This window comes from Trichodesmium erythraeum IMS101 (assembly GCF_000014265.1).
GTDB lineage: Bacteria > Cyanobacteriota > Cyanobacteriia > Cyanobacteriales > Microcoleaceae > Trichodesmium > Trichodesmium erythraeum.
Map to the genome: position 1 here is coordinate 1 of NC_008312.1, position 57,671 is coordinate 57,671.

The window sequence follows — 57,671 nt, forward strand, 5'->3', positions numbered from 1 at the left end:
TGTAGCGATATAAAAAGAGGCTAGCAGTGGAAATTTATCTAGATAATTTATGGGACCAAGTTTTAGAAAGGCTCCAATTACAGTTAAGTAAACCAACTTTTGAAACTTGGATTAAAACAGCAACTGCTGAACAATTAGAAAATAATTGTTTAGTAATTCGCGCCCCTAATCCTTTTGCTCGAAATTGGTTACAGAAATACTATATAAAAACTATTGCTGACGTTGTACATGATATTTTAGGTTACCCAGTAGAAATTTATTTAACTACTTTTTTAGTTGAAGATAGTAGAAAAAATGACTCGGGACTCATTTGGTCTGAACATAAGTCCGTAAATATTCTGGGAGAAAATTTATCTATTCCAAAACCATTACCAGCAAATCTTAATGCCAAATATATGTTTTCTCGGTTTGTAGTAGGTCCAAATAATCGTATGGCTCATGCCGCTTCTTTAGCAGTGGCAGAGTCTCCAGGACAAGAGTTTAATCCTTTATTTTTATGTGGTGGAGTCGGTTTAGGTAAAACTCATTTAATGCAAGCTATTGGTCATTATCGTTTAGATATTTTTCCTCATTCTCAAATATTTTATGTTTCTACAGAAAAATTTACTAATGATTTGATTGCTGCTATTCGTAAAGATAGTCTGCAAGGCTTTAGAGAACATTATCGAGCAGCAGACGTTTTATTAGTAGATGATATTCAATTTATTGAAGGTAAAGAATATACTCAGGAGGAATTTTTTCATACTTTTAATACTTTGCATGAGGCTGGCAAACAAGTAGTCTTAGCTTCTGATAGACCTCCCAATCAAATTCCTAGTTTACAAGAACGTCTTTGCTCTCGGTTTTCTATGGGATTAATTGCAGATATTCAAGCTCCAGATCTGGAAACTAGAATGGCAATTTTACTAAAAAAGTCTGAGTATGAAAATATGGTTTTGCCTAGGGATGTAATTGAATATATTGCAACTAGATATCCTTCAAATATTCGGGAGTTGGAGGGAGCTTTAACAAGGGTTGTTACTTATATTTCTATTTCTGGTTTGCCTATGACTGTGGAAAATATTGCACCTATTTTAAATCCAAAAACAGAAAAGTTAGAGGCTTCACCAGAGGCAGTTATTAAGGTTGTTTCCGAAAATTTTAACTTATCTATAGAGGATTTGAAGGGTAGTTCTAGAAAGCGAGAAATTACTTTAGCAAGACAAGTTGGGATGTATTTGATGCGACAACATACTGATTTGAGTTTACCAAAAATTGGAGAGGTTTTTGGAGGAAAAGACCACACCACTGTTTTGTATAGTTGCGACAAAATTAGTCAGCTACAAAATAGTGACTTAAATTTAGTTCAAACAATTCGACAATTGAGCGATCGAATTAATTTTTCTAGTCGTCATTAGTTAGTATAAATAAGAAGGAGAAGATTAGGTAACTAACAGATCCATCCTTTAGGATTTTTAACATATGGTTATTTTCAATAAGAATGAGGCACTATTTTGTACAATAATTACGCATAATTTTATCAAGAGATGTATTGATAGGTAAATACATTCTAGCTCTTTTTAATGCACTAAAATCATGTTCTATGTCATTTAAATTAGGAGAGTATTTTGGCAAAAATAGTAATTGATGATCCTCTGCTTCTACTAATTCTCTAATAACTTTTTTTCTATGAATTGGTGAATTATCCATAATTAGCACAATGGGAATTTTTAATGATGGTAATAAATGTTAAGCTAATCATGGTTCAAATCCCACGACATTTAGGGTTCCTTTCAATATAATTAGTGCTATTAAATCTTTTTCCTTTTTTCTTATCTCCGCTACTAAATTTTCTCTTTTACCGCGTTTTTCCTCTTGCTCACCATAAACTTTTTTCCCTTTTTTTGAACAGGTATAAATATAGTCTTGATTGTCTTCAAATCCTGATTCATTAATAAATAAAAGGCTTTTAATCCCAAATTTTTTGATAAAATTTTGTAGTTTCTGATAATATTTTATTCTTTATTTTCTATTTCTTTCCCTATAACGAAGTTGTTTTTTTTCAAGGAAAATTCATTCTTTTCAAAGCATAAAATATAGCTGTAAGATTAACTCCAAAATTTTTAGCTCTGTCTGACAATGAGCGACTCTGGATTTTGTTTTACATCTTTTTATAATTATTTCTAATCTAATTTTATTCGATGACATTTTACCTTAGTTGCTGACAATTTTGGGCGAGATAACCATCTATATATCGAAGCTCTTCCTATCCCAAATAAATGAACTATACTTCGGTAATCGTACCACCATTTTCTACAAAATTTATTACTTTTTGTCTGAATTATCAACTGTAAGCCATGGTGAAAAATAGTTGCTAGTTGACTTAAAATTATTCTACTTAATTTTTGTCTCAATCTTAATTGAAACAACTATAAATATATTTAGTCAAGGATACCCTGAAACCTTAAATTTTGAAAAGTGCTGCTAAAAGTTTGATAACTATACCTCAACTTTACCATAAGCATCTGCTGGGATAACTAAAATTTTATGTGGGGAAACCTGAAAAAATTTAATTTCTCTGACTATAGAACATAGATATAAAGGATTGGAAAACTTAGCTAATCAAATACTAAAATACACTCTCTTTGAAAGTTGTCGTTGGGCTATGCAATGTTTTTTATCTTTACCTCAAGTTAAGTTTGAAATTTTGTAGTTTCTACTGTTAAATGAGTGGGTTGAATCAAATTTTTCAGACAATTAAATACTATATTCTCTCTTGACACGAATCAATTTTTTGTAGTCAACCTGTTAGTAGTTAACTTAATTTATAAGCTTCACATTTTGCATATATATATCACGAACATTGAAAAAAAGTAATAGTATTTTTTTATATATAATAATAATTATTATTCATAAATTTAACTCTATTTACTAGTTATAAAATAGTAATTTTATGAGATATAAATTTGTAATATTAAACTATATAAATAATGAAAAATATCAAGAAAAAACTAGTTTTAGTTTGATTTACAAAAAAGCATATCTATAATATCAAAAAAATAATGACTTTTCGGCATTTTCATTACATAATTAGGAATTCAGAAAGTTGTTTTTTGATTTATTTCATAGTTGTTAAACTTACCAAAAATTATAGTTTTAGTAAGTAAATTTTATTCGTAAAATAAATAGAATAAAAAAATCGGATTTTTCTCCATAATCACCTTTATTTATCCTCATAAATATTTAGGAATTAGATTATATTTTAATTCCTTAGCCCAAATGAATGTGCATTGAATAGATTTTCAGTAATTTTGAAATAGGAGGCTATAATATAGAAGAAACTAAAATTATAAGTTAACGCTAATTTATTTAATATTATTAATTACTTTAGCTGACGCTAAGTTTATTATTAATTGCACCAAAATCGGCTTTTTTGGAGTAGCAAATTATGCAGAAAAAGGTAGAAAATATAGATGAAATAGCTATTTTGAGACGGAAAATAAAATAGAGGGCAATCTTAGTAAAATTTCTCTAGAAGTTTTGCCAAAAAAAAGCTAAGGAACTGATAGCCAATTGTCTTAACATCAGCTCAAATATCGAAAAGGCAAGAGGGCGATACTCATTATCCAATTAATATTTTAGCTTTCTTTGTCACCCCTTCAGGTTTAATGTAAATTTTATATCTACCTACTTATTAAGGAATAGCAAAAATAAATTATCCAATTATTGAACTGGACTTATTTATTTCGTTGCCTTTATTGCTTACCTTCTAAATTCTATTTGTTTTGATGGGAAAGTCCCTAATTATGACCTTATAGTTTTGATTGGTAAAAAATTTTTGGTCTGTGGAAAACTTGGGGAAAACTTGTGGAAAAATATAAAATCTACAATTTCATCGGCCTTAACCACTTTAAATCAAATAGCAAAAGTCTTAATCTAAACCTCAAGGTCTGGGTTTGGTATGTGAAGTATGAATATTGAAAATAGAGGGTATGACAGAAGCCAGAAATGGAAAGCAAATTTCAGAGTTTGAGGTACAAATCTGAAGAGTAAAAATCTTGTATTGTGAGAATTTTTCTTACTAAATGTGTACCTAATAACAACCAAAAGTACTGTAAATTGGCTCTAACTATATTTGAGATATGTGAGAATGTTGCATTTGCCCTAACTACTTTTATATCTTATCAGTTTGGAGTATCTCAAAATTTGAAGTTATGAAAAATCTCAAACTTTCTCTTGAAGCAAAAATAAATTTTTCCACAGGTTTTCCACAGGTATTTATTGGTGAAATCATTGATATAGTAAAAAAAAAATTGGAGTTTTCCACATTTTCCACAGATATTAACCTGAGATTTTATTACTCATATCTTTCGTCTAATTTTAGAGGTCTAGATTATTCAAGTTAAGAATGTTAAAATTTCGATCTGAGGTAAGTTTTATTGAAAAAACCTCAGGTTCTTAATATGAATAACTAAACTCAAATGAAATTAACTTGTACTCAAAGTGACTTAGTGCGACTCGTTGGCTACTAAGACTGAGGAAACAGTTATAAATAGCCATTCCAAGTCAATACATGAGGACAACCTCGACTTGTGGATAACTCTTATGTCCTTAGTGGTGAAATTCCGCCGCCCTGTTGTTGGGTAGAAAGCATAGGCCACACGGCAGCGAATGAATATCAAAACTGTGAAGCTGGCCTAAATGAGGTCAAAGCTTTAACTACCAAATAAGTGAGACCCCTAGCAGAGACTGACAAGTGGACAAACAGGAAGTAATTAAACTCTCGTAATTTGAAACCATTTCAAAGGTAGCTATGGAATGTTGGACTAAAGTCAGGGGGTCAATGGATAATCCTATTAAGTCAAGATTATCAACAACCATACCGAACCCTCCGGGAGATTTTACCTCACTAAATCAGTCGTAATAAAGGAGTAAGGGAACGAGGAAACCTCTCTAAGACACCTAAGAATATAGGTCGAAAACTTAGGAAGCCATTCAAGGCAAATCTACGCATAGGGTCGTAGGTTTTAGGGAGAGTAGGATTGGGTAAGAAGCATATCTATGCAGACGTACCCACTTTTAGACGTAATGTAAGGTAATGATTAGCAATGAATAAGGCTAAAACGCTAAAAAGAATATTGGGTAATCCAAAACCCTTTTTAAGTGTGGCATGGGGTACAGACTATATATTGTCCCGTGTATGTGTCAATCTTCACTTGAAGTGGAAAGATATTGACGGGAAACGGGTCTTGAAGAATATGTTTAAGTTGCAAAAGTTAATTTACAAAGCATCCAGTTGTGGTGAAATTCTCAATAGACGTAGATATCAAAAACTTCTGACCAAAAGTTATTACGCAAGGTTGTACCTGTTAGAGGCCTGAAACAGGATAATCAGGGAAAGAAAACTACTGGTATAGGTGGTATTAAAAATCTACGATATCAACACTCTGATATTATTATTATAAGGTACATCAAACTTAAAGGTAGTAAATAACAATTAGATGTTGACTGGATCTATTTGAGTAACAGAATGGGTAAAGATCCGGGTATAACGAAAGAAGTGACAAGAAACAGCAAAAGAATAAATGCACATCTTATGGATTAACCCTCAGAGATACTGTTTTAAGGTCAGTAGACTACATAAAACTAAGGTCTTAAGGTGGTGACAACACTTAGAAGGATCAACAACTGTTATACCTAGATTGCCACGATACTAAAACTGCCTCAGATCAGAACACATATTCAAAACTAACAAGGTTACAGGACTTAACTAGTTATTAATTATGGGATATGTAGATTTTAAGGTAGGGATGTACCCTTCAGTTGGGACGTTTAAGAGGGGAGCCGTGATGAGGTGAAAGTCTCACGTCCGGTTCTGAAGACGAGTTGAATGAGGTAACTCATTTGGCTTAGTTTAACAGCAGTAACCTTTCTCTAGTTAGTCGTGCAGTTCCTTCTCGACCTAATCACCCAGGTGCGACTCGTTGGCCACTAAACCACAAATGGGTATAAATGGCCGTTCAAAGTCAATAATATGAGGACAACCTCGACTTGTGAATAACTCTTATGTCCTTGTAGGTGCAATTCCTACCACCCTGTTGTTGGGTTGACAGCATAGGCCACACGGTAGAGACTGAACATCAACCCGTGAAGCTGGCTTAAACGGGGTCAAAGCTTTAACTATCAAATAAGTGAGATTTCTAGCAGAGACTGACAAGTGGACGAATAGGAAGGTAATTAAACTCTCGTTATTAGGAAAATTCCAAAGATAGCTATGGAATATAGGACGAAAGTTCAGAGGGTCAATGGATAATTCTATCTGGGTGGAATTATTAACAACCATAACCGTACTCTCCGGGGGAATTTACCCCACTAAATCAGTCGTAACAAAGGTATAAGGGAACGAGGAAACCTCTCTAAGACACCTAAGAAGATGACTTAGGAAGCCATTCAAGGTCAATCTATGTAAAAGGACGTAGGTTTTAGGGAGAGTAGGATTGGGTAATAAGCACAATTAGCAGACGTACCCACTGTTAGACGTAATGTAAGCTAACAATTAGCAATTAATAAGGCTAAAACACTAATAAGAAAGCTAGGTTAACCTAGACTATTTTTAAGTGTGGCATGGGATACAGACGATATACTATCTCAAATATCTATAAATCATGCTCTTAAGTTAAAAGAGATAGACTGGAAATGGGCCCTGAAGAATGTATTTAAGTTGCAATAGTTAATTTACAGAGCATCCAGCTTTGGCAAAATTCGCAATATCATTAAGTATCAAAGATTTATGACTTCTAGTGATTATGCTTTGTTACTAACTGTTAGGCGCGTGAGCCAAGATCATTAAGGTAAGAAAGTGGTGACAATATCTAATAAAAACAAATAGTTATTGCACCGGCACTGCCATGATTTGAAAACTGCCCAAGAGTAGCAATTATACTTTAAGAATTAGTTAGCTCCCTTGGTGAATTTCAAAGGGTGTACTTATAAAAAGGGACGTTTAGCAGAGGAGCCGTGATGAGGTGAAAGTCTCACGTCCGGTTCTGAAGACGAGCAGACTCTATAAAGGATAGCCGGAAATGGGCTTGCTTAGTTTAACTACTAGCAAATGTTTTATTAACTGCAGATGTTGATTCTCAATGTCTAGAGTTAACAGGTTTTGACTTAGGTTTAGGAATTCGTTCCAGCTTTCCAGCAGTTGTAGAAACCAGTGGAAGTTTTACTTTACCTGCCAAATTATTTAATGATATTGTTTCTGTGCGACTCGTTGGTTAGTTAAAACTGATGAAACTTCGGTATAACAAGCCTTCCATGGCATATTTTGAAGGAGGTTAAAGATAAGGCTAGTGGAAAACTCTTATGTCCTTGATGGTGAAATTCTATCCGCCTTGTTGTTGGGTTGACAGCATAGGCCACACGGTAGCGACTGAATATCAATCCGTGAAGCTGGTCTAAATGCGGGAAAATACTAGTTGCCAGGAACGATACCGCTAGCAAAGGCTGACAAGTGGACGAACAGTAAGGTAATTAAACTCTCGTTATATCAAACCATTCCCAAGGCAGCTATGGAATGTAGGACAAAAGTCAGAGGGATAATGGATATAGGGATGGAAACCTTTATATTAACAACTAGTATGAACCCTCCGGGAGATTTTACCCCACTAAATCAGTCGTAATAAAGGCATAAGGGAACGAGGAAACCTCTCTATGACTCCTAAGTAAATAGTTGATAACTTAGGAAGCCATTCAAGGTCAATCTACACGAAAGGTTGTAGGTCAAAGAGAGAGTAGGATTGGGTAAAAAGCTTTGATTGCTGACGTACCCACTGTTAGACGTAATGTGAAGTAACAACTAGCAATGAATAAGGCTAAAACACTAAAGAGAAATAATGGTAATCCTAATTTATTTTTAAGCGTGGCATGGGATACGGTCTATAATATGCTTTTCTAATTGAGTATCAAGCCAAAACCAAAATGGAAAGATATCAATTGGAAATGGGTTTTGAAGAATGTATTTAAGTTGCAAAAGTTAATTTACAGAGCATCCATTAGTGGCAATATCTGCAAGATGCATAAATACAAAAAAATTCTGACTTCTAGTTACTACGCTAGATTGATAGCTGTTAGACGCCTGACCTAGGTAGACCCGAGAAAGAAAACTGCCGGGGAATTTGATAGTTCAATGAAAATTGACTTGATTTATCTAAAGTTACACATATATAGCGATATTGTAGCAGTATGAGTAATAAGCAAAAACTATGTTAAGAAGTAGCGATTGCTTCTTTACGATTGTGTTTCCTGCTTGTGAAGATAAATTACAGGCTGCGGTCAGTGGTATGGGGGTGAAACACGGAAGTTAGCTCCAAAGCTTATGTAAATCCTGAGGGATGTAAGTTTGGGTAAGTTTGATAGAACGGAATAAACCTGGATTCGATTTTCGAGGTTTTACCATCAGATAAGGTCAGGTAAAGACAGCAAAATTAGGATTTAAGACTCTGATTAAATAATCTTTTGAGAGTATCAAAATTCATTATTGAAGATTAGCAGTTTTATGTAACTCACATAAAACTGCACCAGTAGAAGCACTGATAGCTAAACTGGATTAGGTAATCAGAAGATAGGCCAACTATTTTTCAGGCGTAGTCAGTAAGAAAATATTCAATAAGTTGGATAATCTCTTAGGTTAAAGACTAGGTCGATGGGCAAGGTCGTTGGCATCCAAATAAGTCAGTCAGATGGATAAAACAGAAGTATTTCTCCAAAGTAGGGATGCGGATTTTGTAAATTGACCTTTAGATCGATAGACCTAATAGAGATAGATCAAAAAATATCAAGGTCTAGAGTTGGTGAGAACACCTACAAGAACAAACAACTGTTGCACTGATGTTGCACTGATATTGCCAGGATACTAAAACTGCTTGAGATCACAAAACATCTCCAAATCTCAAGTTACATGACTTAATATCTTGAGACAATGAGCAGGGATGTACCCTTGAATTGGGACGTTTAGGAGAGGAGCCGTGTGAGGTGAAAGTCTCATGCACGGTTCTGAAGACGAGCCGGGTAGGGTAACTTACCAGGCTTAGTTTAACAGACTACCAGAAGGTAACATTACCATTGATGATGATGCAGGGGAAGCGATCGCTACTCTTACTTCTACATCTGGTCGTTATCAAGTTAGAGGTATGGGAGGAGAAGAATATCCAGAATTACCAAATGTGGAAGCTGGGGAAGTTATCAATTTACAATCGGAAGCTTTAATTGATGGCTTGAGAGGAACTTTATTTGCTACAAGTCCTGATGAAACCAAACAAGTATTGACGGGAGTACATTTAAAAGTACAAACAGATGGTTTGGAGTTTGTAGCAACAGATGGTCATAGGTTGGCTATTGTCGTGCGACTCGTTGGCTAGTAAAAACCTCCCTTAAGCAGGTATAGCAAGCCTTCCACTACAAGTTTTAGAGGAGATTAAACATAAAGCCAGTGGAAAACTCTTATGTCCTTGGTGGTGAAATTCCATCCGCCTTGTTGTTGGGTTGACAGCATAGGCCACACGGTAGCGACTGAACATCAATCTGTGAAGCTGGTCTAAATGAAGTCAAAGTTTCAATTAGCAAATAACTGAGACTTTTAGCAGAGGCTAACAAGTGGACGAACAGGAAGGTAATCAAACTCTCGTTACCAACACCTATTTCAAAGTTGTATAGGTAATATAGAACTAAAGTCAGAGGGTCGATGGATATAGACATGGCAATATCTATATCAACAACCATATAGAATTCTCCGGGAGAGTTTACCCCACTAAATTAGTCGTAATAAAGGCATAAGGGAACGAGGAAACCTTTTTAAGACACCTAAGAATATAGGTCGAGAACTTAGGAAGCCATTCAAGGTCAATCTACACACTTAGTCGTAGGTCTTAGAGAGAGTAGGATTGGGTAAAAAGCAATATTAGCAGACGTACCCACTGTTAGACGTAATGTAAGGTAACAATTAGCGATGAACAAAGCTAAAACACTAAAAATAAATTTAGGGTCACCTAAACTATTTTTAAGTGTGGCATGGGATACAGACAATATACTGTTTTAAGTCAGTGTTGCTCGAATTTTGTTGTGGAAAAACATAGATTGGAAAAGGGTTCTGAGGAATGTGTTTAAGTTGCAAAAGTTAATTTACAGAGCATCCAGCCGTGGCAACAAGGTTTTTGATGGGTTGACAATATTGTCGGCACACTCAGTAGGGAATGTTGGCACACTCAGCAGGGGTGTACCCTTGAATTGGGACGTTTAGGAGAGGAGCCGTGTGAGGTGAAAGTCTCACGCACGGTTTTGAAGACGAGTTGGGTAGGGTAATTTACCTGGCTTAGTTTAACCAGACAGAAAGTGTAATGCAGGAGGGTGAGGAAGAAATAGAGGAAGTTACAGAAATAGAAGAGTTTGAAGTAACAATTCCGGCGAAAGCTTTAAGAGAGGTTGAACGTATGATTAGTATGGGTAAGTCTGGTTCTTCTGTGACATTAAAGTTTGATGAAAATCAGGTTATTTTTGAGTTGGGAAAGCAGCGTTTAACTAGCCGAAAATTAGAAGGCCAATATCCTGCTTACCAACAATTGTTACCTAATCAGTTTACTAATCAAATTAATGTAGATCGAAAAAAATTTTTAGGAGCTGTGGAAAGAATTGCTGTTTTAGCTGACCAAAAGAATAATATCTTGAAGTGTACTATTGATAGTGTTAATCAAGAAATTTCTTTATCTGTAGATGCTCAAGATGTGGGAAGTGGTCGAGAATCTATGGCAGCACAAATCTCTAGTGATGAGCCAGAAGAAATTGCTTTTAATGTGAAATATTTGATTGAAGGATTAAAGGCTATTCCCTCAGCTTCTGAAATTTCTATTCAGTTAAATACTGCTACAACTCCAGTAGTTTTAAATCCTTTGGGAGGATTTCAAATGACTTATTTAATTATGCCTGTCCAGTTAAGATCTTAGAGGGTAAAGTTTTCATTATATATTTTTTGGTGGGTTGAAGTATTTTATATGCTTGAAACTGCTAAATTTGAGATTGTTATTATCTCATTGAATTTGTTTACAAAAATATCTGAATTTTTCAGTATTTGAGTAGGAAAAATTATAATTTTTGGTTAAATAGTTGGCAGAAAACCTGTGCTTTCCTATAAGGTAACTTCAGGAGGATGTCAACTATTTATGTATTTTTTATAAGTTCATTAATATTGCCATGATAACTCTATTTTTGTTGTGTCTAGAATCTTATTATACCAATTTCCTAAAGTCCGACTACACATAATGCTTCAAGAATAAAATCATATCCTGTACAAGAAGCAATATCTTTTTGACTAAATCCAGTTAATATATTTCTCAGGATTCTGCGTCAGAAATCTAAGGAATCGAAAACTCGATTTTTCAAGAATTTTTTCACCTCTTTCCACAGTCTTTCAATGGGATTAACTTCGGGACAATAAGGAGGTTGAAATAATAAAATGATGTGATCAGGGATAGATAAATCATTCCCTAGATGCCCTCGCCCGTTATCTAATTGAATAATATGAATCTCTTCAGGATATGTTTGAGAAAAAAGCTCTAAAAATCTTTCAAAGCAAGGAGTATCTAGATGACTAAATTCATAAAAAAAGGAATCTCCTGTTTTTGGTTCTACTAAACCATAAAGCCATAGATATTTAAATAGCCATTGATATAAACCAATGGGCTTAACACCGCAAGCAGTAATGACTTTACCTGTTATAGTTTTTAATCCAATTCTAGTCTCGTCTTGACACCAATAGCGAATTGGCAGTTGATTTTCCGAATATTTATTAATTAACTTAATTTTCTCTTCTAGTTGAGATGAGAGTTTTTTTTAAAGTTTTCTTGAGCTTCTTTATTTTGTTTTATGTGATTTGGACGTGGAACTTTTAATTTACTTTTTAATTTATATCTGACTAATTGATGAACTGTTCGATAAGACAGCTCGATGTCAAAACAAGTCGTTAACCACTGTTGAATTTCACCATAGCTTTGGAAACCTTCCGGGTTTTGCAATTCTGCTTCTAATTTCTCGATTACATTTGGTGGAATTGAACTTGGCCTCCCTCCTAGATTTTTCTTTGGTTCTAGTAAAAGATTCAGTCCACCTGTACGATATTTCCCTAACCATTTTTGTACTGTGACTCGATTGCGTCCTAACATTATCGCAATTTCTTTTACTGTTTCTACTGTTTGAGTTTTCAACCAGTAAATAGTTTGAAGTCTTTCCTTTTCTTGAGCTGTACTCGCACTTTTTAAAAGTTTTTTGAGAGTTTCTACCGATTCATTTATCTCAATTTTTACTACTCCTGACATGGGGACATTTTCTATAATAGGTTACTTCTAAAAGTGTAGCTTAAGTTTATGAAATTAGTATTACTTTTTAGGAATAGGTTTTGATAAATCGGGTTAATGGGTAAGAGATTCAGAGTTTATTTCTATTTTTGGTAATTGTGATAACCCATAGGAAGATTGCTATATATATAGCAGTTTTTTAATCTATAAGGTACAATCTTATATCTCCCTCTAACTCATGTTAAAGCGGATAAGCTTTTCAGGTAATTCCTGAAAAATGTAGGCTTTATAAACCTCTTTCTTAAACAAAAAACTTGGCACAATTAAAAATTAATGTGTTTGTAATTAAAGGGATATTTATTAGCATTAAATTTTTTTAAAAATGTGTTTTTTAAAACCCTTTTTTTATGTCATTTTCCCTTTATAAAAACTCCATATACTTATCCATTCTTGAGAAAATATTTGAAGTTTTTTATGATAATAGATAGATTACAAATCTATATTTATGGGTATCATAAATGTGCAGATAACTATGGGAATTGGGATAAAAAATTAAATTAATTGGTTAAAAAATATGGCAAATGAATTAAGAGAAGGTGACAAAACTCCTGTTGACTATAGTAGTTTATTAAAACAGATTTTAAATGAATTACCAACAATGAATCCATTTAAAGTATCTAGTAATAAGAAAATTTTAGAAATAAATATTGATGATATAGCTGCTTGTATTGCTAAGACAAAAGTTGAAAATCCTATCAGTAATACTATATCTGTTCGTTCTGCCACAGTAAATTTTGCTAGTGAAAAAAGTTTTTCGGAAAAAATTCAAGAAATAAAAGGTTGTCTAGAAACTCATTTCAGTTCGGCTTTACAAGGAGAAAATTTAGTTTATTTTATTGAAGGTTTAACTACTAATTTAGAATCTTTTCAGGGACAAGCAAATAAGTTAGGTTTGTCTTATCCTTTTAATGAAGAATATAAAGGACTACAAACAAAAGAATTAATTTTAGATTCTAATAAAAATGGCAGTGATTCTATACTGAGGTTTGCTAAACTAACAATTACAGTAGAGAATACTAAAAAGTTTATATCTCAGCTAGAAACAGGAATTAAAAATCATATATCTGATTCTTTTGAAACTGATAATCAAGGAGAAATGGAAGGTGCTTTAGATATTTTAAATAGTCAGATAAACGAAGAATCATCAAATTTTAATTTATTGCAAAAACTGGTGGATCAAGAAACTCTAGGAAAACTGAAAAGAGAAGCAATTATTACCTATTTAAAATATATTGAGCAAAATGTTGACAGCAAATATAAAAATACTAAAGGTTTTATTTATCTACAGGATTTAATTCGGCGACTAAAATTAATAGAAGAATATCTAGACGAGCAAACTGATGATTTTGAAGTTTACTACGCTGGAGTAACTGTTAATTATAAAGATGTTTTTGCTCGTGGGGAAGCCTTTGATGCTCTCCCAATTATTCCTATTATTGAAGGCAATTTAGGGGAAAGTAGAGATAAAGAAGTAGGAAAAGTTCAGTTTACATTAGGTTTAAAACTTAAGTTGAATGGCAAGGTACAAAAAGATAGAGGTAAAACTTCTTTTGAGTATAATTTAGATATTATTAACCCGGAGAATTCTGAGCATAAAGCAAAACTAGCTGATCCGGATATTCAAAGTCGAGAAAGTTTTGCTAAGAAGGTATTAATTAGAGTGTTTTTATACTATTTTATATTTGCCTGTGATCCTCCTTCATTAATGAATGATGAACTTCTTTATAACCCTAGGCTTAAGTTCGAGCAGGTTTTAATTGATTTAAAAAGTAGTAAGCATGATGATGAAAAAAGGAAAATTTTCCGGGGCATAGTCAAAGGTTTTAGTGAATATCGTGTTCAAGAAAAAGTTAATAGTCTATGTCAATTTTTAATCAATTTTATCAACAAAAAGAAAAGGTTGCCAGTATATCATGAAAATCAGGTAATTAGTATTAGTAGAGAAATCCTAAATAAGGACTTAGATAGTATTTCTATAGGAGATTTTTTTCAGGAAGATTGGAGAGAAGGAAAGAAAATTCTTAAATATATTTTCATTGATAAGCCTGGGGTAAATTCTTATACTCTATGTCAAATACCAGTTATTATCAAAATAGAAGATATTCGATATTTTCAAGGAGATAGTAATCCAAAAGAATTCAAGTTTGAATATGACATTCAAGGAATGAAAACATTACCTATGTTTTGGATACCTAATACTAACCCTTGTTTAGATAATTATAAAGCTTATTTTGAGAAAGAATACAAACACATATTATTTTATTATGATAATAAACGCTTAAATCAAGATAGACAAAACCAAGAACATTTCAATTCTACACAAATATTTCTTTATCGTTTTACTTGGATATTATTGTCTTATCTTTGTTTATATATTCTTCTTGAGGAATGTAGTGAAGAGACGAAGGAATTATTATTTATCCCTATGGTTAGACTACATGAGGGAACGCCGGCAAATCCATTTCATACTGAAAAATTTTTAGCTGATCTTTCCAAATTATTATGTCATATATTCAACCAAAAATATCTATGTAATTCTCAAGGGTTCCGGGTAGAAATGAATAAAAGACCTAAAAATTTTCAGATTAGAAATGGCTTAAACTCTCTATATTCTGTATTATCTAAAAAGTTTACCTTAACAGATACTTCTAAATTTTTAAACCTGGAAAAATTAGCAATTATTATTGTATCAAGTCGAGAAAGTGATGCCAAAAAAAATAATAAAAATTCTAATGATAGGATCATAACTTTAATAGGAGAAGTTATAGGTATTGAAAAACTCGAAGATGGCAGTGTAAAAATTCAACCATTAATAACTTTTGATAATAATTATTATCTCAGAAAGATGTACGAAAAGCCACCGATTTTAAATGAAACTGTAAAAGACCTTTATGTTCAGGGATACCAAAATTTTTTATATGTTGCTCAAGCAACTTACACTAGTACTTTACATATTACTCAACAAGAACAAGATGAGAAACTATATTTTATGTCGCCTACTATTATTAAAGATATGAAGCAAGGTCAGAAAAATATTAAAATATATCCAGTATTTTATGATAAATATTATGTACATCCTTTTAAAAGTTTGGATAGCCATTCTTTTTATATCCAAGACACTAAACAGTTAATGAATATTTCTGAAGATAGTAGTCAAGAAGCGGTTGTATTTTTCAATCTGTTTAATGGTATTTTAGTGGGAAATAACGAACGATTTTATAATGGGGTGATTTCATATTCGACTTTGTTAGGAAAATTTTATCCTGGAGTTATGGATGATGCTGATATTCGAGAAGCTTTAGTTTTAGACTCTCAGCTTAAAAATGACATTTTACAATATCTGACGTTTTTCCACTTTTCACGATTTGAAAGACAAACCAAAGTTAGTTTAAAGTTAGACCCATACGAAAATATTATTGGTGATAAATCAGTAGGTGCTTTATCTATATTTCCTCACCTTACAGAAAACATAAATTTTAATGCATTAGCTTTTTTAATAGAGGTTAATAAAGTAGTAGATGTATATTTTTAAAGGAAGAAAAAAATGAAGATGACATATCAGTTAGGATTTTGATTGGTGGTAGGTTTTAATATTGCCATTCTTGTAAATATTAAATTCCACGAATTTACAAATAATTTTGGTAATTGATATCTTCAATATTTGCATTTTTTAAAATTATATAATTATTATGCAATGGGTGAATAAAAATATTCAATTATTACTATTTCAATTTTCAATATTCTCGAAATCCACGGTAAATACAGCCTGTTAATACTCAAGCTTTGTATAGTTATTTCAGTATATTTACTCGACAAACATAAAGACTGAATTACATACTAATAAAACTATTGAATGGGCTATATTTTATTTGTAATTAGTTTCTAGCATAGCAACTTGTGTTGGTATGTTTGTATAAGATAAAGTGTCACTCGTGCTGCACGAATGAAAGTAATGTTAATAGTAGCAAAAATTTCTAGTATATTTAAAGATAATAGTAATATGTAAATATCTGAGCCCTATTGCTATAGTATGAAATTTTGCCTATAAAGTCAGTAAAAAAATCAAGCAACATAAAAATATTATCAATTATGAGTAGTTAGTAATTCGTCTGTATTAATCACACATAAAAGATACATTTTAATTTAATAAATTAGTATTTTAAATCCGGGTGAATAAAATCTTTTATTCGATACCTTGTTTATATTCCCTCATATTACATAAAAGATAAATTGTCATAAATTAGTATTTTTGATAGAGTTTACTAAAATTCTAAATATAGATTTTTAAAGAGAAGCAACAATTTACATAAAAGATAAATTGTCATAAATTGGTATTTTTGATAGAGTTTACTAAAATTCTAGATATAGATTTTTAAAGGGAAGCAAAAATTAATATTACAGACAAGTTAGAATTTTGATTTTAGGTAGGGTTTAATGTTCTTATTATTGTAGATATTCAATCCCAAAAGTTTACAAATAATTTTGTTGATGTATATCTTTAATATTTGCAGTTATTAAAATTACATAATATAATGAAATGGATAAATAAAAATTGATTAAATTATTAATATTAAAAGTTAAAATATTATCGAAATATTGAGTAAATACAGCCTATTATTACTCAATTTTTGTACAGTTATTTGAGTATATTTGCTCGACAAATAGAAAATATCAATTTTAATAAATTAGCATTTTTGATAAAGGTTACTAAAACCGCAGATTTAGATTTTTAAAAAGAAACAATAATGAAGATTACAGACAACTTAGGATTTTTATTTGAAGTAGGATTTAATATTGGTATTCTTGCGGATATTCAACATCAGAAGTATCAAAATAATTTTGGGGATTTGTATGTTCGGGATTTGCAGCAATTAAAATTGCCGAGGATGGTTAAACGAATGAGTCAAAATCATAGCATTATTGACCCTGAAAGTATTAAAAATCTGGAAATATGGAGTCGATATTTTATATTAAAAGGATTTCTAGGGGGATTAATTTTTTTCCGCGAGTATATTAAGTCAACTAAATGGAATTTAGAACCCAAAAAACTAAAAATTTTGTATTACCAATGTTGCTTTCATGGAGATAATAGTTTAGGTACTAATAATAAAGATAAATTATTAGGAATTGAGGAGTTATTATCTCAATTTTTATCTGTTGATGACTTGAATACTAATTTAAATAGATACGTTAATCAATATTTGGGAAAGAAAGGAGAATTTTTACAAGCAGATACATTAATTTTGTTGGGTGATGACCAACAGTTGAGAATTATCTGTGTAGATATGTCTATATTTTCAGTCGCTTCCGAAAAAGATTTGGTACCACTGAATGATAATAAGTTAAACAATTTACGTAAAATTTTGATGACGGATATTAAACATATTCATTCTAAAAGTGTCTTTTCTAAATTGCGGATAGATACAGGTAATACTAAGGATTTTGATTTTGTGTTTTCCTCAGATTTTAAAAGCTTTTTTACTGCTTTTAAGCGGAAGGATAAGGAAACTACTAAGTTAATTCAAGCAGGTGCTTATGCTGAAAGTTTTTACAATTTTCTGCTAAAGGAAACACAAATAATTACAGATAAAAAATCTGTTCTGTTTAATATTGTGGGATATAGCGATCGCAACATTAGTACTTTATGTTTACGCCCAGAAAATCTCAATATTTTAACTACTTGTTCCGAAATATATAAGAAGGAAGATAAAAACAAAGAAACTAAAGTCGCTCGTCGCAAAGTATTAGATTTGATTAAGAACAGAGCTGTTTTTAGTTTTATTAATGGCAAAGCTCTTACTGAAAATTTAAAGACAAAAAAGTTAAACTTTTCAGGGGATGGTATTGCTCGGGTTATTCATGAAGAAAAGTTGAATGATTTTGTTAATTCTATAGATGTTATCTCTGATAAATTAGCAGCAAAATTGGGTTTAAAGTTAGGGTTAAACTTAAGAGATGCTCATGCTGAATTAATTGAAAAAGCCCTAATTAGTGATAATACTTTTGTCTTTTTGACAGGTAACCCAGGTATAGGTAAAACAACAGCTATTGCTAATTTTTTAAAGTCTCATTTAGAGGAAGGTTTTCTCTTTTTTTATATTAGCCCTCGGATTCAAGTTAATCTCGATCTAATCCATAAGTTTAAATCTGAAAATGCTCAAGATCAGGAGCTTTTTGACGACAGATTATTTTGTATCAACACCAATTCAATTATAATTCAAGAAAATGATAACTATTCCACGGTTAGATATTATTCTAATCAACGTCAAGATGATTTTACTTCTAAAAATGTCCGGTTTATTAATTACAATTCACAAGCTGAACCTAGAAAGCAACGTCAAAGAAATTTTCATAGAATTACCGTAGATAAAATTGAAAATAGAAAAAAAATAACTGCTGGAGTTCTTGATAGTGTCTGTAAGGGAATATATGCTATTATTAATGACAAAATATCTAATAATATTGTTGCTACGGTTTCAACTCAATCTTTAAAAATTACTCCGAATGGTAGAGATACTATTGAACATCTTAAGACAATATTCAAAAGTACTTATGACAGAAAAAGAGGTGTAAATCCTGATAAAATGTACGAAATTTCTCAGAGGATAAAGCACTTATTTATAATGATTGATGAAATTACTGGTGATGATAGTGGAGTTCATTTTTTAAAGGGAATTAATAAGTTTTTGGGGCAGTATCAATTAACTAATTCAGAATATGGTTTTAATACTAAAGTTATTGTAGCTGATGCTTCTATTGTGGAACAAGAAGTTATTCAACAGCACTTATCACAAGAGTCCCCAGAACCAGATAAAATTTATTTTAGAGCAGCGAAAAGTCAAGCAGAAGCACTTTCAGTACAGGATTTTCAATTTAAAAATAAACGAGCTGTAACTATTAATGCTAATTCTTACCCAGCTAGTAGTTTAAATATTACTTATAAAGTCTTCATTCAATCCATTAACTTTAATCAATATGACTGGAAATTTAAAGAAAAAAACCAGTTGACGAAAGAAGTCGATTTAGAAATTTTATCAGATATAAAATACTTCTTAGAAAATTATAGTTCTAGTCAGTTATTAGTCTATATTCAAAACAAAAAACGTTTAAAGAGTTTGATAAAAAATATTAAGGAGTCACATAAAAATTTTGATGAATATACAGACTATCTGGAAATACATGCTAGTTTATATGATGAAAAAAGAAAAAAAATAGATAAGTATAAGCAAGATGTAAAAATCGTGTTTATGACATCTTCAGCAAGTCGAGGTTTATCTTTCCCTAAAGCTAAAAAAATCTTAGTTGAAATACCTCGTTTCCAGATCGAAAAAAATCTTATGGAAGTAATTCAAGTAATTTATAGAGCTAGAGGTCAGTATCAAGAAAATGGAAAAAAAATAACTTTAGATGATCAAGAAAAAGAAATAATATTTTATTTTAGTGATTCCGCAATTTATTATCCTAAAGATAATGATACTTCCCTGGAAAATTACGATGAAGAGAGAACCCTTTCTTTGGAAGAAAGTACAATGAATTTATTAGATATGTTATTAATTCTCAAACTTTCAATAATGACTAGGATAGTCGGTGCTGGTAATTTGGGAAGTAAAAAATTTCTGATGGTTCCTATTGGTGGAAAATCTATTTCAACAGCAGGAAATAGCTTTTCAGAAAAGATGACTAACCTAATTCGAGAGTTAAAAAATGAACATAACCGACATCCAGAAAAACAAAGTCTTCAGTATGTGTATTCTAGTCTGACACAAATTCTTAAGGAGGCAGTATTTTCTTTGCCTAATTCTAATTCTGATTCTAAAAATATTACTTATCTTTCCCTAATAGGTTTTTTAAAGACTGAACTTCCAACATTATTTAACCGACTCGATAAATTCTTAAATTTTGGTAATATCGAAACTGGTCATTTGACTGGTAATTTATTGGTAGTACCTATTTATAACCAAGCATTAGAAGAGACTTATCAAATAGAATTAGAAAATCAAATTAGAAGGTTTGCTAATAATGAATTAGTTAATAAAATGTTGTCAATTATGAAAAGTAAAGATTATCCACCTAATATTAAATCTGCAATTGAAAGTCCTTTAGAGTTAATCAAAATTCTTAAGGGTGACAAGGGTAATATTAATACAACTCAATGGTTTGAACAAAATAGTAATAATTTAGACCAGTATTATGCTGTGCCTTTGTTTGTATTTATCAGTGGAGAATTAATGAGTAAATATTTTAAGCAGGAACTTGAAGAAGAAGAAGAAGAAACGGCATTTAGAACTCTCTTATCCAAATATATTCACTCCCTTTATCCCGCATATAATACTCTACCTATTGGTCGGAAATATAAGGAGTTTCCTTTTATTGTTTTTCGCAGCTATAGTTTAAAGGAAATACGAGAAAAAATTTATAGCGATCGCTATCTTTTAACTTCTAATGAGTTGAATGTTCTTAACTTAATTCTTTCCCGAGAGGAAAGATCATGATACTAAACAATTAACAAAATTAATACTATATTTACGCGACGCTTCAATTATTAATTAACCCTCGCTGAAAAAATCTTTTATTCAGTTAATAGAAAAGGGAACAGTCACTATTACAATGGATGTAGTTGTTAATTTTTCGACATTAAAATACCTAAAAAAAAGCTAAAAAATTAAGGATTAAAAACTCAGTAAAAATCCTAGAATTCAAAGCTAGCTGCTGAAATAAATTTAAAAGTATGACAAATGTTGCTAAAAACCACATAAATTATGTCTACTTTTAATTTTATATTATAGGAGTAGACTGACAAATAATCTTTCTGCTTTAAACATAAAGAAAAAAATCAAAACCTGCTCCTACAAAAAAATAACTATCCTAAACTTTTGCCACTTCAGCAAATCTAATTTTCAAATAATCATCCTCCATTTTTGCCCCCACAGGTTGCAATGATGCTAAAGCTTGAGGTAAAACTAAATTCCGACGATGATTACCAATTCTAATATTCAACTCATCTCCAGTTTTATTCAATTGAATTTTCTCTTTAGGAATTCCTGGCAAATATAATTCCAAATTATAATTACCCTTTTCTTGCACTACCTTAACAGTATTTTCCTTATAATAAACCTGACTGGGATCTTCATCTCCATAAAGAGTTTCTTTCAACCTCTTCAAAGCAGCTAAACCACACATTTCTTCAGAATAAAGAGGTACTTCCTTCACAGGTAAAGGTCTAAAATTATCGTGAATTTCTTGCCGATATTGCTGTTGATTTTCCTTCCACTTTTTAAAGAAAGGGTCACTTACAGAATCAGGAATAATTCGATTTGCTACTACTAAATCTGTCGAAACATTGTATAAACTTAAATAAGCATGAGCGCGTAAAGACTCCTTAATTACCATTTTTTCAGGATTAGTAATTAAACGCACAGAAGTCTTAGTATTATCAGTTAAAACCTTTTCTAAAGCCTCAATTTGCTCATAAAATTCATAAGGAGCATCCATAACTTCTTTATCTGGCAAAGAAAAACCAGTAATAGGTTTAAAAATAGGCTCAAAAAGAGGTCTCAATGCTACCGACATTCCCTGCAAAGGTTTATAAAACTTTCTCATATACCAACCCCCCACTTCTGGTAAACTCAAAAGTCGCAAAGCAGTACCAGTTGGAGCAGAATCAATAATTAAAACATCGTATTCCCCCTCGTCATAGTGACGCTTCATCCGCACCAGGCCAAAAATTTCATCCATTCCTGGCAAAATTGCTAACTCTTCAGCTTGTACACCATCCAAACCGCGTGCCTGCAAAACTTGAGTAATGTAACGTTTTACAGCTCCCCAGTTTCCCTCTAGTTCCATCAAAGCATCCAACTCAGCACCCCAAAGGTTTTCCTTCACTTTTCGAGGTTCATGGCTCATTTCCATATCAAAGCTATCTGCTAGGGAGTGAGCTGGGTCAGTGCTGAGAACCAGAGTTTTATGGCCTAACTCTGCACAACGTAATCCTGTTGAGGCGGCCACTGATGTTTTGCCAACACCACCTTTTCCCGTCATTAATATTACACGCATCAATTATTTAACCTTTTCTGAATGATGTTTACATATTTTAACTTTAGCGGGTTTTTTACTTTTTCAGTGTTGAGGAGATTTTACATACCAAAATTGTATTTTTTTGTCAATCAATATATCTACATTGTCGAAAATAAGCTGATAATTATTTACCGAAGAATAGATCTTAATTATATTAATTATTGTCAATATGTGAAGCCTCAAACCACCCAATACCAGAGCTGCTTAGTATTAATCATCGCGCCTTTACACAGGGAAGGATCTTAGTTGAAAAAGCTGTTTTAAAACGTCCAGTCGAGAGATATCCCAATAGTCAATATGACTGTTAATTAGTCCATCTGCATTCAGTTTTAATTCACTCCATCCTGGAATTGCCATTGGAGGTTTCCAGGGGACAGGGGCGGTCCAGCTAAGTGTCCAACGAGTTTTAATCACATTTCCTGACTGACTAATATCGTGCAAGTCAAGTTTAATATCATTAAACCAATTGTTCATAAAACCGATCATTTTTTGATAACGCTCTATGCCTCGAAATTTATTTAGTGGATCTTCAAAGTAAACATTTTCTGCGTAAATACTATAAGTTTGGTCAGCAGGAAATTTTTGATAATCTTGTTTAAGTCTTGAAATAATATCCATTTTGTTTCTTACCTTCTCTTTTTCTTCCTTGTTAAATTAAAAAATTATTGAGTATTTTCTTTAAGTAGTTATGCAAAATTAATTACACATACCTGCTTATGTTTAACAGCCTAAACGTTTAAAAATAATAGTCAAGAAATAATGGTAATTAATTTTCCCTAGGTACTTAGTAGGTAACCATTCAGGTGCCTTCAGTGTAATCACACCATTGATTACCAGAAGCGAAATTATCGAATATTGTTTTTCTTGACAAAAAGAATAAACTAGGGTAAGATTATAGAGTTATTCAATCATAGATCCGATTAAATTTCTGAATGTCGTAAACCATTGTCAAAAACTGAACTGGTTAAAACGCTATTGACTTAACAGAAAGTTATAGATAAACTTTAGGAACTCTCTTGAGAAATTACAACAGACTTAAAACTTAGATAGTAAGATATTCTCCAAGCCTCCATAAACTGATATACTGAAAAAGTCCGAGGATGCTTTAGCAAAAGAGGAACCTCCAAATGATAAGAAAAAGAGACTACCAGGAGGAAAAAATTTTTTTTTACCTTTGGCGATCGCTCTTATTATTTGTTTTCTCAAACTCATTGTTTATTTCAAACCTTACTTTTTAGGAAAATCTTCATCATATAAAGCTTTATCTCAATTTTGAGCAGACTTAACTTGCTCAATAGTCAGAGCTTGAATGCTCCTAAAGTCAGCCTGCAAGAGGTCCATATTTTAGCAATTAACGTTTGGCATATAAGCTTTACTGAAATTAGCTTCATTGAGTTTAGCTCTCGAAAAATTTGTTCCATCTAAATTTGCATTTGATAAATCTGCTTTTGAAATATCAGCAACTTGAAATTGAGCTTTTGGTGCATGAGCAGAGTTGAATTTATCCTCTTCAAGATTAGGCTCTGATAAATTACTTCCATTGTCTCTTAGGATTTTTCGTAAGTTATAGTTGATTATAACTAAGCTAATATTTTCACTATTAAGGTAAGTTATTAATTCCCAGTTATCTTCTCCTAAATTAGTATAATTTTTCACCCGAAGAGTATATGCTTTTAAGTTTTCTAGATTAATTAATTGAATAAAAATTTGCTCTAACTTTTTTCGCTTCTCATCATTTAACTGTTCATATACCTCCTTTGCATGGTTAGCAATTGATTTTTTTACACCACCAATTTCTTCATAAATATTGTGAGTTAATTTAGCATTAGTTTGTTTGTTCCATAGTTGTGTTAAAGTCAATTCTAACAAAGGCAAATTTTAAGCTTTATTATTAAGATTCCCATAAATTATCAAACTATTCAGCAATACTTGATTACTAGACGTAAGAAGCATTTATCCTTATCTATACAAACTTATACTACTATCATAATTATTTGAGCCCTTCTACCTCTTCAATCAGTTTTTCTATTACTTATTATTGTTGCTAAACCAGTTTCCCTAGAGCTTCTTTAAACATTCATTCTAGGTTTTTCGGTATTTTAAGATATCTGGTGGCTTAAATTTCATTTTTCTACTTTAATACAGACCTTTACTTTTTTGTTAGCCTATTATTCTTTAATCATGCTTTCTCAAAAAATAGCTCTAACTCCTATTACTCCTGCCTCCTACCTTCATTTCGCCTATTTCTTTTACTCTCAAGCCGTAGCTCCGATGCAGGTTGACGTCTTAAAGACTAATGCACCCACCCCTAATAGAGGTGGGCAAGGCAGGGCGATCTGTCTATTTAAAATCTGGGAATACCCGAGGGCGACTTACAAAAAAAATTTATGGGTCTTTATTTGTGCTTTAGTGAAAAGAAGCTGCTCCGAAATCTGAAAGCTTCCCAAGTTAAATTCTCAACTTCGGAGAGTTTCGAGGAACCTCTTCTTTTCTACAGCATTTTATGAGATAAGGCACGTATAACAAACCCTACACATTAATTAATTGAAAGTCGCCCGATGGGCGGGCGAGGTAATAAAGCAAATTTTTCGGTAAATTTGGGTAAGAAAAAAGAGCATTTAGTCCTTTAATAATGATGACCAAACTTACAGAAACTTTTATGAGAAAGTCCCAATTACTTTTTTTAGTAATCAAACTTTCTACCCTATTAAAAGAGGCTTTTTCTCTTTTTTTGTACTTTTCTACTGGTCTTTGACATTTCCAGGAGTTGAAACATTCTGGTGTCTCTTGCAAATCAACCGAAAACAGGATTTATCCACATTTTGTTTAAGTCTGTCAACATATTTCTACTGATAATTTAAACAGCTGTCCAGACTTTAACTGGTAATTATTTAACTATAACTATTTAATTAATAGTAATGAGCAATAATACTCAATGTCATGATCGTTACCTTCTTGGGCTCTGAATAAATCAACTAATATATTTTTAGCTCATCCATTCCAGAATAGCTTCTTCTTTTTTATTGGTATGACGCTCTGGAGTTTCACGAGTGAACTGCATATGAATAGAGCGGTTTTGTTCACCATCAACTGCTACTGCCATAATTGGGTAATCAATCAAACCATCAGGGAAAGCCATCTGGAAGCGGAATGTACCATCAGGGTTCAGTTTAATGGGTCGTCCACCGATGGTAACAGTAGCATCAGGTTCAGTTGCACCGTGGATAATAAGTTCAGCATCAGCAACTAACCAGAACTTGCGGGGGCGAATTGGTGGGATGGAGCCAGCAATACCTGACATATTCATACCCATACCCGAAGCAGTTAAACCTACTCCTGACATATTCATACCCATACCCGAAGCAGTTAAACCTACTCCTGACATATTCATACCCATACCCGAAGCAGTTAAACCTACTCCTGACATATTCATACCCATACCCGAAGCAGTTAAACCTACTCCTGACATATTCATACCCATACCCGAAGCAGTTAAACCTACTCCTGACATATTCATACCCATACCCGAAGCAGTTAAACCTACTCCTGACATATTCATACCCATACCCGAAGCAGTTAAACCTACTCCTGACATATTCATACCCATACCCGAAGCAGTTAAACCTACTCCTGACATATTCATACCCATACCCGAAGCAGTTAAACCTACTCCTGACATATTCATACCCATACCCGAAGCAGTTAAACCTACTCCTGACATATTCATACCCATACCCGAAGCAGTTAAACCTACTCCTGACATATTCATACCTACACCCGAAGCAGTTAAACCTACTCCTGACATATTCATACCCATACCCGAAGCAGTTAAACCTACTCCTGACATATTCATACCCATACCCGAAGCAGTTAAACCTACTCCTGAAGCATTTAAGCCTACACCCGAAGCAGTTAAACCTACTCCTGAAGCATTTAAGCCTACACCCGAAGCAGTTAAACCTACTCCTGAAGCATTTAAGCCTACACCCGAAGCAGTTAAACCTACTCCTGAAGCATTTAAGCCTACACCCGAAGCAGTTAAACCTACTCCTGAAGCATTTAAGCCTACACCCGAAGCAGTTAAACCTACTCCTGAAGCATTTAAGCCTACACCCGAAGCAGTTAAACCTACTCCTGAAGCATTTAAGCCTACACCCGAAGCAGTTAAACCTACACCCGAAGCAGTTAAACCTACTCCTGAAGCAGTTAAACCTACTCCTGAAGCATTTAAGCCTACTCCTGACATAGTTTGACCAACCCCTGACATCATTTGATTGCCACAAGAAACATTGCTACCAGATGCCCACATCCCTAGACCTGATACCATAGCATAAGAGCTTAGTGTTTCTTCAATCATCTGGCCTGAACCTGGAACCATTTGAACAGAACCAAACATAGAACCAGAAACCCGTTTATCCTCAGCCTCAGCTATGCCAAACATTCCTTGATAAATATCATCATGATTATCATGAAAAGTAATTTGACGACTAGCAGGAAAAAGTTCCATAAAGGTTTTTCCACGCAAATCTTCATCCCAACTAACTGTGATGAATTGCTCGTCAATCCAATCTGAAGGATAAACTGGGGGAATATTTACTTCCTCAGAACGAGACAAAACTAACCAACGACCATCAGCACACCGATAACCTATTTCCACAGTATAGTTGCGATCGCTTACCGGAATAGGTATGTACCATTCACGAGCTAATTCATCACAAGGATATTCCTGAATGCTATGAGGACTTTGAGAGTCTAAGTTAATATCCGTGACATCATATGTACGGAGAGCTAACTGTTGCCCTCCTTGACTACGTAGCTCTTCTTTAAGTTCATTCGAAATATCCCAGTAAGCGTATGCCCACTCTGGGTCCCTTGGCATTAGTACTATTTTACTTTTAGCATACCCGTTAGGCAAGTCAGTTAAACCTTCATCAACTGATGAAAAAAAATCATCAATATTATTTTCTTCGCCTGATTCAAACTTTTTTGCTTCCGCTCTTTCTTGTACTTCTAATTTTGAAAGTGGAGCGGATGAAAGATTATTCATACCTTGAGCCTCTATAACTGCTGCCAAAAGTTGTGCTTTACGCATTCTGCTGTAACGAGAGATACCTAGCTCACTAGCAACTTTGCGTAGTTGCCTTAAAGTCATCTCTTCTAAGGGTGGACGTTCTTGAACCATTGTGTATATTCTTATATTTTTTCTTTCACTGTTTTATATTCTATTTCCCAAAACCTAGCAAGTTATTACAAATAATTCCTTATTTCTTTTGATAACTAATTAAGTGTCACTTAAACCAATTAATGATTTAGGTGAATCCATTAGAACTCTTAGGAGTTTCTAGACATTTGGGATCGCCTTATAAGTTTATATCTTGCAGAAAATCTTAGGTTTGGTGAAGGGTCGTCACTCAAAAATTATGAGCATATATTTGAATTCATAGGCAATTTTAGACTTATAATATTATTTTCCCTTAACTTAACTTAATTTTATGATAAATTCAAGCAAATTGGTTAATAAAATTGCTTTATAGTTTTATTCAAAGTTACTAATACCAACTCTGATAAATGTTTGCTATGAACGTCTAGTAGTCTATCAAGATTGATTTTATGCCCCTTGTTTATTTTTACCTTTTGTTTTCTCAATTTAGTTTTAACTCATAAGCATGAAAATTGACAAACCATTTAGGAGCTTCTTGACCTAACTCAGAAGTTAAGATAGAAATATTCTCAATCTCTATCTATAGTTAATAATTTATCTTGTTAGTCAAAGAGGTATCTTATATAAATTATTGTTATAGCCAAAACTAATTCCAAAATATTCTTCTTTTACCCTTGGTATAATAGATATATCCCCAACAATCTTAACCATTTACTATAACTATACTTTAGCACTTTTTATGTCGTGTACAAAAATGCTATTGTCTTCTTTATCATTATTTTCTACTAGTATTAATAATTCTATTCTTGAGCAGAAAAAAAACTTCTGGTTCAAATTACCTTTTTATAAATTTTATTCTTTCAATCTTTTTCTCAATCTTTTCCCTTGCTTTTGAGATTAATTTTACTTTATTTATTATCTACTTTTTCCACTTATTTAACTACACTTTGTTTCCCTTAAAGATGCATAATTTTAGATTCAAGAGTAAATTAAAATTTCTATTTTATCAGATTATGAACTAAACAAAGCAGTTAGAGAAAACTTAAAAAAAATTTATACATTACTTGAGAATCAAGTTACATTCATTATAAATCTTATACAAAGCAACTACAAATAAATTCATGCTTTAGTGTCAAGACGAAACTACAATTAAATTAAAATTATCACTGGTAAAATTATGACTGCTTGTGGAGTTAAAACCAATCAATAGTCGGAAGATGGTAATCAAACATATGATTACTATTCAGAAATGGTATTAGCACTACTTATCTTAAGTCTTAGTATCTTTTGTCCCTTATTCTGAGAAAATTAAATACATAACACCATATAAAAAATACTATGCCAGAGAATTTGAGAAGTCAATTAGTCACCAAAGGAGTACAACGCGCTCCCAACCGAGCTATGCTGAGAGCTGTGGGTTTTGAAGATTCAGACTTTACCAAACCAATTATTGGGGTTGCCAATGCCCATAGCACTATTACTCCCTGCAACATGGGTATTAATGATTTGGCCATGAGAGCTGTAAGTGGAGTGAAAGAAGCTGGAGGAATGCCGCAGATATTTGGAACTATTACTATTAGCGATGGAATTTCTATGGGTACTGAGGGGATGAAATATTCTCTGGTTTCTAGAGACGTTATTGCTGATTCCATCGAAACAGTTTGTAATGGCCAAACAATGGATGGAGTTCTAGCTATTGGTGGATGCGATAAAAATATGCCAGGAGCAATGATAGCGATCGCTAGGATGAATATTCCTGCTATCTTCGTATACGGTGGTACTATTAAACCAGGCAACTACAACGGTAAAGACCTAACAGTTGTAAGTGCTTTTGAAGCAGTGGGAGAATATAGTGCTGGAAAAATTGACGAAACAGAATTAACAGAAGTTGAACGTAGAGCTTGCCCTGGTGCTGGTTCCTGTGGAGGAATGTTTACTGCCAATACTATGTCTTCAGCTTTTGAAGCAATGGGTATGAGTCTCATGTATTCATCAACAATGGCTGCAGAAGATGCAGAAAAAGCAGATAGCACAGAAAAATCAGCTCATGTTTTAGTAGAAGCTATTCGCAAACAAATTTTACCTAGTCAAATTATTACCCGTAAAGCTATCGAAAATGCAATTTCAGTAATTATGGCTGTAGGGGGTTCCACTAATGCAGTACTACACCTATTAGCAATTGCTTATGCTGCAAATGTGAAGTTATCTTTAGATGATTTTGAAATAATTAGGGCCAGAGTACCTGTATTATGTGATTTGAAACCTAGTGGTAAATACGTTACAACAAATTTGCATCAAGCGGGTGGAATTCCTTTAGTAATGAAAATGCTTTTAGAACATGATTTACTCCACCCAGATGCTTTAACCATAACAGGTAAGACTATTGGAGAGCAATTAACAAATATACCTTCTGAACCACCTTCTAATCAAGACGTGATTCGCCCTTGGAATAATCCTATGTATGCTCAAGGACACTTGGCTATTTTAAAAGGAAATTTGGCGACAGAGGGAGCAGTTGCTAAAATTACAGGAGTGAAGAACCCAGAAATAACAGGACTAGCAAGAGTATTTGATTCGGAAGAAGCTTGTTTAGAAGCAATATTAGCAGGGAAAATTCAAGCAGGGAATATTATTGTAGTTCGCTATGAAGGTCCAAAAGGTGGACCAGGTATGCGAGAAATGTTAGCACCAACTTCGGCTATTATTGGTGCTGGTTTGGGGGATAAAGTGGGATTAATTACTGATGGTAGGTTTTCTGGTGGTACTTATGGTATGGTGGTTGGTCATGTAGCTCCAGAAGCTGCAGTAGGTGGCACGATCGCTCTAGTTAAGGAAGGAGATATGATTACTATTGATGCTCATAAGCGTTTACTACAGTTAAATATTTCTGATGAGGAATTAGAAAAGCGTCGTCAAGTATGGAAACCACGAAAACCCCAATATACTAGAGGTGTATTAGCTAAATATGCTAAGTTAGTTTCTTCTAGCAGTGTTGGAGCAGTAACTGACGCTGGATTAGGTTGAAATTTAGTTAATAATTATTAACTTTTGGTTTGATCGTAATACCATATAGTTAAATACCATAGAATCCATTTTGTATCTTTATTTAAGCGAAAATTAGCTTTTGAAGTGGCTAGTATATTTAATAATTTTGGATGCTTATAATATCCAATTTTGAACTATTAATGTCAAAAATAACTAAACTAAAAAACTTGAAAAGCTTATAACTAGACAAGGAGATATCAAATGGATTCTATACAGTTGAGATAGTTAGATAATGAGATAATTAACTAAAAAAAAAAGGAAAAACTATGGTTACTTAATTAATTTTCTTCTTAAGAAACCGTATATAATCAGTGAATCTAGGCAACCCTTCTATAATCAGGTTCTAATTTTAGGGTTGGTTACCTCTAAACAATATAAATACCATTTTTACTAGTCAATGTTTAGAGTATTACTGAAAATGCAAATGTGGAACTTAATAGTACAAAATTTATAAGTTAACCCCGAAAATTAATTTTGCAATTAACAATACACTAATTATTTTATCTATATAATTTTAAGTAGGAAATAGAGTTCTTACAAATCATATTTTTATTGCACAATTTTTGATTGATATAGATTGAAAAAAGATACTAACAAAATACGACTTTCAGTGGAAATTTTGTCTCAGCTTAAGAAGTTCCTGTACTAAAAAATTGCTTTGTTGTAAAGTTTAATAGCGAGAATAATAAGACTTGGGAAAATAACAAATTTGATAATTAATCAACCAGCACTAAGTAAATCGGGTAAAATATATAATTGGATATATAGCAATCCTAAGTAGGTTGCGGCAAAATTTCATACTGAAAAAGTTTTGGGAAATTGAATATTTGACCATCCGCAAAAAACTTAAATAGCCACTTAACTACTTTAAAAGAACTGCAAAGATGATAAAAAGTAATACTGAAATTTTTGGTTTGTAACCAAATATCTTCAACAGGATTTTGCTCCGGAGCATTGGGAGCAAATCTTGTACAATTTATCAACAATTCTTCTTCTGATAAGTATTGATTAATTGTCATTAAATATTCTCGAAATTCTTGAGAGTTATGGTAAGTTGCCCCATCCCAAAATATTGCCAATTTGTTGCCCGGTCTTTGCTTCTGCAAATATTTAATAAATTCAATAGTATTTTTAGTATTTCCACTCTCATATTCTTGCACAAGAAATTCCTTGGTTTTATAGTCTAAAGCTCCATAATAAGTCTGTCTTTCTTTTTCATTTTTAATTGCAATTTCTATTCTTTCATCTGTTTTTCCCCAAGCATAACCTAATATGTCTCCCCATAGAAGATGACATTCATCAATCATAAACACTGTAAGCTTTCCAGTTTCTATTTCTGGTTGCCATTTAGCTAAAAATTCCTCTATTTCTTTTCTTTTAACTTCTACTAATTCATCATTTTTAGCAGGATTCTTTTTTTGAGTTTTTTTCCAACTTATGCCCGCTTCTTTAAACAAGTTATAGTAACTTTGATTAGACTCAAAAACCACATCATATTGCTCCTGTAAGTAGTTTTTTAAATCTGATAACCTAAGATAATCTTGTGCTCTCAACCACTCAATTGTTTTCTCTTTTTCGACCGTTTTTAAGTAACCTTGTCTCCCTTGATACTGAAGCCTTAAACTTTCTACACCATGAAATAATGCTTGGTTTTTCCATTCACTAATAAAACTGTGAGAAACATTTAATAATTCTTTGACTTCATGGTAGGATTTTCCTGACAAGGTCATTTTTACGGCCAAGGCCCTTTTAATTTCTTTAGACTCTTTTGTTTGATTAATAAAATTATTTAGTTTATCTATAATATTCATTTTTTGTCTTTTTCTTAGATCTGTTATTCTTACTATTATATCTGTTGCGACCAATATGGGATTGCTATAACATAATTTCGGCGAGTGTCTGAGGAAATATATTGGTAAAAACGGTTATCGAAGAAACTAAACAAAACTAGATTTGTGTCCAATCTATTTGTCAGTTTGTTAAAGTATATGATAAGCTGGACATACTTAAATTTATGAAATCTCTGTGACTTAAATATGTAGCTTAATAGCTAGAATATAGATATTTTAAGAAAACATTAATTTTAGATAAAAAAAATCCTGTATAAGATTTTAACCTTATTTTTAGCCTATTTTTTCTTCAATTCCTGCTAGTAGGTAAGATTGACATCAAGAAATGGAGTATGGAGAGTTATAAGACAATAAGGTTTATATAAGACCAAAACTCATAAAGAATGAAGGAGAGTTATAAGACAATAAGGTTTATATAAGACCAAAACTCATAAAGAATGAAATTTTAAGATGAGTTTTTTAGATTACAGAACTGTCGAAAAAAATCCTTAACTGAAATGTATTTAGTTATGGAACGAAGGTAGATTTTTCTCTATTATCTATTGCTTATAGTTATGAATTATTCTCAGCCTCTTCGTAATTCTCAAACTATTTTGGGTAATATTACCCAGATGATAAAAACTATTCATGCTAGTGTCAACTTTTCTAGACTAGCAATTAGACCTAATGCTAGAGTACCTGAACTATGGATAGAGGAAGGAAAAGCTACTCCAACTAAAAAATATCCTCTTTTGGGTGATCGTTATTTGCTCGGACGCTCCTCCCAAGCTTGTGACATTGTTATTCGTAATCACCTAATTAGTAAGATTCATTTATCTATCTCACGAAACTCAAATAAGGCTGACGCCCCTTATATAATAAAAGATGAAAACTCTCGTAATGGTCTCTACAATGGCAAAAAAAAGATTTATAGTCTGATTTTACGTCATGGTGATATATTAACTCTAGGACCACCTGCATTAGCTGATACTGTTAAAGTTCGGTATATTTATCCTCCTGCGTGGTATACTCAAGCCTTTCGTTATAGTTTACTTGGTATTTCTGGATTCACTGCTTTAGTGAGTTTAATTATTCTACTTGAATGGACAAAATTTCAGGTATACCCTCTACCTAATCCAATTACAGGCCCAGTAGTTATCTATGCTCGTGATGGACAAACACCTCTACGTCCAGTTTATACAAACTCCCATTATGAATTGGGGCGGATATCTAAATTTTCTAAATATTTACCAGACGCAGTCATTGCTTCTGAGGATAGTCGCTTTTATTGGCATATCGGTATAGACCCTATTGGAGTTGTCAGGGCAATATTGACAAATTTACGTTCAGATGGTAGACGCGAAGGAGGTAGTACAGTTACTCAGCAGCTAGCAAGAAGTATATTTCGAGATTATGTAGGCACCGAAGACTCTGCCAGCAGGAAAATACGAGAAGCGATAGCGGCATTAAAATTAGAAACTTTTTATAGTAAAGATGATTTATTATTAGCTTATCTAAATAAAGTCTATTTAGGATTAGATTTATACGGATTTGAAGATGCTGCAAGATTTTATTTTGGTAAAAGCGCTCAAAACCTAACTTTATCAGAAGCAGCAACATTAGTAGGAATATTACCAGCACCTAATATTTTTAATCCAGTACAAAATTATCAAATAGCTATAGAAAAAAGAGATGGGGTTCTTTATCGAATGCTTAGTTTAGGTATGATAGACCAACAGGAAGCAGATAGAGCTAGGCGATCACTCATAGAAATTAATCCGAAAGCTATAGAAATTATCCAAAGTACAATAGCACCTTATTATTATAGTCATGTCTTTAGTGAACTAGAAAATTTACTAGGAGAAGACCTAGCTAAAGAAGGAAATTTTATTGTTCAAACGGCTTTAAACCCTGAAATTCAAAGCTATGCAGAAAGAACTTTGCAAGATACAATTAATCAAGTTGGTTCTTATGCTAGCTTTTCTCAAGGAGCTATAGTTACAATAGATTCAAGAAATGGAGAAGTCATAACTCTGATTGGAGGTGTAGACTACAAAAAAAGTCAGTTTAATCGAGCTACTCAAGCACAACGTCAACCAGGTTCTACTTTTAAAGTCTTTGCTTATGCCGCTGCTATAGAAAAGGGTATACCACCAAAAAAATTATATTCTTGTAGTTCCTTTGGGTGGATGGGTCAAACTTATGAAGGTTGTCAACGGAGTAGTGGTAATAGAAATATGTATGATGGCTTGGCACTTTCTGAGAATGTGGTAGCTTTGCGGGTCGCTCAACAGGTAGGTTTGGATAGAGTGGTAAAAATGGCAAAGGGTTTAGGAATTAAGTCTCAGTTAAGTGCTGTACCTGGATTGATTTTGGGTCAAAGTGAAGTTAATGTTTTGGAAATGACTGGTGCTTATGGGGTATTTGCTAATGGTGGAGTGGCCAATAAACCCCATACTATTAGAAAGATTATAGATAGTAGTGATTGTCGCGATCGCAATAATATTTACACTTGTCGCTGTATTTATTCATACATACCAGACACAAATTGTGAAAACCCCAAAGGAGATATTCAAGCAAACCAATCTATTATACAACCATATATAGCAAGTATTATGACTCAAATGCTCCAAGATGTTATAAGGCATGGTACAGGTCGTAGTGCTAATTTGGGATGGGGAGAAGCAGGTAAAACTGGTACAACTAACCAAGGAATAGATATATGGTTTATTGGATATATTCCTAACGAAAGTATGGTTACAGGGATTTGGCTAGGAAATGATGATAACTCTCCTACTTATGGTAGTAGTGAACAAGCCGCACAGTTATGGGGAAATTATATGAAAAAGGTTGTGAATAAGTAAGTAGATAGGCGTAAAAAAAATTTGGCTATATTAAGATTTGTATACTGACTTCAAGCTCCTCTACATAGTTGATTTGAGTTAAATTTTAATTGTTTTATATAGGGACAAATTTCAACACAGACATACTTTATGAAAAATCATATATTCAATATTTACTTGAGTACTTATCTACAGACAGTTATAAACCGTATCTGCCATTTTAAACTATTAAGACTTTACCATCCATCAATGGGTTAATTGTCATTAATACTATGACTTTTGTGAAGCTAGTTGCTGTAATAATTGTAATTTTTAGGCCACGATAAAATTGTGAATAATTTAATACTCTAGTACCAGAGCCTATTGGTGTAGAATTCTGTCGCCTTATTTACTTCTAATAAAATACTAATTTAATGTACTGTTAATACTAAGTTTTTAGGCTCTATCTTTTTCATTTTTTCCCAATATTCAAACCTCAAAATTTATACTTTTTCATTAGCTGACGAGGTTCTATATATAGTTTTTTCTGGTAAGATTGTATTTTTTTTAGGAGTTCCCGAAAAATCTCATACTGTTTCTAAAAAAAATTCTACATTTTATTTATTAGGAAAGCAGGGAATTAGGGTAGTAGAGAAGAAGTAAACATAATAATAATTTACATGAATTTAGGGAAAGATAAGTAAGTTAGTGTTGAAATTAGTACTATATAAAAAATGCAAATTTACCTCAAATTAACTCTATAGAGCAGGGTAAGCTCATCTTAATTTATATAAAATGTACTTGACAAAAAAGTAAAATATACAGGTGAGGAATAAAGAGACTAAGAATGAAAAAAACCAAGTAGAATGAAGGTTCTCACACATTAAATAATTAGCTCATGCCCCAGAGCTTTGCCTCTCTTTGACCTGCTGAAAAAAAAATATAGGTTCCAACAAAAAACAAAAGGAAAATTTACCATATCTTGATAAAATTCAAAACAATTTATTAGGCTATATTCTTGAAATTGAATATTCTAGAGTACAAACAACTCAAAAACACATATTCTAAGATATATTGTAGTTTTATTGAAGATATTCTTTTTCTTCATCCTAGAACTAAAAAGTAATTTTTGGGATTACCAAATAAATATTAAACAGGTGGTCTTCAACATTTGATGGCTAAACATATTAAATTAGAAGTACCCTCAGATACATTCAATAATTATTTTAAATTTACTGTTATTAGAAACCCTTGGGATAAAGTAGCCTCACAGTTTTGTTACACTCAAAAAACAAGACCTGATTTACTCAAATTACTTAATCTATCTAAAAATTATTTTGTTCAGGAATATCTCCACAAAATTTCAAAAAAAACCATGCTCAGTGGGAGGAAAAATATAAATTTATAGAGGATAATTTTGGGTAAATATTAGTAGATTATACCTATATATTTGATAAATTAAAGTTAGATTTTTAGAAAGTTATATGAAATCTTGATCTAAATCCTTGGCTATTTGAATTGCCTCATACTAATCAAACTGAAAGAAAGTACTATTCCCATTATTCTGATGATCAAATTAGGCAAATAGTGGTAGAAAAATATAAAACTTGTCTAGAAAAGTTTGGGTATTTATTTGAATTAGAAATTAAATATAAATTTGATAAAAATTATCAGATAAAAATATCTATTCCCATTTATAAAAAGTTTATGGTTCCAGTGATTAATAATTTCATTTCAAAAGCTAATAAATTAAAAAAAGAGGAGAAGCTAGATGAAGCGATCGCTCTTTACAAACAAGCTATAGAATTAAATCCCGGTTTTCCTTGGTATTACTATGAACTAGGAGAAACTTTAACAGAAAAAGGAGATTTAGATGAAGCAATAGCTCAGTTTTTTCAAGCTACTAAAATTAATCCTAACTCTGCCTGGTTTTGTTATGAACTGGCAAAAGCTTTACAAAAAAAAGGTGAGTTAAATCAGGCAATTAATTATTATAGACAAGCTATTGAAAGTAACCCAGACTTTTATGGATTTTACAATAGTCTAGGTTGTTGCTTTTTCCAGAATAAAAATTATCATCAAGCTATAATTAATTTTTTAATCGCACTGGAATTAAACTCCAGTTCAGTAATTAGCTACGAATATTTATATCAAGTATACTTACAACTTGGTTTGACTAAAAAATGTATTGATAATTTGTTTGGTAGATTTAAACAACCTAGTCAAAAACCTACTTTAACTATTCGCATAAAAGAAAAATCTGTCAATTCAAAACAGGAATTATCGAAAACAAAAATATTTGGAATTGGTTTAGGAAAAACAGGTACCACAACTTTGGGAGCTTGCTTAAATAATCTTGGATATAAACACTATGGTTGGTATACTTTGACTAATCACAAACTGCTTTACCAAATTAAATTAGATAATTTTGATGATGTTCATAGAGTAGTCAATCAATATGATTGTTTTGAAGATTATCCGTGGCCTTTGATTTACAAATGGCTCGATCAAAAATACCCTAATAGTAAATTTATATTAACCATAAGGAAATGTTCTCAAACTTGGTTTAAAAGTTGTTTAAATCATTATTTTCGACTACAAGATAGAGCAGCTTATCTCTATGATTTAATCTATGGTTTAGGTCATCCACAGAATTGTTCAGATGAGTATATAAATTTTTACGAAAGTCATAATCAACAAGTTATTGATTACTTTCAAAGTAAACCGGATAAATTACTGATAATTTGTTGGGAAAAAGGAGATAGTTGGGATAAATTATGTGGTTTTCTCGGAAAAACAGTTCCTGAAATTCTTTTGCCTCATTTGATGAAAAGTCAAACTAATTAATCAAGGATATATTTTTAATAAAATTGCTACAGGAGATTTAATGATGCAGGGAGATTAACTCAAATATGAGGGAAAGTTAGATTCGCGTTTCGCTGCGCGACATGAAATGCGGGGCATGGTATTAGCTATATCCCTCTCTATATAGAACCACTAAACTTATTTTTTACATTGATTTTCCTTTCTGCAGCATTCCTAATCCCTGAGAAACTATACTATTTTAGTTGAATAAAAAGTCATGCGTATAGGCGAACTTAGCCTTATAGTCTTTATAATATCACAATTTTTGTGGGAATGCAGCGGAAAATCTTTTGGCGCGCGATTTTTTGGAGCTTCAGAGAATGAATATATTGATGGCTTTCCACTGAGGAGGGAGGGATGGAAATATTTTAGTGGGTAAAATCCAGCATATTTATGGGTGCTTCACAACATGAAAATATTTCTGGTGTTGCTCCTTGAGAAAATTCTTCAATGTTCTGTTATCTCTGAGAGTGAAAATTTAGTTGAATAAAAAGTCATGCGTATAGGCAAACTTACCCTTATAGTCTTTATAATATCACAATTTTTGTGGGAATGCAGCGGAAAATCCTTCGGCGCGCGATTTTTTTTGGAGCTTCAGAGAATGAAAACGTTGATGACTTTCCACTGAGGAGGGATGGAAATATTTTAGTGGGTAAAATCCAGCATATTGGGTGCTTCACAACATGAAAATATTTATGCTGTTGCTCCTTGAGAAAATTCTTCAATGTTCTGTTATCTCTGAGTGTGAAAATTTAAGTGTGAAAAGTTAGTTGAATAAAAAGTCATGCGTATAGGCAAACTTACCCTTATAGTCTTTATAATATCACAATTTTTGTGGGAATGCAGCGGAAAATCCTTCGGCGCGCGATTTTTTTGGAGCTTCAGAGAATGAAAACGTTGATGACTTTCCACTGAGGAGGGATGGAAATATTTTAGTGGGTAAAATCCAGCATATTGGGTGCTTCACAACATGAAAATATTTATGCTGTTGCTCCTTGAGAAAATTCTTCAATGTTCTGTTATCTCTGAGAGTGAAAATTTAGTTGAATAAAAAGTCATGCGTATAGGCGAACAACCCCTTATAGTTTTTATAATATCACAATTTTTGTGGGAATGCAGCGGAAAATCTTTTGGCGCGCGATTTTTTTTGGAGCTTCAGAGAATGAAAATGTTGATGACTTTCCACTGAGGAGGGATGGAAATATTTTAGTGGGTAAAATCCAGCATATTCATGGGTGCTTCACAACATGAAAATATTTCTGGTGTTGCTCCTTGAGAAAATTCTTCAATGTTCTGTTATCTCTGAGTGTGAAAATTTAAGTGTGAAAATTTAGTTGAATAAAAAGTCATGCGTATAGGCGAACTTACCATTATAGTCTTTATAATATCACAATTTTTGTGGGAATGCAGCGGAAAATCTTTTGGGGCGCGATTTTTTTGGAGCTTCAGAGAATGAAAACGTTGATGACTTTCCACTGAGGAGGGAGGGATGGAAATATTTTAGTGGGTAAAATCCAGTATATTTATGGGTGCTTCACAACATGAAAATATTTCTGGTGTTACTCCTCGAGAAAATTCTTTAATGTTCAATGATAAATTACTGATAAGTTGAGAGGAAAGAGATTGTTGGGATAAATTATGTAGTTTTCTCGGAAAAACAGTTCCTGAAATTCCTTTGCCTCATCTGATGAAAAGTCAAACTAATTAATCAAGGAAATATTTTTAATAAAATGACTACAGGAAATTTAATCATACAAGGAAATAAACTGAAACGTGAGGGAAAGTTAGATGAAGCGATCGCTCTCTATACACAAGCTATAAATTTAAAGCCAGACTTTGCTTTTACTTATTATGAATTAGGGGATGCTCTGGAAAAACAAGGTAATTTTGCTCAAGCCATTATTGAATATGAAAAAGCTATTGAACTGAATCCTAATATAGATTTTTTTCATCAGAGTCTGGAAACAATTAAAAGTAGGAAACTTGAGCAAAATATTGATTTGACTTCCAATCAAATTAACTCAGATTTTTTGGTTGTGGGAATTTCCATGATTAAAAACGAGGAAGACGTTTTAGAAACTTTTATTCGTCATAATTTGAACTATCTTGACTTTTTAGTATTAGCCGATAATGGTTCTACAGATAATAGTAGAAAAATCATTAACAAACTTATTCAAGAAGGTTTCAACCTTTGTGTAATTGATGACTATAAAATGGCTCATAATCAAAATAATAAAATGACAAATTTCTACAGAAGAGTAGCTACATCATTATTTCCAGAATTTATTGTTCCAATGATGCAGATGAATTAATTCAGTCACCATCAAAAGAATCATTTATTAATTCACTTTCAGTCATTCCTAAAAATGGGATAGGTATTTATCCTTGGAAAACCTATATTCCTGAACCTACTAATACAAGTCATTTACTATCAAATTTTAAACACAGAAGAACAAAAGAAAATCCACAGTATTTTAAAATTATCCTCAAAACTAGCCGTAGTATTAATTATCAACTTAAAATCGATCAAGGTAGTCATGGAGTAACAAGCAAAAATGGCGATATACCCAGTGTTGAATTATCAGATATTTGTCTAGCTCACTTTCCTATCAGAAGTGTTAATCAACTTTTCAAAAAAATTTTACTAGGATGGTTAGGTGTGCTAGAAAGATTTAAAAGTAGAGATACTAAAGGAGAATGTTATCAATGGTATGACCTATATATAAAAATTATGCGAGGAGAAAAGTTTTCTAACTCAGACCTAACATATATAGCTCTTAACTACGCACAAAAAGTTGAGGTAAAAGAAGATTGTTTAAACCATGTTGAATTAGAACCTCCTACCATCAAATCATCGCAACTTTCTTATTCCGATTTAATAGCTAAAAATGATTACCGGACCAATGTCATTACAACTATTATTAAATCTTGGGAAAATCAAATTATAAAAATCCCTCCTTTAATTTCCAGAGAAGACTTAATTCCCTTCAGCGAATCACCTACTTCCCCATCAACAGATAATCATCAACATGGCGTCTTTGAGCCAAATTTTCACTTAGAAAAATTATTTATTGATATTCCACCATTCGAGTATATTTATCAGAGATTTTTGCCAGAAAATATTCTTGATATTGGCTGTGGTGTAGGTCAATATCTGAAAATTTTCAATAAACGAGGAGTTACAGAAATTATCGGTGTAGATGGTTTTATCCCACAACAAAGTTTCTTAAATTAAAATCAATATATTTGCCATGATTTAACTCACCCATTAAATTTACAACGCAAATTTGATTTAGTTATGTGTTTAGAAGTAGCTGAACATTTACCACCAGGCAAAGAACTTAACTTGATAGAAATATTAAATAATCATGCCTCCAATATTTTGATATTTTCAGCAGCAGAAATAGGTCAACCAGGAAACGGACATATTAATTGTCAACCCTTTGAATATTGGGTTGACTTATTAAAACAAAACTGGTCGCCAATGTTAACTGAGACATTATTTTTCCGATGTATCTCTAGTTTTTCTTCGTTCAGGAGAAACCCTATCGTACTCCAGAAAAAAACAGAATTAACCTCAGAAAATAGTTCTTTAAAATCTTGGGATAAATTAATTGTCATATCTCAAATACCCTACAAATGGTACGGTCAAAAATCTCAAATTATTTCCGAGATTCTAGAAATAGATATACCTGATGATATATATTCTTATTCTACTAAATAGCAACGGAAATACTAATTATCAATCATTTAAATATTGGGTTTTCTTGTGAAAACAAGACTATTTTCCAATGTTGACTGAGACATAATTTTTTCCATATATCTCTAGTTTTTTTTAGTATAAACCAGAGCATACTTCAGGAAAAAAAATAGCTTAACTTCAGAAAATAGTTATTTAAAATCTTCTAAAAAAAATTGATTTTTATATCTCAAATACATCACAAAGAGCATACTTCAGAAAAAAATAGCTTAACTTCAGAAAATAGTTATTTAAAATCTTCTAAAGAAATTGATTTTTATATCTCAAATACATCACAAATTGTTTGCTCAACAATCTCAAACTATCTCCGATATTATAGAAAAATAAATGCCCGATAATGTATATCTTTCTTATACTTAATAGCAGCAGAAAGAAGTCAATCAAGAAATAGATATATTAATTGTCAATTCTTTGAATATTAGGATAAATTATTACAATCAGACTTGTTGCTCATATTAACTTAGAAATAATTTTTTCTATGTATCTCTAGTTTTTTTAGGTTGAGGAGAAACTAGAGCATAATTCAGCAAAAATCAGTCAACTTCAGAGAATATTTATTGAAAATATTGAGAAAAATTTAATTTTTAGATCTCAAATTATCTCTGATGTTCTAGAAAAAGGAATACCTGATAATGTATATCTTTCTTATGTTTAAGAGCATCAGAAAGAGGTCAATTAGCAAATGGATATATTAATTTTAAATTCTGTGAATATTGGGTTAACTTACTACAATAAAACTAGTTTTCAATATTTAATTATAGATAATTTTCCGATGTATCTCTAGTTTCTTTGTTCAGGATAAACCAGAGTATAATTCAGAAAAAAAACTAGTTAACTTCAGAAAAAAGTTATTTAAAATTTGTAAAAAAATTGATTTTTATATCTCAAATATCTCACAAATTATCTAGTGAAAAATATTAAATTATCTCTGATGTATTTTGTTTTTTATCAGTCCAGTAAAAATCCTATTGTACTTCATAAAAAAAACTCGAGTTAACTTCATAAGATAGTTATTTAAAATCTTGGAAAAAATTGATTTTCATATCTCAAATACATCACAAATTGTTTGCTAAAAAATCTCAAATTATAGTCGTTTTAATCAAGATTGAGACAAAAATTGAGGATAAGAAAATCAAGTCAACTAGAAACTACTTTTAACTATGCCTTAGAGTTTAGACTTAAGACAAAAAGTAATAAATTTTGTAGAAAATAATGGTATGTTTACCGAAGCAGCTCATATATTTGGGATAGAAATAGCTTCGATATCTAGATAGTTATCTCGCCCAAAATTGGAAGCAACTAAGGCAAAATATTGCCTAATAAAATTAGATTTGAAAGAATTAAAAAAAGATATAAAACCCAATAAATAATCGCTCCTTAGCAGACACAGATAAAAAAAATGGAGTTAATCCTAAAGCTATATTTTACGCTTTAAAAAGAATAAAATTTCCTTAAAAAAAACAACTTCGTTATAGAAAAATAAATAGAGAAGAACGAATAAAATATTATCAGAAACTACGAAATTTCATCAAAAAATTTGGAAGTAAAAGCCTTGTATTTATTGATTAATCAGGATTTTAAGATAATCAAGACTGTATTTATGCCTGGTTAAAAAAAGGGAAAAAAGTTGATGGTGAGCCAGAAGGAAAACGAGGAAAAAGAGAAAAGTTAGTAGCTGGGAGAAGAAAAAAGGAAAAAGATTTAATGGCACCAATTATATTTAAAGGAATCCTAAATGCCGTGAGATATGAACAATGGTTAAATTAAGATTTATTACCATCATTAAAAATTTCCAGTGTACTAATTATGGATAATTAACCAATTCATAGAAAAAAGGTTATTAAACAATTAGTAGAAGCAAGGGTCATCAATTACTATTTTTGCCAAAATGCTCTCCTGATTTAAATGACTAAGAACATGATTTTAGTGCATTAAAAAGAGCTAGAATATATTCACCTATAAACACATCTCTCGATGAAATTATTCGTAATTATTGTGCCAAATAGCGTCTCATTCTTATTTCAAATGACTATATCTCCGATATTCTAGAAAAATAAATACTCAATAATGCATATCTTTCTTATACTTAACAGCAGCAAAAAAAAGTCAATAAGGAAATGGATATATTAATTGTCAATTCTTTTAATATCGAGCTAACTTATTACAACAAGACTGGTCACCCATGTTGAATTAGACATAATTTTCCCCATTTTTTTTTGAGTATAAACCATAGCATAATTCAGAAAAAAAGCAGTCAACTTCAGAAAATAATTATTGAAAATATTGAGAAAAAATTGATTTTTATATCTCAAATATTTTGCAAATAGTCTGGTAAAAAATCTCAAATTATCTCTGATGTATTTCGATTTTTTATCAGTTCAGGAAAAACCCTATTGTACTTTATCAAAAACTCAAGTCAACTTCAGAAAATAATTATTTAAAATATTAAGAAAAATTGATTCCTATAAGGATAAGTTCAGATAACTATAATGAATCAGGAGATGTAAAAGTGACCATTAAATAATTTAAAAACTACACAGATAATTATCCAGATTCGGTTCATGGAGACCCAATTTACAGAGTCGCGCGCGAAAATAGAAAATTTACTTCATCTGAGAGCTATTTTATGGGAGCTATCTGCCGGTTTGTTGAGCACCCAAAAATATTGATAAAAAACATATGAAACAAGCTAAATTAGATAAAAGATTACGTAATCATATTGAGGGTCAACTTGGGCAATACGAAAAAAATATTTAGTCTAGTCAAAGTAATAGCAAAACTTTCTGAAACTTCCACAATTATGTACGCAATTACTTTTTTACTAATCAACCTTTCTACCTTCTTGCAAGAAACTTTTTTTCTTTTTTTACACTTTTTTTGTTTTGGTATTTTTTTTTAATTACTTAAAATTATATTTTCATTAAAGTCTAATAATCAATATTTATTATTTTTTTTGAATAAGAAATAAAGCATTGTCTAATTTATTCAGCAAACCCTATTTAGCGCTAGCTGATTAATTCTAAAAGTATGACATATAAAGCCTTTAGGATTATTTGCTAAGCAAAAAGTACCAGCTTTTTAGTAGTTTAAGCTCATCCATGGATCGGATTTCGCACGAACCATTACAGAAAAATCAAAGGACAATTCTTGCTAATACCTCCTCGTGACCGTACCATTAATCCTAACTTGTGACTTACTATTCCCTACTTACCACTCCCTACTCTCTCCCTAAAAATTAAATCAGAAGGGTTAAAGATAAATTTTAAAAATCTACTTTTTATAACCTGTGGAGAAATTTCCCCATTCTTCTGTAGGGATGTTTTATGCAACGTCCCTAGCCACCTCTTCAGGGCGTTTTTATTCTCTATCTTACCCCTAATTAAGTGAGGAATCTAAAAATATTTTATAATAAGCGATCATGCTATTTTTTTCTCAAATGAGACATTGAGAGAGAAAAAAATATTAAACTGCCTTCAATTTTGGTAGTTATGCGATAGCTTTCTTTGAGAATAAAAATGCCCTGCCGACCCCCCTACTCCTTAAAAAGATCAAGAAGAACAAACCCTAGTTATTTTCGGCTTTTGACTTTGTGGATTTCCTACCACGAGCAGATTTTTTACTACTAGCCTTAGCATGCAAAAGCTCTAGAGCCTTTTCCCAAGTTACATCCTCAACAGACATATCCTTAGGCAAAGAAGCATTAACCTTACCATGCTTCACATAAAGTCCATATCGACCATCATAAACACCTACTGTTTCTCCATCTTCAGGATGTTTACCCAAATCTTTGAGGGGAAGTACAGCTTTAGCACTACCTCTCCTCGATCTTTTCGGTTGAGCTAATAACTCCAAAGCACGTTCCAAAGTAATAGTCAAAACATCATCCTTAACCTTTAAAGAACGATAGTCTTTACCATCCTCCTTTCCCTGGTCGTGAACGATATATGGGCCAAAACGTCCTAAATTAGCTTGAATTTTGCAACCAGTTTCTGGATGAGTTCCCAAAGTACGAGGTAAAGATAATAACCCTACCGCTAGATCCAAAGTTACATCCTCCATATTGACACCCTTTGGCAAAGAAGCTCGCTTTGGTTTCCTCTTACTACCCTCAGAATCATCACCCAACTGCACATAAGGACCGTAACGACCAGTCATTATATAGATAGACTTATCTTCTTCTGGATGAATTCCCAACTCCTGCGGACCCTCTGTTTTTTGCTTCAACAGTTTCTCTATTTGTTCTGGGTCTAGGTCTGATGGAGTTAAATCTTCAGGAATAGAAGCTTTGACTATATTCTCACCATTTTCTGCCTCAATATAAGCACCAAACTTACCAATACATATACGATAAGTCATCTCTGAATTAGCATCCAAATTATCTAACTCAATAGTTCGGGCCAACTTAGGGTCAATTTGATTTTCCTGTTCCTTGATTTGAGTATCAAGTCCACTTTCCCCAAAATAAAATTTTTTAAGGTAAGGTACCCACTGAGCTTCACCCATAGAAATGTCATCGAGGGTTTGTTCCATACGGGCAGTAAACTTGACATCTACAAACTCAGGAAAATGTTTTTCCAGTAAAGTTGTAACAGCAAAAGCAGTAAATGTTGGAACTAAAGCATTACTCTGGAGTTTGGCATAACCACGATCAACAATAGTACCAATAACAGTAGCGTAGGTACTCGGACGGCCGATACCTTCACTTTCCAAAGTTTTTACCAAAGACGCTTCGGTAAACCTGGCAGGTGGCTGAGTTTCATGACCCACTACTTCTATTTCTGTGCAAGCAGGATGGTCTCCCTGTTTTATAGCAGGCAATGGTACTTCTTGGTTTTCCAAAGATACTTCGGGGTCATCAGACCCTTCAACATAAGCCCGGAGGAACCCAGGAAAGTCTATCCGTTTTCCATTAGAACGAAAACCAGCATCTTCTACTTGTAAATTAACTGTAATATGGGTTTGACGAGAATCAGCCATTTGACAAGCTACTGTTCTTTTCCAAATTAAGTCATAGAGAGCAAATTCTTGATTTTTCAATCCTGTTTCCTGGGGAGTGCGAAAAGTTTTACCTGCAGGGCGAATAGCTTCGTGAGCTTCCTGAGCCCCCTTACTTTTAGTAGTGTATTGCCTAGGTTCAGAACTTAGATATTCCGGGCCATACATTTTCTCAACACAACTTCGGGCAGCAGCGATCGCCTCATCAGACAAATGTACTGAGTCTGTCCGCATATAAGTGATAAAGCCCTGTTCATATAAATTTTGGGCTGTCCGCATTGTTTGCCTAGCACCCATTCGTAGTTTGCGGTTAGCTTCCTGTTGTAAAGTAGAAGTAGTAAATGGTGGAGATGGTTTACGTCTAACAGCTCGTTCATCAAAACTATTAACAGTCCAAGGCTTATGTTGCAGTTGTTCTTTGAGAGCTTCTGCATGAGCTTCGTCCAATAAAATAACATTACGACCTTCAACTATTTTGCCTGTATTTTCATCAAAGTCATTACCAGTAGCTATTTTTGTCCCCCCAAGGGTCACAAGTTTAGACTCAAATGGAGTTTTTTCTTGTTCTAAACTAGCCTTTAAATCCCAATAACCTCCTCGCTTAAAAGCCTGACGTTGGCGTTCTCGGTTAACCAAGAGTCGGACTGCTACTGACTGTACTCTACCTGCAGAAAGACCTCTGGCAATTTTTTTCCAAAGTACAGGTGAGAGAGTATAACCGTAGAGGCGGTCTAGAATACGACGAGTTTCTTGTGCCCTGACTAACTGCTCATCTATGTTACGACAATTATCAATTGCTCTACGGATAGCTTCTGGAGTAATTTCATGGAAGACCATCCGTTTAGTAGGAACTTTTGGTTTTAGTAGTTGCAATAAATGCCAACTTATACTTTCTCCTTCACGGTCTTCATCTGTGGCTAGAAGTAATTCATCAACTTCTTTCAGAGCATCTTTGAGTTCTTTGACAGTTTTCTTTTTGTCTTTGGGGACAACGTAGATTGGTTCAAAATCTGACTCTACATTTACCCCTAACTGTGCCCACTTTTCTCCTTTGAATTTTTCTGGTATTTCCTCGGCAGAAGGTGGTAGGTCACGCACATGACCCATAGATGCTTCCACGCGGTAGTCGGAGGGTAGATAGTTGCGAATGGTGCGGGCTTTAGTCGGAGATTCTACAATAACAAGGGTTGACATAAGACCTTATATTAGGTATTATAAGAGATTAATTTTTGTATGTTAGTATTAGATTGAATAGATAGTTATGTACCTGTCATAAATGTTTCGGGTGGTTGATTCTATAATTTTTGCTTTGATTTGGCTTTACAGCATAAAGCTTTTTTATTCCACCCAATCTTAATTTTTATTTCTGGCAAAACACGTATTTGATAAACATTAACTTTACAGCTATCCTTATTAATATCTGCTAGCATAATCAGTATTTAATGTCAATAGTATGGATATCTTGTTGCTCAAATTAAAATGAAAGCTTGCATAAAAGATTGCTGCTAGCTTCTCTCTGTATCAGTTTAAAATCCTAAAGTTTGGGGAATTATTGCTTGCTTAGAAGACAAATATCCTTAATTCAATTATCGGACAAGAAGTGGATAAGCTAAAAAAATCATTAATACTTCTATAAACTATCAATAACTAAAGTGTATAGTATAATTACTATCACGATAATGTCTTACTAAGAAGGCCTAAAGTAAATCTATAAAGGCCTAAGGTTAATACCTAAAGTTATTTAAGTGTTCTTAATTTATCTGTAGAGTTTATGTTATTGTAATAAATCTGTGTTATTCTTCTAGGAATTAAGTAATCGGCCCTATTTTGTAAAAAATTTGATTTGCCTGAAGTGAAGCTCCTAAAAATTGATATGTCATCTAAATTATGAATAACAAAGTCCAATTAGAATATTATTTTTAACAATTTTTAACAACTACTTGAATTTACTAAAAGAAAATATTCAATAACTCAGACGTTATAGTTATGACTATCTCATTTGTAAGTACAACAAAAGCTGCTTTTTTACTGAATATATCTACAGGTAGATTAAGAACTCTACTAAATCAAGATCGTGTTCGAGGTGCTCGTAAAGCCAAAAGGCTTTGGCAAATTCCGCTTAACTATCGAGGAATGCCAGAAATTAAACCAGGTCGTCGTGGTCCTCAAGGAACTTGGAATAAATTTCAACGCCAAGCTAAGACTATCATCCATGTTCTGCGAAAGACTATAGACTATAACCGAGACAATGGAACCTCTTATCCAGCAGTAGCGGTGAAAGTAGGAAATAAAAAAGATTATTGCCACGCTTTAAAAATTGATGGTTCTTGCCAAATAATTTATCAGCCCCATCAACCCAATAAAAGTCAAGCCGGAGGTGCCCGTCTGTGGATTGAAGTGGAACCGGAAAATATAGTAGAACGAGTATACTTCAGTGATGGAGATTATGGTCCGCCACCAGAAGTTCTTCAGCAGCGAGCCAGAAGTAAAGAGAAAAAATAAAACATGAAAGATTATAGCAATTGAAGCAAAGGTTAAAACCTCAACTTAACAACATAATCAACTCTATTTCTAAAATCTCCTATTGTTTCTTCTGACTTTCTGAAAAGGTTTTTAATGGAAAACCAATAATGTTCTATTTCATTTAAGTAAGGAGAATATGGTGATGAATGTTCAATTTCACAATCCACTGACTCAATTAATTCTTGAATTTTTGGGGGCTTGTGAAAACTTGTATTGCCATAAAATATTCATAGTAGTCATGTTTTTATTTATCGCAACAATTTTTATGTTAACCATTTTTCAAAAACTAAATGGTTATAAGAACTATCAAACGAATAAAGCAATTAATTTTCCCTGACACAAACCACTTATAATACTTATCCTCAGACTTATTCTTCCTAATTGTCAATCGTAATATATTTTTCCAATTGAATTCCATCGATCAATCACCATAATCTTCTCACTTTATCAATTTCAGGATTTATCTATATATACTAAATATTATAGCTTTTTTTCGCGGATTTTTGTCAGAAATTCAATTCTATTCTCTTCATCTGTTTCTCTGTAACTGTAATTTTTTGTATGTGGCAAATTGTTTTTTTTAAGGCTTTACCTATAGTGTGTTTGTGCAGCAGAAGGTCGTTCTATCGCTAACTGATTCTAGCCATAAAGGGTGACATTTTTTTTTGAGTTTTACTACCATTAATGTAGACCAATTCTTGCTCATTATTCTAAATCTGGTATTTTAGGATTATCTCCTTTTTTATCATCTGTTTTTGCTCTTATATACCTAGTTTCTATTCTTCCAAGTAACTAAATATTAATGGTATTACAACTAATATTAAATATAAAACTTGTTTCAGTTTTACTCATCCCATCATCAATTACATTAATAACTTTTTATCAATAGTCGTAGGTATAAGGAACATGCATAATCTTTTTCAGATAATTTTTCGAGCATTATTTCTATATCTTTACTTCGACTACTACTAAGATAAACAATTACCTATTTCCCTCACACATATTATAATCATAATTTTGAGTAGACAAGGAATGTTAAAAATCTTTGAATCAGGACTTGGGCAAAGATACTATATATATAGGGCATGACAATTTTGACCACCTGCACTATAGCTTTGTGTGATACGGATAACTCCACGGGAAGCGAACGCTTAAATATTTTATTTTATTCAAAAAAACCTTCATTGATTCAAGTTAAAATTTGCTTCATTATAATTAAAAGATATTTTCATTATGAGATAAGACCAATTCAATAATAATTAGTGGCTGTTCTTGAATGAATACTTTTTATTATTTAAAAAGCAAATATTTTTAATAATTTCTATACGCTTGATTGCACAAGCAATATATTTTTTTTAATTATTCGCAGGCGATATTGGCAAAATTATAAACTTGTTAATTACTTAATTCTGTGGTGATTTTTTTTAATGTTCTATTTAGTTTGAGTTAAAATTATAAATCATCAGCGTGATGATTTATTTAGATTCTTAGTGACAATATATTCTGCTGAAGTTGGCAGACACAGTATCCCAAAATATTTTTAATTTTTTGTCTTGTGGAAAACCTTTGATTTTCATTCTTTTTCCCAAGACTTTTTCAGTCTCATTCCAATTTAATTATTGAATCTTTTTGTATTTTTATACCCCGCCTGTATCATAAACTAAGCGATTACTTTTTAAATGACATTAATAGATATTTTTTTCTAAATTATCTATTAATGTCATTAATCTTTGTATTGTATACTTACTATCTATTAATACAGTTTGAAATAGTACTTTTTTTTGTTTATAGCATTAAGTACTATTTTTTTTTACATTCATTATCTATATGATCTATAGCAATGCCCATAGCTATGAGGTACAGTAACAAGAATTGTTAAACCAATTGCGAATATCTTGTTGACTAACTTTTAATATAGTTGAGGTAATGGCATCAATTAAATCTTTATAATTTCTTACTTTAACTATTCTTAGAATAGCTTTCATATTTGACTAAAAGTTTTCAATTGAATAAAAATCAGGTGAATAAGAATGTAAAAATAACAGACTAGCTCCAACTTATTCAATAACTTCTCTCACCATTTAGGAGAAATTAATTTTCCCATTTTCCATTACAACAGGATCTCCTTTTCACAGTCATGGAAATACTTATTTAACAATAAAAGCCTCAAAAGTTACTCCATATAATGCTCCATCAATATTTATTTTTGCCAAAACTTTTTCTCAGGATATAGCTCCTATGATTGAGATATTTTTTCCTAGTTTTTGAGGTTTTATCCTCTGACTCTTTTCCCTTTTAAGGCTCTAGCATATAATCAAAGCATTGCCAAATTTACTCCTGATTCATCTATAAAGACTAAATTATTGATCTTTATCCCTCTAACTATTTCCCAATACTCTACTCTCTTATATTGGAGTTAAACATTTTCTTTTTCAGGTACATACAATGTTTTTTTTGAGACTGTAGTTTAACTTTTCAGTTATCCAATGATTGTACTTTTTCCTACTTTTACTCCTGTAGCTACTTCGATTAATTCTCATAATTTCTCATTAGTTGCATCATTATTTTTCCCCATTATTTCTACTAAGATTAATAATTCTTCACTATTGAGCTGAGAAGGAGGACTTCCTCCTTGAGGTAAAGGTTTAATATCTCCAGTTTATTGATATTTTTTGGTTAAGGTTTGAATAAAATTTTGGCTGACTCCAAACCTATGATCCAGCTTCCTTATAGACATTTTTTCGGTAGCTACAAATTTCTACAATTTTTTTTCTAAAGTCTATAGAATAAGGTTTCATCAGTTTCGCGATCGCTATAAAAATTAGCCCTACTAGTGTATCTTATGACTATGGGAAATACTATATTTTTGTTTTTTTGTTTTCTTGTCAGTATCTGGTTCATAAATCCTGTAATCTATAATTCATAACTGTTCAGTTTGAGAATTAAAATATATACAATTAACTATTCCTATACCACGAGCTTCGTAGCTGAGAGAAAGCAAATAACTGTATGTTCTTTACCACTTTATTTTTATCGCGTAAGTGCTTCTAAGAGAGGAGGTACGCCATCAATTTTTAACCCATACTTTTTATTAATTACTGTGTCATCAAAGATTAAATATACTGATATACCTGAAAAAAATTATTATTTAATATTTCGTCATAAATATTGTGAATTTAAAGACTATTTTCTTAAATAATGGTTTATTTTATCATGTCTAATATTTTTACTTTGCTGTTCTCAAGTTTGTTTTTGTATAATTTGTGTGATATTGAAGTAAATATTAACTAATTACAACATAATTAAAATCCATGTTTTTTTGAAACTAATATAATTATGCCATTGCTGTCTAACTATAAAATTTTTTTAGCAATTCAATTTAACAATTTATAATCTATAGCAATCCTAAATCATTTATGAAAAATTACTAGTATTTTGAAAAATAGCTCTAATCACTGTTAATTATGGTTTCTCTCTTCAGCATAAGTATCTTATAGCTACCGATCTCTTTCACTTTTCAGATAGGATTACTATATTTGTTTAGACATATTCTTTTTTTCTTACTAGATAATATATATCAAAAGTATAGTTTTTTAAATTAAGATTAAGACAAAAATTGAGTTGAATAAAATCAAGTCAACTAGCAACTATTTTTAACTATGCCTTACAGTTTATACTTCAAAAAAAAGTAATAACTTTTGTAGAAGATGCTGGTATTATTACCAAATAAGCTGATATATTTGGGATAGGAGGAGCTTCGATATATAGATGGTTATCTCACCCAAAATTGGAAGCAAGTAATGTGAAATTTTGTCCAATAAAATTAGGTTAGAAAGAATTAGAAAAGGTAAAATTTATTCAAATAAAATTAGATTGGAAAGAACTAGAAAAGGTAAAATTTATTCAAATAAAATTAGATTGTAAAGAACTAGAAAAAGATATAAAACCAAATCAATAATTGCTCATTAGCAAACAGAGCAAAAAAAAATGGAGTTAATTCTATAGCTATATTTTATGCTTTGAAAACAATTAAGTTTCATTGAAAAAACAACTTTGTTATAGAGAAAGAAATAGAGAATAAAGAATAAAATATGATCATAAACTACGAAATATCATCAAAAAAAATTGGAAGTAAACGCTAATTATTTATTTATGAATCAAGATTTGAAGATAATTAAGACTGTATTTATGCCTGGTCAAAAAAAGGGAAAAAAGTTGATGGTGAGCCAGAAGTAAAACGAGGAAAAAGATAAAATTTAGTAGCTGGGAGAAGAAAAAAGGAAAAAGATTTAATGGCACCAATTATATTTAAAGGAACCCTAAATGCCGTGGGATATGAACAATGGTTAAATGAAGATGTATTGCCATCATTAAAAATTTCCAGTGTACTAATTATGGAGAATTAACCAATTCATATAAAAAAGGTTATTAGACAATTAGTAGAAGCAAGGGTCATCAATTACTATTTTTGCCAAAATGCTCTCCTGATTTAAATGGCATAGAACATGATTTTAGTGCATTAAAAAGAGCTAGAATATATTCACTTATCAACACATCTATTGATGAAATTATTCGTAATTACTGTGCCAAATAGTGTCTCATTCTTATTTAAAATGACTATAATATCTATAAAGTATATCTATCCGAAAAAAACTAATTTAAGTAATTGACAATTCCCGAGTTGACAGTACGCTATATATAGCGTACCTGCGTAATTTCTGTGAATGTGACTACAGGGACTATCATATTTAATAGGCAAAGGAAAACAAACTGCAAGCCTTTAATCTGAACTAAGGTGACGATAGTTTTAATAGAATTAGTATTCACTAGATTTGGAGTAACAACTTTTGCCTCTTTGGCTAAAGAACTATAGCCAAAGCTGACATTTAAGGCCATGTACCGAGAGTAATTAACCCTACCTCAAATTACCTGACCTAGAAAGTTATTCCCTAACCAAGAGGAGAGGAATTTAACCTCCAAGGAATTGGGAGTTATCATCTCATATCACCTCTAGTAATTATTAGAGATATCGGCTATGTTATACTAATTTCATAAACTTAAGCTACACTTTTAGAAGTAACCTATTATAGAAAATGTCCCCATGTCAGGAGTAGTAAAAATTGAGATAAATGAATCGGTAGAAACTCTCAAAAAACTTTTAAAAAGTGCGAGTACAGCTCAAGAAAAGGAAAGACTTCAAACTATTTACTGGTTGAAAACTCAAACAGTAGAAACAGTAAAAGAAATTGCGATAATGTTAGGACGCAATCGAGTCACAGTACAAAAATGGTTAGGGAAATATCGTACAGGTGGACTGAATCTTTTACTAGAACCAAAGAAAAATCTAGGAGGGAGGCCAAGTTCAATTCCACCAAATGTAATCGAGAAATTAGAAGCAGAATTGCAAAACCCGGAAGGTTTCCAAAGCTATGGTGAAATTCAACAGTGGTTAACGACTTGTTTTGACATCGAGCTGTCTTATCGAACAGTTCATCAATTAGTCAGATATAAATTAAAAAGTAAATTAAAAGTTCCACGTCCAAATCACATAAAACAAAATAAAGAAGCTCAAGAAAACTTTAAAAAAAACTCTCATCTCAACTAGAAGAGAAAATTAAGTTAATTAATAAATATTCGGAAAATCAACTGCCAATTCGCTATTGGTGTCAAGACGAGACTAGAATTGGATTAAAAACTATAACAGGTAAAGTCATTACTGCTTGCGGTGTTAAGCCCATTGGTTTATATCAATGGCTATTTAAATATCTATGGCTTTATGGTTTAGTAGAACCAAAAACAGGAGATTCCTTTTTTTATGAATTTAGTCATCTAGATACTCCTTGCTTTGAAAGATTTTTAGAGCTTTTTTCTCAAACATATCCTGAAGAGATTCATATTATTCAACTAGATAACGGGCGAGGGCATCTAGGGAATGATTTATCTATCCCTGATCACATCATTTTATTATTTCAACCTCCTTATTGTCCCGAAGTTAATCCCATTGAAAGACTGTGGAAAGAGGTGAAAAAATTCTTGAAAAATCGAGTTTTCGATTCCTTAGATTTCTGACGCAGAATCCTGAGAAATATATTAACTGGATTTAGTCAAAAAGATATTGCTTCTTGTACAGGATATGATTTTATTCTTGAAGCATTATGTGTAGTCGGACTTTAGGAAATTGGTATTACTTATGGGGTTCTTTAGCCCAAGAAGTCGCACTCAGCAAATCCTAAATAAAGTGATAAAGTAGGTGAAAGTCTAGTAAAGTTTCTATATTTTTATAGACTATGGACTGTGGCAATGAGAAAGCTATCATTCCATAAAAAAATAAACGTTTTACGAAAAACTGCAAATTATTCTGATGGTAAAACTATTGAACAAAATACTAAATCTGGAGAAGCTCCCAACTTTAATAGTATCTCTACTATTACTAATTTTGGCAACTATAATACCAGTATCCTCTGTATCTGCAACTGGAGTTTATCAAATGCCCAATTTAGACACAGGTAATCGTACATTTATTGTTGATGATGCAGATGTTCTCAGTCGAGTTACTAAGAATAAACTAAACAATACTTTAGAAAATTTGGCTAATTTGACTGGGAATGAAGTTAGATTCGTTACTATCCGTCGCCTAGATTATGGTGAGACTGCCGATAGTTTTACTGAAAAATTATTTGACAAATGGTTCCCTACTCTAGAAGCAAAAGCTAATCAAACCTTAGTAGTATTAGATACTCTCACCAATAATGATGCAATTCGTATAGGTGATGCAGTTAAAATATTTATGTCTAATGATATTACTCAGAGTTTAGTTAATGAAACTATTCAAGTACCTATTAGAGATGGTAATAAATATAATGAAGCTTTCTTGGCAGCTAGCGATCGCCTAACTGCTGTATTATCTGGAGAACCAGATCCAGGTCCTCCGGATATTAAAGATGAGCTTTCAGCACAAGTAGCAGCTACTTTTAAATCAGCAGAGGAAACTAATGATCAAAGTGCAACTGTTTTGGTTGTTGTATTGTTAGTTATTGCTACAGTTGTACCTATGGCTACTTATTTCTGGTATCAAAGCTTTTCTGGCTAGTAATTCAAGAAAATAGCAAAAGGTTTCATTTATACATAATTTCTGTAAATTGAGTTAATCTTGAATATATTCTTTACCACTTAATAAAGCAATTTCAGCACGGACAAATTCCCGCCCTAAATAAGCAGCATGATCTAACATTGTGATGTGACAAGGACGGGTTTCTTCAAATATTTTGACACACATTTCTTTTGCGGTTTTTGCAGTAAATATTGCATTTTCCTGACGTTCTACTTTACCTTTAGCAGGAATAGGTTTTCCTGTTTCTGGATCGATAGCTAGACCTCGGCTGTCAATTATATTAGTAAAATGTTTTGCAAAAATAAGACCAGCTTTTTTGTCGATGAAGATAATAAAATAACCACCAGGGTCTAGATCTATGTGACGTTTTGAAAGCTTTTTATCAATTGTATTTAATTCTTCAAAGGTGATATTCATAGTTCAAATTTAGAATTGCTTGTATTTTATTCTACATTTTTCTTGGTTGTTTAACTCAGTTATGGCATCTTAAAATTTATATAGCAATTCCCATAATTTTTTTTTCGGGCAATACAGTTGAGTTAAGATTTTTAAGGTTATATTCATAGTAAAAATGTAGAATTGCTTGTATTTTATTCTACATTTTTCTTAGTTGTCTAACTCAATTATAGCATTTTAAAATTTATATAACAATTTCCATACTGTTTTTTTTTCGAGCAATACAGTTGGGTTAAGATTTTTTTTTGCAATTTTGTAATCTGAACAGCTTATATCATAGTTCAATAATATAATAGCAGTACCTTGATATTTTTGAAGTGCCAAAATGCTATTAATTGTTCTTTTGGAGTAAGGGAAATATAAAGCTCTTGCTAAGAAAAGCTTTAATAAAAGATAGATTACTATCCACAGTTTATCAAAAGTAAAGCCTATATTTTATAAAGCTTTGATAATATTTTTATTTATGTTTTACTCACCTCAGTTTTGCCTTGCTCTAAAACGTATTGTGTTTTAGGGAGTAGAAAATAGTAGTTGCACCACATTATTTTCTGGTACAAACTGACTTTTCCTAGGTCATACTGCACAAATAAGATATTTTTCTGTCACAAAAATGTTTCGTATAAAAGATTAAAAAAATAATGTTACAAATA

Annotated in this window: 28 protein-coding genes and 8 pseudogenes; 23 read left to right on the forward strand and 13 right to left on the reverse strand. The window is 32.0% G+C overall.

Translation table 11 applies throughout. The annotated features are described in order from the left end of the window. Nucleotides 1-26: 26 nt before the first annotated feature. Nucleotides 27-1,397: a chromosomal replication initiator protein DnaA gene (gene dnaA / locus TERY_RS00005; RefSeq protein ID WP_011609935.1), complete on the forward strand. Its 1,371-nt coding sequence runs from the start codon at nt 27-29 to the stop codon at nt 1,395-1,397. 91 nt (nt 1,398-1,488) lie between these two features. Here the strand turns inward: dnaA and TERY_RS29415 are convergent. Continuing rightward, a pseudogene (locus TERY_RS29415) lies at nt 1,489-2,305 on the reverse strand (IS630 transposase-related protein). Nucleotides 2,306-5,237: 2,932 nt separating this feature from the next. On the opposite strand from TERY_RS29415, the gene TERY_RS35710 reads away from it, so the two are divergent. The 7 genes and pseudogenes from TERY_RS35710 to dnaN all read left to right on the forward strand — a co-directional run bounded on the left by TERY_RS35710 (nt 5,238) and on the right by dnaN (nt 10,973). Further along, complete coding sequence (locus TERY_RS35710) at nt 5,238-5,360, forward strand: hypothetical protein (protein WP_370497351.1); 123 nt, start codon at nt 5,238-5,240, stop codon at nt 5,358-5,360. 1,352 nt (nt 5,361-6,712) lie between these two features. Next, entirely contained in the window at nt 6,713-6,829 is a 117-nt protein-coding gene (locus TERY_RS35715) for a reverse transcriptase N-terminal domain-containing protein (RefSeq protein WP_071820721.1), read from the forward strand. A gap of 266 nt (nt 6,830-7,095) precedes the next feature. After that, a pseudogene (locus TERY_RS26655) lies at nt 7,096-7,257 on the forward strand (DNA polymerase III subunit beta); the annotation flags it as partial. Between the two features lie 676 nt (nt 7,258-7,933). Then, complete coding sequence (locus TERY_RS26660) at nt 7,934-8,122, forward strand: reverse transcriptase N-terminal domain-containing protein (RefSeq protein ID WP_071820533.1); 189 nt, start codon at nt 7,934-7,936, stop codon at nt 8,120-8,122. Between the two features lie 949 nt (nt 8,123-9,071). Continuing rightward, nucleotides 9,072-9,377 (forward strand): annotated as a pseudogene (locus TERY_RS00025) (DNA polymerase III subunit beta); the annotation flags it as partial. A gap of 716 nt (nt 9,378-10,093) precedes the next feature. Further along, nucleotides 10,094-10,273 carry a reverse transcriptase N-terminal domain-containing protein gene (locus tag TERY_RS35720; protein WP_370496294.1) on the forward strand — a complete coding sequence of 60 codons (180 nt, stop codon included), beginning with the start codon at nt 10,094-10,096 and terminating at the stop codon, nt 10,271-10,273. A gap of 97 nt (nt 10,274-10,370) precedes the next feature. Further along, nucleotides 10,371-10,973: a DNA polymerase III subunit beta gene (gene dnaN, locus TERY_RS00030; RefSeq protein WP_011609938.1), complete on the forward strand. Its 603-nt coding sequence runs from the start codon at nt 10,371-10,373 to the stop codon at nt 10,971-10,973. A 400-nt stretch (nt 10,974-11,373) separates the two neighbouring features. Here dnaN and TERY_RS26670 read toward each other — a convergent pair whose 3' ends face one another. After that, nucleotides 11,374-11,829, reverse strand: coding sequence for an IS630 family transposase (locus TERY_RS26670; RefSeq protein WP_081432519.1), 456 nt, complete (start codon nt 11,827-11,829; stop codon nt 11,374-11,376). Between the two features lie 8 nt (nt 11,830-11,837). Continuing rightward, complete coding sequence (locus TERY_RS00035; RefSeq protein ID WP_011609939.1) at nt 11,838-12,341, reverse strand: helix-turn-helix domain-containing protein; 504 nt, start codon at nt 12,339-12,341, stop codon at nt 11,838-11,840. Between the two features lie 553 nt (nt 12,342-12,894). Here TERY_RS00035 and TERY_RS00040 point away from each other — a divergent pair. Together TERY_RS00040 and TERY_RS00045 are read left to right on the forward strand one after the other, a co-directional pair. Further along, nucleotides 12,895-15,912: a hypothetical protein gene (locus TERY_RS00040; protein WP_011609940.1), complete on the forward strand. Its 3,018-nt coding sequence runs from the start codon at nt 12,895-12,897 to the stop codon at nt 15,910-15,912. 1,213 nt (nt 15,913-17,125) lie between these two features. Then, complete coding sequence (locus TERY_RS00045) at nt 17,126-20,872, forward strand: helicase-related protein (RefSeq protein ID WP_011609941.1); 3,747 nt, start codon at nt 17,126-17,128, stop codon at nt 20,870-20,872. Between the two features lie 373 nt (nt 20,873-21,245). Here TERY_RS00045 and TERY_RS00050 read toward each other — a convergent pair whose 3' ends face one another. From TERY_RS00050 to TERY_RS00075, 5 genes are all read right to left on the reverse strand, one after another. Further along, nucleotides 21,246-22,433, reverse strand: coding sequence for a TRC40/GET3/ArsA family transport-energizing ATPase (locus TERY_RS00050; protein ID WP_011609942.1), 1,188 nt, complete (start codon nt 22,431-22,433; stop codon nt 21,246-21,248). 246 nt (nt 22,434-22,679) lie between these two features. Then, complete coding sequence (locus TERY_RS00055) at nt 22,680-23,072, reverse strand: DUF2358 domain-containing protein (RefSeq protein ID WP_011609943.1); 393 nt, start codon at nt 23,070-23,072, stop codon at nt 22,680-22,682. 417 nt (nt 23,073-23,489) lie between these two features. Continuing rightward, nucleotides 23,490-23,666, reverse strand: a complete 177-nt coding sequence (locus tag TERY_RS31875) for a hypothetical protein (RefSeq protein ID WP_155994192.1) — start codon at nt 23,664-23,666, stop codon at nt 23,490-23,492. A gap of 132 nt (nt 23,667-23,798) precedes the next feature. Beyond that, on the reverse strand, nt 23,799-24,329 hold the full coding sequence (locus tag TERY_RS00060) for a pentapeptide repeat-containing protein (RefSeq protein ID WP_011609944.1): 531 nt from the start codon (nt 24,327-24,329) through the stop codon (nt 23,799-23,801). Nucleotides 24,330-25,440: 1,111 nt separating this feature from the next. Further along, entirely contained in the window at nt 25,441-27,636 is a 2,196-nt protein-coding gene (locus TERY_RS00075; protein ID WP_011609946.1) for a DUF4912 domain-containing protein, read from the reverse strand. Between the two features lie 1,317 nt (nt 27,637-28,953). Between TERY_RS00075 and ilvD the strand changes: the two genes are divergently transcribed. Further along, nucleotides 28,954-30,639 carry a dihydroxy-acid dehydratase gene (gene ilvD, locus TERY_RS00080; RefSeq protein WP_011609947.1) on the forward strand — a complete coding sequence of 562 codons (1,686 nt, stop codon included), beginning with the start codon at nt 28,954-28,956 and terminating at the stop codon, nt 30,637-30,639. 794 nt (nt 30,640-31,433) lie between these two features. Here the strand turns inward: ilvD and TERY_RS00085 are convergent. Continuing rightward, a complete protein-coding gene (locus TERY_RS00085; protein WP_011609948.1) occupies nt 31,434-32,471 on the reverse strand; it encodes an IS630 family transposase in 1,038 nt (345 codons plus the stop codon). A 593-nt stretch (nt 32,472-33,064) separates the two neighbouring features. Here TERY_RS00085 and TERY_RS00090 point away from each other — a divergent pair. The 7 genes and pseudogenes from TERY_RS00090 to TERY_RS29450 form a co-directional block, all read left to right on the forward strand. Next, nucleotides 33,065-35,353, forward strand: a complete 2,289-nt coding sequence (locus tag TERY_RS00090) for a PBP1A family penicillin-binding protein (RefSeq protein WP_011609949.1) — start codon at nt 33,065-33,067, stop codon at nt 35,351-35,353. Nucleotides 35,354-36,829: 1,476 nt separating this feature from the next. Further along, on the forward strand, nt 36,830-38,158 hold the full coding sequence (locus tag TERY_RS24515; protein WP_011609950.1) for a tetratricopeptide repeat protein: 1,329 nt from the start codon (nt 36,830-36,832) through the stop codon (nt 38,156-38,158). 1,648 nt (nt 38,159-39,806) lie between these two features. After that, nucleotides 39,807-39,884: pseudogene (locus tag TERY_RS34230) on the forward strand (hypothetical protein); the annotation flags it as partial. Nucleotides 39,885-39,906: 22 nt separating this feature from the next. Further along, complete coding sequence (locus TERY_RS00105; protein ID WP_011609951.1) at nt 39,907-40,488, forward strand: tetratricopeptide repeat protein; 582 nt, start codon at nt 39,907-39,909, stop codon at nt 40,486-40,488. Nucleotides 40,489-40,835: 347 nt separating this feature from the next. Further along, a complete protein-coding gene (locus tag TERY_RS24520) occupies nt 40,836-41,411 on the forward strand; it encodes a class I SAM-dependent methyltransferase (protein ID WP_011609952.1) in 576 nt (191 codons plus the stop codon). A gap of 63 nt (nt 41,412-41,474) precedes the next feature. Continuing rightward, the gene (locus tag TERY_RS24525) at nt 41,475-41,900 is read left to right on the forward strand and encodes a hypothetical protein (protein WP_011609953.1); all 426 of its coding nucleotides are present in this window, start codon (nt 41,475-41,477) and stop codon (nt 41,898-41,900) included. Between the two features lie 1,205 nt (nt 41,901-43,105). Beyond that, nucleotides 43,106-43,942: pseudogene (locus tag TERY_RS29450) on the forward strand (transposase); the annotation flags it as partial. 1,558 nt (nt 43,943-45,500) lie between these two features. Here TERY_RS29450 and topA read toward each other — a convergent pair. After that, nucleotides 45,501-48,125, reverse strand: coding sequence for a type I DNA topoisomerase (gene topA / locus TERY_RS00115; RefSeq protein WP_011609954.1), 2,625 nt, complete (start codon nt 48,123-48,125; stop codon nt 45,501-45,503). A gap of 792 nt (nt 48,126-48,917) precedes the next feature. Here topA and TERY_RS00120 point away from each other — a divergent pair. Then, entirely contained in the window at nt 48,918-49,433 is a 516-nt protein-coding gene (locus TERY_RS00120) for a hypothetical protein (protein ID WP_011609955.1), read from the forward strand. 32 nt (nt 49,434-49,465) lie between these two features. Here the strand turns inward: TERY_RS00120 and TERY_RS29455 are convergent. Together TERY_RS29455 and TERY_RS34235 are read right to left on the reverse strand one after the other, a co-directional pair. Next, nucleotides 49,466-50,306: pseudogene (locus TERY_RS29455) on the reverse strand (transposase). Nucleotides 50,307-51,304: 998 nt separating this feature from the next. Beyond that, nucleotides 51,305-52,252: pseudogene (locus TERY_RS34235) on the reverse strand (IS630 family transposase). Between the two features lie 875 nt (nt 52,253-53,127). Between TERY_RS34235 and TERY_RS29465 the strand changes: the two are divergent. From TERY_RS29465 to psb32, 4 genes and pseudogenes are all read left to right on the forward strand, one after another. Next, nucleotides 53,128-54,048 (forward strand): annotated as a pseudogene (locus TERY_RS29465) (transposase). Nucleotides 54,049-54,555: 507 nt separating this feature from the next. After that, nucleotides 54,556-55,059 carry a helix-turn-helix domain-containing protein gene (locus TERY_RS00140; RefSeq protein WP_011609939.1) on the forward strand — a complete coding sequence of 168 codons (504 nt, stop codon included), beginning with the start codon at nt 54,556-54,558 and terminating at the stop codon, nt 55,057-55,059. A gap of 8 nt (nt 55,060-55,067) precedes the next feature. Continuing rightward, entirely contained in the window at nt 55,068-55,523 is a 456-nt protein-coding gene (locus TERY_RS26705) for an IS630 family transposase (protein WP_081432519.1), read from the forward strand. A 292-nt stretch (nt 55,524-55,815) separates the two neighbouring features. Further along, nucleotides 55,816-56,544, forward strand: coding sequence for a photosystem II repair protein Psb32 (psb32, locus tag TERY_RS00145; RefSeq protein ID WP_011609956.1), 729 nt, complete (start codon nt 55,816-55,818; stop codon nt 56,542-56,544). A 54-nt stretch (nt 56,545-56,598) separates the two neighbouring features. Here psb32 and TERY_RS00150 read toward each other — a convergent pair whose 3' ends face one another. Continuing rightward, nucleotides 56,599-56,982 (reverse strand): DUF4346 domain-containing protein, encoded by a 384-nt coding sequence (locus tag TERY_RS00150; protein WP_011609957.1) that lies wholly within the window; start codon nt 56,980-56,982, stop codon nt 56,599-56,601. Nucleotides 56,983-57,671 lie beyond the last annotated feature (689 nt).

Coding starts and splice junctions, on each gene's coding strand:
- TERY_RS35710 (WP_370497351.1), top strand. CDS start 5,238: ATGTTTAAGTTGCAAAAGTTAATTTACAAAGCATCCAGTTGTGGTGAA.
- dnaN (WP_011609938.1), top strand. CDS start 10,371: ATGCAGGAGGGTGAGGAAGAAATAGAGGAAGTTACAGAAATAGAAGAG.
- TERY_RS00035 (WP_011609939.1), bottom strand. CDS start 12,341: ATGTCAGGAGTAGTAAAAATTGAGATAAATGAATCGGTAGAAACTCTC.
- TERY_RS00040 (WP_011609940.1), top strand. CDS start 12,895: ATGGCAAATGAATTAAGAGAAGGTGACAAAACTCCTGTTGACTATAGT.
- TERY_RS00045 (WP_011609941.1), top strand. CDS start 17,126: ATGAAGATTACAGACAACTTAGGATTTTTATTTGAAGTAGGATTTAAT.
- TERY_RS00050 (WP_011609942.1), bottom strand. CDS start 22,433: ATGCGTGTAATATTAATGACGGGAAAAGGTGGTGTTGGCAAAACATCA.
- TERY_RS00055 (WP_011609943.1), bottom strand. CDS start 23,072: ATGGATATTATTTCAAGACTTAAACAAGATTATCAAAAATTTCCTGCT.
- TERY_RS31875 (WP_155994192.1), bottom strand. CDS start 23,666: ATGAGTTTGAGAAAACAAATAATAAGAGCGATCGCCAAAGGTAAAAAA.
- TERY_RS00075 (WP_011609946.1), bottom strand. CDS start 27,636: ATGGTTCAAGAACGTCCACCCTTAGAAGAGATGACTTTAAGGCAACTA.
- ilvD (WP_011609947.1), top strand. CDS start 28,954: ATGCCAGAGAATTTGAGAAGTCAATTAGTCACCAAAGGAGTACAACGC.
- TERY_RS00085 (WP_011609948.1), bottom strand. CDS start 32,471: ATGAATATTATAGATAAACTAAATAATTTTATTAATCAAACAAAAGAG.
- TERY_RS00090 (WP_011609949.1), top strand. CDS start 33,065: ATGAATTATTCTCAGCCTCTTCGTAATTCTCAAACTATTTTGGGTAAT.
- TERY_RS00105 (WP_011609951.1), top strand. CDS start 39,907: ATGACTACAGGAAATTTAATCATACAAGGAAATAAACTGAAACGTGAG.
- TERY_RS24525 (WP_011609953.1), top strand. CDS start 41,475: ATGTGTTTAGAAGTAGCTGAACATTTACCACCAGGCAAAGAACTTAAC.
- topA (WP_011609954.1), bottom strand. CDS start 48,125: ATGTCAACCCTTGTTATTGTAGAATCTCCGACTAAAGCCCGCACCATT.
- TERY_RS00120 (WP_011609955.1), top strand. CDS start 48,918: ATGACTATCTCATTTGTAAGTACAACAAAAGCTGCTTTTTTACTGAAT.
- TERY_RS00140 (WP_011609939.1), top strand. CDS start 54,556: ATGTCAGGAGTAGTAAAAATTGAGATAAATGAATCGGTAGAAACTCTC.
- psb32 (WP_011609956.1), top strand. CDS start 55,816: ATGGTAAAACTATTGAACAAAATACTAAATCTGGAGAAGCTCCCAACT.
- TERY_RS00150 (WP_011609957.1), bottom strand. CDS start 56,982: ATGAATATCACCTTTGAAGAATTAAATACAATTGATAAAAAGCTTTCA.